Origin of the sequence: Geomonas subterranea, from assembly GCF_019063845.1 — a bacterium.
In the GTDB taxonomy this organism is placed as follows: domain Bacteria; phylum Desulfobacterota; class Desulfuromonadia; order Geobacterales; family Geobacteraceae; genus Geomonas; species Geomonas subterranea.
Genome location: NZ_CP077683.1, coordinates 1,783,505 through 1,840,109 on the forward strand (window position 1 = coordinate 1,783,505; position 56,605 = coordinate 1,840,109).

The window sequence follows — 56,605 nt, forward strand, 5'->3', positions numbered from 1 at the left end:
ACGGCGACATCCCCCAGACCACCCTCTTCGAGCGGAACCTCATGTTCTTCCTCGGCATCGGCATCCTGGTGAGCGTGCCGGTGTTCAAGACCATCACCCACCTCCCCCCCTTCATGGGGATCCTGCTGGGGCTGGGCGTTCTCTGGCTCGCCGGGGACCTGGTGCACCGCAACAAGGAGGAGATGGACAGGCGGCACTTCACCCTCGCCCACGCTCTGGAGAAGATCGACATGAGTTCCATCGTCTTCTTCATCGGGATACTGCTGGCGGTGGCTACCCTGGAGCACACCCACATCCTTGCTTCCATTGCCGCCTGGTTGGACCGGACCGTTGGGCGCCTGGACCTTATCGTGACCCTTATTGGGCTGGTGAGCGCGATCGTCGACAACGTACCGCTGGTGGCTGCCAGCATGGGGATGTACAACCTGGCACAGCACCCGGCGGACAGCTTTCTCTGGGAGTTCATGGCGTACTGCGCGGGGACGGGCGGCTCGATCCTGGTGATCGGCTCGGCTGCGGGAGTCGCAGCCATGGGGTTGGAGAAGTTACATTTCTTCTGGTACGTGAAGCGGATCAGCGGCCTCGCCCTGCTTGGCTACTTCGGCGGCATCGGCGTGTATCTGCTCCAGGCCAGGCTGTTCGGCTGAGCCCCCGGCCACGGGTGCGCCCCCTCTCCTCCCCCGTATAATCACCCTCAGTCCACACTATCCGGAAAGGTTCGTCTCCTCCTCGGGGTTCCTCAGATACAGGAGCGCGTGGCTTGCGGCATCGGCCTTTTCTTAGGGAGCGGCGGGGGCTCGGCCTGCCCTGGGCGAACCGCTCTACCAGGTCCTGAAGAACCCGGAGTCGATGTGCACGAAGCCCGACTGGGGGTAGTACCCTACCCCTCCGGCGGCGAGGGCCATGGCGGTGCGCCTGATCGTGTCGAGACGGATGGTCGGTATGGCGAGATCTATGGCCATCCCCTTCATGTGCAGGCTGTCCTTGGCCACCCCTTTGGAGGTGCTGCGCAACCGGGCGTTGTATTCCGGAGAGCGGTAGCCGGAGATTATGTGGATCTCGTTCCCCCCGCCCAGGCTGTTGTCCAGCCGGTTCAGGTACTCGAGCACGCGGAGGTCCATGGCGGTGGTTTCGTTGGTGTGGTGGCAGCGGAAGATCCAGTTGAGAGCCTGGAGGGCGTCGTCGCAGTATTCGCCGAGGCTGTTGCGGTAGGTGACGGTGAGCCTTTCCCTGCAGTTGACGTTGTAAAGAGAGAGCTTCCCCTCGGGCGCCCCGCCCCCTTCCATGAACTTGGCCAATGCCGATCTGGCGCCCAAAACGGTGGCGGCGAAGAAGGCGGAGGACTTGAGGAACATCCGGCGGCACAACATTTTATCTTTCACATAAACTCCTATGAATCGACGGGTTAGCGCCGCAACGCTATCCTTTGCTACCACAAAGCCGTCATCCATGTCAACCCCGGGAGCAGGTTTAACTTGCTAATGTGCACTTGTGTGTTTTGCTCTCCTCGTCGGCACCCAATAACCTCCATGAGGGGGCCTGGCCATGAGAATACCGTACGCCACCAAGACTACGGCACTGCTATCCGGAATGACCCTTGCCCTGATGCTCTCGACCGGCGAGTACCTGACCGGCCCGGTAAGCGCCCTTTGCACCATAAGCGGCGCCATCTGGTTTCCGGTCTCCATCGCGGTGTTCGTCCATGGCAAGCAGAGCATCGAATACAAGATCCAGTCGCTGCGCGGGGAGCGCCCTTACATCGATATCCCAAAGGACATCACGCCGCGGGCGCTGGTCTGGTTCTCATCGACCCTGGCCACCGCTTGGCTCCTCAGCCTTTTCTACCAGCACCCCTGAACGCAGGAAGGGAAGCCCGATGACGGACTCCCCTTCCCTTGAAACTCTTGGCGCATGGTACCCCGAGATCAATCGAACATCGGCTCCGGGTCCGACTCCAACGCGCTCCTGATCGCCTTGATCATCTCCACCGGTGAAAACGGCTTCTGGATCAGGTGGAAGTCCTCCTTTGCATGCAGGTGGTCCGGGCGGTACCCGCTCATGAAGACGGCCTTGGCGCCGGGGTTGACCTTCTTGATCTCCTTGAAGCAGCTGATGCCGTCCTTGCGCGGCATGACGACGTCCAGCACCACCAGGTGAATCGGGCCGTTCTCCTTGTACTTCTCGAGGGCGTCCTGACCGTCTTCAGCCGTGATCACCTTGTACCCGTAGCTAACCAGGAAATCGGACAGCATCTCGCGGAGCTGCCTTTCGTCATCGACGATCAGGATCGTCTCCGACCCCTGGTAACTGTTGTTGATCTTGTTCATCATGATCTCCATGCTGCTGATCCAGTCGATCCTGGACCCCTCGGCACGCAGCCGGTCCGGCGTGTTGATCTTCAAGATGAATTCCGTTTCGTAGATGATGCTGGACGCGGAAGTGTTGAGGGCACTGGCGAGGGCGAAGATGGAAACGAGGCTTGGCTGCTGCTTCCCTCCTTCGATATTGGAGATGAACTTGCGGTCCAGGCAGCTGGACATGGACAGCTTGTCCTGGGATAGATTGCGCTCCCTTCTCAACCTGCGGATCACAATGCCAAAAGCTTCTTCAATAGTCATTAATACCCTCCACATGGGAAGCTTTTATAGCAAATCTTCATATAAATTGCTGTAGACAATTACCCCCACAAATTAAAGCTAGTTGTGATGATATTGGCTGTTCCATTATCCGCAGCGAGGCAACCCGCTCCCCCGTGAATCATCGCCAGCGGCAGCCCGCATCCCTCAGCGTGTGTTGACCTCTTCGGCATCGCCTCACAAACATTTAATCTATAAAAGCATAGATATACTTTAAACACCATCCATTCTTCACCGCCGCCCCACTCATAGCTCCTCCTCACCAGCCATGCATCCCTCCGCTTCCCCCGGCAGACAGAGCCACGTCTATATCCAAAGTTATAGATAATTATGCCCCGCAGTATATTCAATTTCTTGCAGGTTTGACGTATCAATAGACCATCTATAACCAGACGCCCCCCCTGCGGCTGTGGGATGTGCCATATGAAAATCTTCGCTGAGAGAAACTCGGTCCGCTTTAAAGGGGAAATCCCTCTGGAAATAAAGCATGGAACCGGGATCACCCGCGATTTCAGCTCCTGCGGCCTCTACTTTTTCACCGATCAGCAGATCTGTTTGGGGGAAACCCTGGAACTGGTCATGCTGCTGGAGCACCAGAACCTGGGTCAGATGGTGAGGCTGCGCTGCGAGGCGGACGTGGTCCGGGTCGAGCCGGAATGCGACCGGTTCGGAGTGGCCGTAGCCATTACGAGGCACCTGGTAGACACGGCGAGAGACACCCCCGCTGGTCGGACCTAGTTACGACAACTGCTATGACGTATCGTCACATCACAAGGAGGAACCGGAGATGAAGAGAGAACTGCTGTCAGCGATCGCCCTCGTGGCGCTCGCCTCCCCCGCGATGGCGGGGCAGAGCTGCGATGTCATCCCCCAGATATCACCTGCGGATCAGTCGGTGAAAGAACTGGACCCCAGCGGCAACCCCACGGTGGTGAAGCTAAACGGGCAGTCGTCGAAAGACACCACCAAGTACTTGTGGGTGCAGACCAGCGGCCCCGCAGTCACCCTGCAGGAGGCGACCTCCGCCCAGCCGACCTTCGTCGTGCCGGAAGTCGGCCCCTCGGGGGCTACTCTGACCTTCAGGCTCGATGCCAGCGGCTGCTCTCCCCTCCAGACCAAAAGCCTCACCACCACTGTGAAGGTTGCCACCACCAACCAGGCGCCCGTGGCAGCGGCTACCGTTTCGCCTGAGGTCGTCTACGAGGGGACCCCCTTGGTCACGCTGGATGGCAGCGCCTCTTCCGACCCCGACGGGAACCCGCTCAGCTATGTCTGGTCCCAACTGAGCGGGCCCGCTGTGACGCTGCATGCCGACGGCGCCAAGGCGACATTCGCCGCCCCCGCCGACGTCCCGTATCCCGACGGCGTTTCACTGAGCTTCAGGCTGACCGTCTCCGACGGTACCCTCTCCAGCAGCACGGACAAGATCGTCAACGTGCAGTGGGTGAACGAGCCGCCCAAGGCTGTTCTCGCCTGTCCGGAAACCGTCAACGAAGGGGGCTCCCTCGTCCTCGACGGCTCCGGCTCCTCCGACAGCGACGACGGCCTTGCCGCCTACGCGTGGATCCAGCTCCAGGGGACGCCCAACGCGGATCTCCCGGACTACGATCCGGCCACGGCGGCCAGGCTGGAATTCACTGCACCCCGTCTCGACTCGCCCAACAACAAGATGGACTTCAGGCTGCAGGTGACCGACTACGGCAAGCTCACCCAGGACGCAGTCTGCACCGTGAAGGTGCTCGACGTCACCGCTCCTGTGATCGGCGACGGCCCCGGCAACCTGACAGCAGAAGCGACCTCTGCGGCGGGCGCCGAAGTCACCTTCACCGCGCCGACCGCGACCGACAACGTCGACGGGGTCCTCGCCGTCTCCTGCACCCCCGCCTCGGGCGCGACCTTCCCGCTGGGTACCTCGACCGTCACCTGCAGCGTTTCCGACGCCGCCCAAAACGGAGCCAGCAAAGAGTTCTCGATCAAGGTCCAGGACACCACCGCTCCCGCGGTAACGCCCCCGGCACCCGTCACCGCCGAAGCCACCGGTCCGACCACCGAGGTCGCCATCGGGACCGCCAGCGCCACCGATGCGGTCGGCGTCAAGGCCATCACCAGCAACGCGCCGGCCAGCTACCCGGTGGGCGCCACCATCGTCACCTGGTCGGCGAGCGATGACGCCGGCAACGTCGGCAACGCCACCCAGTCGGTCACCGTGCGGGATACCACCGCGCCGGTGGTGACCCCTCCCGCGGCGGTCACCGTTGAGGCAACCGGCCCCAGCACCAGCGTCGTCATCGGGAACGCAAGCGCAAGTGACGCGGTAGGGGTCATCAGTCTGACCAGTGACGCGCCGTCTGTCTTCCCGGTCGGCACCACCGTGGTCACCTGGGCCGCCAAGGACGCCGCAGGCAACACCGGCACCGCGCCCCAGTCCGTCACCGTCCAGGACACCACCCCTCCGGCACTCAAAGGCGTGCCGAGCGGGCTCACCCTGATCACCGGCCAGGCCGCGACCTATGAGCCGACCGCCACCGACCTCGTCGACGGCGACGTCCCGGTGCTCTGCACCCCCGGCTCCGGCTACAGCTTCGCCCTCGGCACCAGCACCGTAACCTGCAGCGCCAAGGATAGCCATGGCAACCGCGCCAGCGCCAACTTCAACGTGACCGTACAGTACGGCTTCAACGGCCTGCTGGCACCGTACGACGCCAACAAGTCATACAAGGTCAAGAGCGCTATCCCGCTGAAGTGGCAGTTCACCAACAACACCGGCGCCGTCCTCGCCAGTGCCGGTGCGCAGCCCGCCGTTACCATCTACCAGGTGAGCAGCGGCGTCGCCGCCGAAGACGCCATCACCCTGGACGATGCCGGCGCCAGCGGTCTGCAGTACGACAACCTGACCAACACCTGGCAGTTCAACTGGAAGACCACCGGGCTTTCCGCAGGCATCTATAACGTCTACATCCAGAGCACCCTTACCGGGCAGAAAATCGGCCCCTTCCCGGTCAAGCTCGCGAAGTAGCAAGTCCGGCAGCACACAAAGAAGGGGAGGCGGGGATCATCCACGCCTCCCCTTCGCACGCCCCCCTGGTTCTCCAGACGGATTGTCCGGACCCTTCCGGGATCCCTCTCATCGACCCGAGCCTTAGGTGTGATGATCTGATTAGGAGATTTTTGCTATGTCCAGTCAGGATTTTCGAAATGCGGCTTATTGTCTACTGAAAATAAAATCACCATAGCTATAATCTGTCATGATCGTTCACGTCCAATGTACATCCTGCGCCTGGAATAGCTTATGTCAAATGAAACCATACTGGTGGTAGATGATGACAGGGTGACGCTTTCTTTGCTGCAGGCCACATTGTACGACTGGGGATTCATACCTCTTCTCGCTGAGACAGGGATGCAGGCGCTCAACCTCCTCGCGGAGAGCCACATAGACTTGGTCATTCTTGACCTCATGATGCCGGACATGGATGGTATGGAGGTGCTTGCCCAGACTCGGAGACTATTCTCGCACATTCCTTTCATAGTCCTCTCTGCCCATAGTTCCGCCAAGTCCGTCGTAGGTTCCCTTAGACATGGGGCTGCCGACTTCATCTCCAAGCCATTCAACTACACCGACTTGTTAGACAGCATCAATACCTCCCTGGCATCCCGTCATGTTCCTGAAGCACACAGCGTTCAGGCTGGCGTCCCCCCCCCGTCGTCCTCTTTCCAGCAGATCGTCAGCAAGTCGCCCAAGATGACCCCGGTTCTGCAAATGGCTCGGCAGGTTTCGTCTTACCCGCAGACGACTGTTGCCTTGTACGGTGAGAGCGGTGTCGGAAAAGAGGTGCTGGCACGGGCCATTCATGCCGCCGGCGGTTTTGATGACAGACCTTTCGTGGCTGTGAACTGTGCCGGGATCCCTACGAACCTGCTTGAATCTGAGTTGTTTGGCCATGTCCGCGGCGCATTCACGGGGGCAGACCGGGACCGTGAAGGGATGTTCTGTCTCGCGAAGGGGGGCACCATCCTGCTCGACGAGATCGGCGACATGCCCCTTGAACTGCAAGTGAAACTGTTGCGTGTGATCGAGAGCCGTACCTATGTCCCAGTTGGATCGACGCGGCACGTGAAGGTCGATTTCCGCATCGTTGTTGCGACCCACCATAATCTCAACCAGCTTGTGGATCAGGGGAAGTTTCGCTCCGATCTGTTCCATCGCGTTAACATTTTCCCGATTACCATACCGCCACTGCGGGAGCGCAAGGAAGACATCCCCATGCTCGTGGAGATGTTCCTGAGCCGCCTGAGAATGGAGATGGGCAAGCCTTTGCCGGGAATCTCGAAACGCGGCATGGATTATATCCTGGGGTACGACTGGCCGGGGAACGTCCGTGAGCTCAAGAATTCCCTGGAACGGGCCGCCATCGTCGTGGGTAACGAACAGATACCCCCGTCACACCTGGAGTTTTTGAGCTCGGCGCATCCCACGGCAAGGAGGGAGCAGAAGAAAATGCGTTTGAGCGGTGGCAATGACCAGCCCTTCGAGTTGCACCTCACCCTGCCGCCCGAAGACTTCTCACTTAAAGCAATCATCAGCAAGGCTTTGCATCTCACTCTCACCCGCTGCAATAACAACAAGTCCCTCGCTGCACAGCTCCTGAAAACCGACCGCCGCGTCTTCTACCGCCTCAAATAACCCTTCTAGCCGTACCCTATCTGCAGACCGTAGCATTACTGCCTTTTTTGCTAGCCTACCACCACAGATTGGTGGTATCCCTTGGTCTAACATCTGAGCAAGGCACTATGTCCTGGCAGCATGAGGAAGGGAGCTGCTGTGGCGAGCCTGCCTGCAACGAAAAGAGCTAAGAGTGCATAAGACAAAAGCTTGGGAAAACGCGGAAGGGGCTTCGCATCACCCCGTTCGGCCTCTGGTAAAAACCTGCCTGCTCTTCGCCGGCTATATGGCCGGTCTGCATGTTCTCCTGTGGCTTTCGGTGCCTGTCTGGAAGGCAACGGATCCCATGCGGGAATTTACCACCCATACGACCTCCTTCCTTTTGAACCAGTTTCACATCCATAACACCGTCAACGGCTACTCTATCATGTTGAAAAACGACACCTGGCTGGTTACCCAGGAATGCACCGCGGTGAATGTGTTGATCCTTTTCACTTCATTCGTGCTTGCCTATGCTGCTTCCCTAAAGGCCAAGGTCATGGCCCTCGCCACTGGCATCCCGTTCATCATTGCAGCCAATCTGGCAAGGCTGGTAAGCCTTGGTTTTTTAACGGAGCTTTTTCCACGGCGAGCACATTTTTTCCATGATTTCGTGTGGGAGACCATTTTCGTAGTTCTCGTCATCGCGATGTGGCTTTTGTGGATCAGGATGGTGGTAATGCATGAAGAGAGTCATTCTGTTTCTGGGTAAGATCCTGCTGTTCTCGCTGCTCTTAATGCCGGCCGTCGGGTGGTTCGAGGGGATCTACCAAGGCGTCCTTCAAGCGGGAATCGCCACCCCACGTACTATTCCTTTCGCAGGGGGCCGAGCGATACTACTTTTTTTCGTGCTCATTCTCGCAACACCCGATGTGACGGTCAAGAAAAGGTGCGCCGGTATTTTCGGAGCAATTCTCCTCTACCTCCTGATCGACCGGCTCATGATTTATCTATGGGGAGTTCTTCCCTACGCTCAAAAACCTGGGGCTGCGGCACAAGCTTTCTATACCCAGGTCTATTACATGTTCATGCATTGGTTGTTGCCGTTTCTACTATGGCTTTTGATCGCATTCCGAGAAGTGGAGGAAGTTCTCAGGATGCCGAAAGTGGAGTAGCTACCGGATTTCCTACGGGCCGTTTCATCCGACCGGTGCCGGCGCCAGCAGACCGGCGAAGTAACGAGGCTCCAGCAGCAAAACCAAGAGGAGGCGGGGGACATTCCCCCGCCTCCTTTTATTGTCCCCTTGTTCCCGCCTCACCGTACGACCATTTCCCATTTGAACGTCGGCACTTCGATTTTAATCGAGATAGGTGTTGCGGAAATGGAATGGTTGGTTATAGTGGACACGCTGAACGTGATTAACGGATTCTAATCCAAACTTGGAGGTGACCATGCTACGTCTAAGGTTCGATCTAAGCGGCAGACCAGCGACCTTGATCACCAACTGCAAACGATATTATAACGGCTTGTGTGGGCTTGGCTTGTACCGCAACCCGCCAGATCAGGCGATATCGTTGGCCAGTTTGAACGAGGCAATCATCAATGCGGATCAGAAGTACCAAAGCGCCATCAATTACGATCGCGTGCAGATCATCCTGCGCAACAACGCTTTCAAGGAGCTGATCGAGAAGTTTAAAAAGGTTGTGGCTTACCTGCAGCTTGTAGCGACGGAAGATGACATTCCCGATCTGTTACAGGCTGGGGTCCAGGTGGTAGAGGTAAACAGGAAGAAGAAAGCACCGGCACCTGCGACGGATTAACCCCTCCTCTCACGCAATCCCGTGGAACTGAAATCGTTCCCTCGGCCAGCGCACCAACAGCAGGTCGAGGGAACGTGTTTACTTTCCGGCATTTGCTTCACCTTCCCCCCAGGAAACTGCTCCCCCAGCGTCGCCCACCACTCTCTTTTAGACAAAGCCACGTCAAGTTTCAGCCGGTCAGATCTCATCACCGCAAGTAAAAACTCAATTTGGGTCAAACGGCATACCGTCTCACGGTACCCGGAACTCCATTTGATCTAAATGGCATACCACTTTGCCGAAATAGAGCTCCATTTATCTTAAACGGCATACCGCCTGACGTAAACCGGTACTCCATCCGACCTAATTGGCATACCACTTTGCCGAAATGGAGCTCCATTTATCTTAAACGGCATACCGCCTGACGTAAACCGGTACTCCATTTGACCTAAACGGCATACCACTTTGCCCAAATGGAGCTCCATTTACCTTAAACGGCATACCACTTGACGCAAACCGGTACTCCATTTGACCTAAATGGCATACCACTTTGCCCAAATGGAGCTCCATTTACCTTAAACGGCATACCACTTTACCGAAATGGAGCTCCATTTACCTTAAACGGCATACCGCCTGACGCAAACCGGTACTCCATTTGACCTAAATGGCATACCACTTTGCCCAAATGGAGCTCCATTTGCCTTAAACAGCATACCACCTGAACTCTCGGTACGTCTCGTGCCCAAATGGAAGTTGGTCAGAGCGCCTAAACGACCTTACCGTAGCCCTTGCGCCAGCGGTTGGTGGTGGACGATATGCAGAGTCTTGCACGCACGGGTGATCGCGACGTACAGGAGGTTCCTGTCGGGGTCGGTCTGGCGGTAGTCGTAGGAACTGGGGTTGTAGAGGATGACGTTGGAGAACTCGACGCCTTTGATGGCGTGAGCATGGATGACCTGGACACCGGGTGAAAAGGAAACCTCCCCCTCCGCGTGCAGACCGGGTACACCGGCAAGGGCAGCGTGCAGTGCTTTGACATCAGCCTTCTTTTTGCAGATGACGCCGGTAAGAGAGGCGGGCGCCGCAAGGACCAGCGCCTCGACGATTTCCCGGATCTTAACCATCGATTCGGCAGCTGTCTTCGTGGGGTGGAAGTCGACCACACCGGAGTGGGCCTTTGTGGTGTCTGCCTGCCGCCCGCTTACCTGGGCGGCCAGATCTACGATCTCTCTCGGACACCGGTAGGAAACCGTCAGGTTCTCCTTTTCGAGTCCCTGCGAATGAAGCTGGGCCATGACACTGGAGAACCCTTGGGAGTCGAGGAAGCTCAGGATCTGCTGCTTTTCATCGGCGCAGATGGTGAGGCTTCGTGCCGCGGAGGTGGCGGCCACGATGGTACGCAGCTCGAGCGAGGAGAGATCCTGGGCTTCATCGACGACGATATGATCGTAGGCGTTGAGCGCCCCGACGACCACGGTGCCGGCCGGGCGCCGCAGCTGAGCCAGGCGGAGCAGGATGCTGACATCGGAAAAGGAGACCACCCGCTCCTTTGCCGCGAACTTCCTTTGAACAACCTGCTGGAACTCATCGCCGGACTCCAGGCAGAGGGCGGCGACGACATAGTCCTGCATGAGAAAGCGCCACAAGTCGGCTACCGGCTCAATCTTGGTAGTCTCCTTCACGTACTTCGCGAGAAGGGCCGGGACCCTGCTGCTTTTCTTCTGCGCCCCGAAGGGATCGTCGAAGACCGTCCTCAGCGAATGCACGCCGAGGGCGGCAAGGGCGGTCAGGGACCAGGCACTGTAGGTATCGACCCGGACAGGGCCAAGAAGCGTGTCGCTGCTTTGCTTGACATAGTCCCTCAGGACCCGGTTGAACATGAGCACGATGCACCGCTCCGGGCGATACTTCTGCGGTGCGTCGAACATGAGAAACGAGAGCCTGTGCAGCGCCACGGTAGTCTTGCCCGCACCGGCCGCGCCGTTTATGACGACCACGCCGTCCCTGAGCTTGGTGATGGCCCGGAACTGCTCCGGGGAGATCAACGCCGCTATCGAGTCCACCATCCGGTGATCCTCGGTCCGCTCCTTGGTGTCGGCGGTCGACTCGCCGGCTGCGCCGTTCTTGTGCCACGCGCCGCCCCGCAGTTCGTAGGTTTCGGAGGGAGTTTCGATGCGGTTGAGCGCCTTCCTGGTGATGGCCACCTTGTCCCGGCGGGTGATCACCCCTTCCCTCTCCACCCCTCTGATGGTCAGCTCGTATTCTTCGCCGATGTCATACCCCTCGTAGAAGGGGCCGGTGATCTCCGCCTTTCTCCAGTCGATGATGACCACCCGCTGGCCGTCCATGAGCGTCTGGTTTCCGATCAGGTACTCCTTCTTGCCGATCCGGCGGTCGTTGTCGTGGATGCCGAGAATGCCGAAGTAGGGTGAGGCCTGCTGGGCGTATTCATGAAGGTATTTGCGCGGAGAGTGGTGCCCGTGCTCGATCAGTTTTTCCGCCAGGTCGTTCTTCTCTCGCCAGTCCACCGAGGCCAGGCGCTGCTGTTCCAGTTCCTTCGTGTACGCCTCGTGCCTCGCGATGGTCTGCAGGCGGTCGACCGCATACCGCCCGATCGCCTCATGAACCCTGTCCAGCCGTTCAATTTCCTTTTTTACAATTTCCATCGACTCTCCACAGCCGTAACATAAAAAAGCACCCACAGGAAACCCCGTAAGTGCCTTGTAACCGTCATTATGGGTGGTTCTCGAGATAGGTCTTAATCCCCCCCATCTCACGACGCTCAATGCCGACTAGATATACCCATATTGCTCTCCTCTTTCAAGCACTTTCTCCAGCATACCGCCGATATCCTGCGCCGGGATACGCAGAGAAACGCCTGAAACCGGCGTTCCCCGTAACCTCAGAAGAAATGCATAAACCCATCTGCCCTCCGGAAACGGGCTGGGCTGGGAAAGCGGGGGCCATCCCTATTGCTTTTTTATTCTGGAACGAATCGCCATGAGACGGCTACAAAACTCTTCCTCCGTCAAAACTGTCTTCCTGGGGTCGTGTTCGCCAATGCTGTGAGTCAGAACTTCCTCACCGGTAGCCAAAAGATCCGTGGCAAAATCAGCTGACAACAAGGCAGCCTCATATAACCGGTCAAGTAGTTGCTGATATTCCGGCGACAAACGATCATAAGACTTGCCTTGCCACCACAGTGTTTGACTGCTTTGCCAGGCTTCGTTCCTTGTCTGGCCAATAGTCTTAGCTTCTTTGCCAGACATCATGCAGACCAGCCTTTGCATTTCAGGGTCGTCGAACTTAAATGCCTGAAGGGCTCCTTCTAGGCATGCACACTCGAAATTATCCAAGACAAATGCACGCGGAGTGAAATTCGACAGTCTTCCCGCAATACCGACCGTATAGCCACCAACATCCATAGCGCACCTCCCACCTTCTTAGAATACGCGAACTGGCAGAAAACAAAGAGCATCCACCCTTTCCGCAATCCTACCTTTGCAACAGCTACGCGTTGCGCGCAGCAGTATGGCAAACATGAGGCATTTTCTCAAATTGATTTCAACACACCTGCCCGCCGCGGGCTATGTGCGTCTGATGTCGCACTGGTTTGGTGACCTGCCGCGCGAGGGCCGGCCAGAGACGGGTTTCCGCGAACCGGATGACTGAAGTCTCCACACTACCTACTGCCTCACCTCTTCTCTGTGTCTCAAACGGATTTACATAGCACCGTCCAGTGCTATCCTGTATTCAACTCGGGAACGGAAAGGAGAGACGAAATGAGGAAGCTTATGACAGCCGCGCTGGTCCTTTTAACAGCTGCCGTGTTGATGGGCATGGGTAACCTGGGAGGCGCACCGGAAGGAGAGGTCCCCAAGACGGATGAGAACATCAAGGTGCAGCTTACCGACCGCTCGGGAATGAAAGTCGAATTGACCAGGTTTTCCATGAACGGCAAGGTTTTTGTTGAAGGGAAAAGAGGGGCTGGAGAAATGAGCGTCTTCTTCCACGACCTGAAAGAAATCAGCTTTGGCCTTGTCAGTGGCGATATGGTGCCGGCCGATTTGCTCCTTAAATCCGGACGTCGTCTTCAACTCAATCTACGGAGAAGTGCCGTCTTCCATGGAGACACTGGAGACGGAGCCTACCAGATCTCGGCCCCTGAGATCAGCGGCATACAAATTCACTAGACCAAGGCGAAGGGACGAAGCGAAAGGAACCCGGGACGTTAATGCGCACCATCGTAGCGGGGCCCGGCATCTGAAACGGCGCGGCAAAACAAACGCTGGAGGGGTCGTTGCTCGCCTTTTCAACCAAAGGAGGAACCCATGAACGTGGAAATACACGATGTAAAAATCGAGTATCCCGAGGGAAGCAACATAATCATAGGCCAGACACACTTCATCAAGACGGCCGAAGACCTGTATGAAGTTATTGCCACGACGGTACCGCAGGCCCGCTTCGGAGTCGCCTTCACCGAGGCATCCGGCCCGTGCCTGATAAGGACCGAGGGGAACGACGACGAATTGGTCCAGGGCTGTGTGCAGGTTCTCAAGGCCATCGGCGCCGGTCATGTCTTTTGTGTTCTGCTGCGCGATGCTTACCCCATAAATGTGCTCAACCAGATCAAGAACTGCCCGGAGGTCTGCAGGATTTACTGCGCCACGGCAAATCCGCTCCAGGTTATCGTTGCCTCCACCCTCCAGGGGTGGGGGATCCTTGGTGTCATTGACGGGCTGCCGCCCAAAGGGGTGGAAACGGACGAGGACCGGCAGGAACGCCGCGACCTGCTGCGGCGTATAGGTTACAAGCGCTGAGAAACTCAAGGACATGGCGGAGAACCGACAATCTCATGGGACCGCATCCGGTAATGCAAAAGTGAACACCTAAGTCCAGAAGAAGATGGATCATGAACGAAACTAAGCAGGGCTACATCCCCGATATCCCGAATTCCTGGAAGATCGCACTGGTCATGCTCGTTGCTCTTTTATTCTCGTTATGGAGCAGCATGTTCAACCCCGATGCTCCCGTGCGCCATACGATCAACTACAGCCAGTTTATGGAGCAGCTTGGCGCCGGCAATATAAAATCAGTGACCATCAAGAAAGAAGCAGTGAGCGGCGAATTGCGCAACGAGACGAGCATCCCGCTGCAGGAAGGGGGCAAGCCCGCGCAGGTGAAATATTTCAGCACCATACTTCCCTCTTTCCAGGGGGAGAAGCTGCTTGCCCAGCTGCAGGAAAAAAAGGTGACCATCAGCATTGAATCCGCCGAACACGGTGCGCTGTGGCAGACGGTGCTTGCATTGCTCCCCTGGCTGCTCATCATCGGTGTCTGGCTAGTGATATTGAGAAGGAACCAGCAGATACAGGGCGGCCCGGGAGGGCTCTTTACCTTCGGCGCAAGCAAGGCCAGGCTTTATGACGTCAACAAGCCGAGCGTGACCTTCAATGACGTTGCCGGCATGGAGAACGTGAAGCTGGAACTGAAGGAAACCATCGAGTTCCTGACGGACCCCACCCGCTTTGAAAGGATCGGGGCGAAGGTTCCCAAGGGGGTGCTGCTGGTCGGCCCGCCGGGGACCGGCAAGACCCTGATTGCCCGTGCTACGGCAGGTGAGGCGGCCGTCCCCTTTTACAGCATCAGCGCCTCCGAGTTTGTTGAGATGTTCGTTGGGGTTGGTGCCTCACGTGTCAGGGATATGTTCAAGAAGGCCAAAAGCACGCATCCGAGCATCATCTTCATCGACGAGATCGACGCGGTCGGCCGGACCCGGGGCACAGGGCTCGGCGGCGGGCATGACGAGCGGGAGCAGACCTTGAACCAGTTGCTGAGCGAAATGGACGGCTTCGACCCCCACGAGGAAGTCATCGTTATGGCTGCGACCAACCGGCCCGACGTTCTGGACCCTGCGCTCCTCAGACCGGGTAGGTTCGACCGGCATATCGTGATAGACCGGCCCGGATGGAAGGAACGGCAGGCAATCCTGAAAATCCATGTACGCGGCAAGAAGCTGGCAGCGGATGTGGATTTAGAAACCCTGGCCAAGGGGACGCCGGGGATGACCGGCGCTGACCTGGAGAACCTTGCTAACGAAGCAGCGCTGGTGGCCTTGAGGCAGGGCAAAGAGCTGGTCGACACGCATGATTTCAACGAGGCCAAGGACATCATCCTGATGGGATCGGTAAAGGAGCTGACCATCAGCGAGGAGGAAAAGCGGATAACCGCCTACCATGAGGCTGGCCACACTCTCGTCGCCTGGGAACTGCCGGGCGCAGATCCTATCTACAAGGTCAGCATCATCCCCCGTGGCATGGCGATGGGAGTGACGCAGCTCCTTCCGGGGGAAGATCGCCACTATTATCCCCGCTCCTACCTGATGAACCGGCTGAGCATCAGCCTTGCGGGCAGGGTCGCGGAGAAGATGGTGTATGCCGAGTTCAGCAGCGGCGCGCAGAATGACCTCAAAGACGCGACCGCGCTGGCCGAGAAGATGGTGGCGCAGTGGGGGATGAGTGACAAGGTCGGCCCGATGAACCTCGGCCGCGGCGAAGAACATCCGTTCCTCGGCAGGGAACTGTCCGCCCCCAAGCGCTACAGCGAGGAAATGGCCTGGGTGATGGACCAGGAGATCCAGCAGATCATAAGGGAAGCGGAGTCAACTGCAACCGGGATACTTAAGGACAGAAGGCATGCCCTTGATGCCCTGGCAGCGGCGCTGCTGAAGGAAGAAGTACTCGAAAGGGCCGATGTGGAGCGGATACAGCGGGATTGCGCCCCGCAGGCGAGTCTGGTGCAATGATAAGTGCAGCTTGGTCTCATCCGCATGATCTCCGCCCTCACCGTGTTCCTACCACCGTCTGGTCTTGAAAAGCCGGGTATTACTTACTGCGGGTCCCCTGCCTGGTCATTAACCCCGGATATTTTAACTCCATCGTTTCCTCCTCGGTTCTACCAGACCGACTCCCTGGGGGCGGCGCTCGATGCTCTCCGAATTTGAGCTACAGATAAAGTATTTTTTATAAGTCACGATACCAAAAATGCCTACGAGTCCAGTCCAACTACCCAGCAGTTTATACGTGTTGACAACGGCAGCAGCCCCCGATATCACACGAGATGCTGTCGCTGTCGGATTGTGGGCGTACATCAATTACAGGAAAATCTAAACAACAGGTGCTCCTCGCCAAGAAGTTCCCCCTAGTCTCAACGAACAGCTAGCTGCTGTTTCTGTTTCTTCCTCCATAGAGCAAGAGCACCAAGGCCAGCCCCAAAGAAAAGTATGGTCGATGGTTCAGGGACAGGTTCAGGAATGGACATACCCACCGAATCTGAGAAATATCCATACGTGGTATACCCTAAAGTGGCGTCATACGGTATTGAAAGAGACAACACGCCGCTGACCATGGAATTTTGGCCTGGTGTGGCTGAAGGAACAGCAATCATATCATACTCACGGAGCCAGACATCAGGGCTGCGTGCCCCATACGGCCTCGTGTAGGTATAATAGCTGAATGAGATGTCAGCAAGTGCATAAGCACTAGCCGTGTTCTCAGCCCACTCAGGCCATCCAACCAGTTCAGCATGAAGTGTATATGGCATATTGAAAGTGATGGTCCCCGATTCTCCCCCTTTAACACTGAACCAAACCATGTCTGCGCCATTTTTATACGTATTAGCTCCAACGGTGCCGGACAAGTGGAGATCTGTCGACCACTGCGGCACGAGACCAAGATCGGCTACCCCTAATCCTGCAGCTGAGACCCATTCGCAATTGGGGTCGTCCCATCCGCTGTCCCAGCGAGTCACCAATGCCCCGTTGGGTAGTGTTACGGAGACATCTCCGATGGAGTAATAAGCATCAGTATCAGCGTAAACGAGTGCAGCCGCTGGCTTTACCAAAGCAGTCATCAGTCCGAAGAACAAAAAACCGAAAAATAAACTTTTCATATCCTTCCTCCAGAGTGTTATTGACAGCTCCCTTGTGTTTAAACGCGCATCAGGAAAAGGCAGCGTGGCGCCACCTTAGGACATGCCTTAGGGGATGAGGTTTCCAGGCTTCAGTGAGGTTAACCGGGCGGATATAACCAACTAACAATGCGACGAAAAACTGTTTTGTCAAGTTGGAGAGGCTCAGGGTGGGAAGGTTATTCGACGGGCAAAATAACAGCAGGGAATGGGGCCTTACTGAAATCGAAGCCCATATGGTGTATGGCTTGAGCTAACCCTAAAACGAGCAGCGACCGGATCTACATAAGGAAAACCTGCTCAATCTGCTGACAGTTGTTAGAGATGCACTAGCCCAACTGGAGGGCGGCGCAAACAGTGACCATGATGCCCCCTTGTAAAGTTTCTTCACCGCCGTACACTTTCCTAGTTAAATCGCAGCAGTCGTGACATTTGTTAGCTCTGGTGACTGAGGAACCGGCAACCTATTGACGGCACACGAACATCACCTAACGGAGGCACGTATGGAAAACATGGGCCAGTACCAACAGCTTGCGGTCACTTACGCCACAGAATTCGGGACCAAGATCATTGCAGTAATCATTTTCTGGTTGGTGGGGCGCTGGTTGATCGGACTGGTGGGGCGCATGCTTCAAGGAGTTTTGGAAAAGCAAAAAGTCGACGCCACTCTGATGCGCTACATCGGAAATTTTGTAGCCGTCACGCTGAACATCATCTTAGTCGTCGCGATACTTGGTTACTGTGGCATTCAGACAACAACCTTTGCTGCGTTAGTGGCAGGTATAGGTATCGCCATCGGCGCTGCTTGGGGTGGGCTGCTCTCGAACCTTGCGGCAGGGATCTTTCTCGTAGTGCTGCATCCTTTCAAGGTAGGTGATTTCGTGACAGTAGGTGGGGTGACCGGTACTGTTAAAGAAATCGGGCTCTTCGTCACCTCAATCAACACCCCAGACAATGTCTTAACGATGGTTGGTAACGGCAAGGTTTTCAGCGACAATATCCAGAACTACACTGCGAATCCGTTCAGGAGGGTTGAATTGAAATGCCAACTGGCCGGTAGTGCCGATCATGTTGCAGCTATGCAGCTACTACGGGACAAACTGGCAACCGTTCCCAACGTGTTATCTCAACCGCCAGTTGAAGTTGAAATTCTGGAATTCACGCTGGTGGGACCCGTATTGGCAGTTCGACCATTCTGCCACAACGATAACTACTGGCAGGTTTATTTTGACGGCAACCGCACCATCCGTGAGAGCCTTGCTACAGCCGGTTTCCCTGCCCCCATGCCAGCGCAGATGGTGCTAGTGAATTCAACGCCCCCCCCAGCATCATAAACCGCAGGAGATCAACACCGAGTCAGCGGTCTTCAAAAAAACATAGACACGCTGAAAACAGTAAAAGCAGCAATAAGTGGAAAATAGAATTTGCGGAAAGGGCTGCTCTGGAACTGTTCATAAAAGAATGACCTCAGGTTTGAAGGCAGGGGATTGTCGGAGAGACATGTTCCCCTGCCTTTCAATCAGCACGACCATATCAGCCGAATCGCTCTTGACGTTGTTTACCCACCTGTGAGGCTGGGGACATTTCAAATGTAGGAGGCGGCCATTGACATGGAGAAAAGAACTTCTGCCAGACTGGCCTTTCGTGCAAAGGCATACATCCATTGGAATAATGAGGACATCGAGGGGCAAGTGGAAAATGTCAGCGTTGATGGTGCCTTTGTGACGGCGCCTTCCCAAATGCACTTAAACGACGTGGTCGCCCTAACCATAAACGACACTCCCACCGTTGGCATAAATGCGAAGGTGGTTAGGTTGACGAGTACTGGGATGGGATTGAGGTTTGAAAAGACTCTTCATTTTTAAGAAGAGAAACCCACGGCTGTTTCACCTTCCCTTCCTGCTTCCACGATTGGGTTCGGAGAAAAGTGCGTAACATAAAGGAGACCCTAGAGGTCAAGACAGAAAAATCAGCTAAACTCCTGCGAAATCTCGTCGGACCCACTTCTCTAGAGCCTGTTACCCCTGAAGGAGGCAAGCCGTATCTGAGTGCGGTCTCCATGTTGAGGGTCTGGACGTTGGTTCAAAAAGAAGGGGCCCCAAATGAGGCCCCTTCCCAAATCGAACCCTTAGGTTCGACTTCATTTAATTGACGTCCACGAGACGATTCAAACGTCCGCCCCCTTCCTTAGGAATAAACATATAATTGCTTTCCAAATGGTTTCAACCGCCCCCTACCCTCTCGGGGTCTCATATACAAGATTGGCTCACAGATGAAAAATGCCACTCGCAACCTGCACAAATGGCATTTTCCCGTTTAAGTGCGTCGAAAGGCGGGGCTTGCCCCACAGTGCAAGTGAAACCCTGCCAGACGACGGGCGGTACGATTCTGGACGGGTTTACTGCAGCACGATGCCGTCCGGAGAATTGACAGCCTGGACCTCCTCGATGCTCAGGGAGCCATTGCCAAGAAGAGCTGAGGCGCTAGCGGAACCGTTGGCGGAGACGCTGTTGTTGCTTATCTTGGCCTTGACCACAACGTCATGAACGCCCTGGCCGAGGTCAGCCTGTATGAAGTTGAAGTGGTGGGCGGCGGTCGTCTCGAGGAGCAGATCGATCTCTTCGGAGGCAAGCTCGCACTCCATGGTCACGTCGATGATGCCGTCAAGGATGCCACCGTTGCTACCGTCGACGCAGTTGGTGTAGTACCCCCCCAAAGATGCCGACAGTTGCTGTTTCCTCTTATCGAATACCACCACGCCAGGGGCCGCCTCGCTTCCGTCGACGAGAACCTTGACCTCTATGCCCGCCTCGGCAGTCGAGGTGTCTTTGGTCCCACCACTGCTCTTAACGAGGGTATCGGTGAGCAGGCTGGTTTCGAGGGAGACGCCAATAAGCAGGTCTTTAGGGGTGGCGGTGTGGATCCGCCCAGCCAGTACCGTCGACCAGCCATCGGCATCGTTGGTGGCCAACATCGGGCTGACCACAGCCATCGACTTAACGTTGGCGGTGAATTTTGCAGAAGCAGCGAATGCGGAGGTTGCTGTTAAAAGTGCGATCGCAAGAATGGCAAAAACTTTCATTTCTTTCCTCCTGAATGAGTTGCAAAGTTCTGCAGATTGTTTGGTTCAGCCTCCGTCCCGCCTCGTCCGTTCCGGCGCAGGGAATCGCCACGTCATTGTCGCTGGCCACCACCTCCCTTTCACGTGCGACACTTGCTGCGCTCGCCTTGGAGCAAGGATGAACGAAAGCTGTTAGCTGAATGATAGCAAGCGTCCCTTGCTGCACTATGCTGTGTTTGCCTTTCTCTGGGCGATTCTTGCTCTCAATGAAAAAATAGCCTCTTACTCTTAATGAAGCCTAGGGAGAGACGGGAGGGACGAAAACGCGCGCGACCAGTCGAGCGCAGCAGGGGGAGAGGAGAACGAGGGGTGGGAGACTACGATTCGCGCTGAAGTGACTTCTTGAATTCGCTGGGGGTCCCGCCGACCAGTTCCCGGAAGTGTCTGTTGAAAGAGCTCAGATCGTTGAAGCCTACCTTCATAGCCACCGTAGAGACAGGGATATCCTTCCTGAGCAGGTCTTTCGATCTTTTTATCCTCAAGCGTGACAGAAACTGCATCGGCGTCATTCCGATGATTTTTTTGAATTCCCTGCAGAAATGGTGCTTGCTGAGTCCCCCCTCCTGGGCCATTGACTCGAGTGAGATCGGGTCGCCCAGGTTTTCCTTTATGTAGCGGATACAGCGCAGCAGATTGGGGGGAAGATCGCATTCGGGAGCATGGGCAGCGGAACGGGTTTGATCGGCACGGTATTTTTGCCACCTCTCCCATGAGTTGGTTCGCTTTACTTCGATAAAAAAACGGACGGTGTTTCGGAACTGCAGCAGGTCGAGGGGCTTCTTGAAGTAGTCATGGGCCCCGATCCTAAAGGCCTCGACAGCCGATTCTTCCGACCCTGCACTGGTGATAAACATAACAGGAACATCAGGGTTCTTCTGTTTGATCTCGCGGAGCATCTCCAAACCAGCTATGTCGTCCGAGTCGCAGTCGACCAACACCAGGTCCGCACAAAAACGCTGGGAGTGGCGTGAAGCTGCACAAAAGGTGAAGATCTCCACCTGCTCGTCCCACAGTGGTAAGGCTGAGTACAGATCTTGGTTATCCAGATTGGCAATAATCAGGATGGGGTTCTTTTTCACAGCGCCCACCTTTGCTCCCAAAGCCGCAGCCTCAGGCCATGGAGTCCTCAGGGTTTTCATGCCTAATTAGTGGCACGTAGTTCACGGCAGGATGCTGGACCAGCAACACCTGCTTTGACAGAAGAGGGGCAACCAGTGCTTAAACTATCCTAGAATTATCAGAAACGACTGTGTTATTTGTTATATTTAATGTGAACTATTCTAAAATAATGTAACACGTGCGAACAATGTATTACCTCAATATCACACATTGTCAAACAGTTGAGTCAACGGGGGCCGCTGCCTTATCGGTACCGCATCCTCGGCCAATTCGCACATAAGTTAAAATTCATCAATATCAAGTTAACCGAAGCAAATGCTCGTTTGAGTAATTCTTCCTACAGTTCGGTTCGTGGCCTAAATTAAGGTTGGGCTGCTCAGGGGGGAAAGAACTGATGGAGGGCACAAAAAAAGAAACTGCTTTGGGAGATTACCGCTGCTCTTGGACTTGTTTTTTTAGGCAAGTCGGAGTGCGGTCTCTGACCAAAGCAGTTTCGGTGGTGGCTCCCGGTGGCAAAGTAGCGTTTTAACGCTGACAATGTCTACGCTCAGCGGTCGGTTTTTTCAGGACCGATGGCTGGTGGAGCGGGAGCCTTTACCTGTTTCTGAAGGATGTCGCATTCGATGGATGTGGTTGGCATCCCTTCGGTGCGATGGTCTTCATAGCAGGTAAGGATAATTATCTGCCTATCAGCTAGAAAAGCAAACAGGAATTTTGGACATGGCAGACACCAGAATTCCCGTGTACCTCTCGTTCCAATTGGCATGCCGCCCAACCTCGTCACCCCGCGCTACACCCGACGGTACGAGATTGCGGTGAGCACCGCGGTCATCGCTAGTAACCCGATACATCCTCCGCAGCTCCAGTCCCATCAATGGGATCAGGACACCGCGATATCAAGGGTCCCTTCCCACAGACCATGGAGGTTGCACTGCTGCTTCGCCACCAGGGTCACCTTCCCGGTTGACGCGGCCTCTTTGGGGACCACAACGGTGAAGGCAGCTTTCGGCGCTAGGTACCCCCGCGGCTGCAGGTCCAATCTTCCAGCCGGTTCGTTGCCAATGCTGAGCTCGATAAAGCCGATCCAGTGGGCCGGCATCATGCCGTGGAGAACTTCCCCTACCGATACTTCCACGGTGAAAGGCTTGCCGGCAGTTACTGAGGCGGGTGCGGTGATGACAGGCGCATGGCTTTTCTCAAGCGGAGTCTTTTTGGTTGGGTCATTCACCCTGTTGATTGTCTCAAAGAGCTTCATGTCCACTCGGTCGGGAAAATAGCGCTCGGCCGCAGCAACCGTTCCAGCAAAGCCTGCGACAACGGAGCCGGCAATTGTGGTTTTCAGAAAAGCGCGTCTGTTCATCTCACACCTCCTCTTGGAATTGTCACCAGTCTGTTAACGATTGTGCCCCATCTGAGTCTAGTGGCTGGTCGAGACAAGTCAACGGAATCCCCCTCATAAATAGCAATACGGAGCGGTGAGGGACGAACAGGAGGCTATCGGGCATTCAAGCGAGCTGGGTGAAACGGTCTGCAAGCCAGTAAGGGTACATCATCAAACTAAGCAGTAATGCGAATCCCGCCGGCGATCAAGAGTGTACCTTTCAAATGAGACTCGGCTGTTATTAGACCACTGCGTCCGGTGCCTGCCCCTTGACGCAACCAAGTTGTGGGGAGACAATAAAGTACTTGAAGGTTATCCCCTAAAAGGAGGAAATCCCAGTGAGAAAAATTGCATTCATGTTAGCAGCACTGCTCAGCATGGCAGCGGCGGTCCCAGCCTTTGCCGAAATGGCTGACGCACAGAAAGATGAGTGTGTCCTTGCCTCGCGTAATTGCAAAAACGCGGTCGATGACATACAAACTCAGATTAAACGAATCGACGCAGAGGTTAAGAAAGGTACCGCTGTGTACACCCCAGCGGAGCTGAAAAAACTGGAGCAGAAGCTGGCCGAGGTGAAAGAACTTTTGAACAACATGGAAAAACATTAGCGGAGGGTAAGCCCATTCAGGTTGTATCTTTTGGAAGGCCGGAGAAATTCGGCCTTCCTCTTTCATTCCATTCCACGCTTGCAGGTTGCACCAGAGGTTACACAAACAAAAAGGGCCTACAGTAATTAACTGTAGGCCCTTGTTTTCTATGGCGTCCCCGAGACGATTCGAACGTCCGACCCCTTCCTTGAGTCTTTTCAGGGGGTTACAGCCCTGCACAAGCCCTTGCATATATGATTTTATCGACTTTAAGGTCTCACTACAGGTCACACTTTTAGCATCATATGTGCCTAACATCAATACAAAAAGTACCATATTGACGTAAGGTAACAGGTCTCACTGCCACCTTACGTCAATACTAGCTTCCCAACTACCTCGGAATCACCCACTACAGGTCCAAGGCGGCAACAGCGTGTACTAATTTTTCTGGTCTCAGGTGAGCATATCGCTCTGTTACCTGCATCGTGCTGTGTCCAAGCCATTCTTTGACCGTATAGAGGTCGATACCTCTGTCCAGAAGTCTGGTAGCGCATGTATGTCTGAGAGCATGCATCACGAACTCTTTATCATCATCGAGCATCATCCTCTTCCTGGCCCAGTTCCATGCTTTTTGTGCTTGGTCAATGTCGATAGAAAAAGGCTTTATCCTGTCACCTTCCTGTCGTGCCAGCAGTGTCCCCCTTACCCTCTTAGTCATGGGTATGCTCCTGGGCTTGTCTCCTTTGTTGATCCAGATGCTAATGAGGTTGGTGTCCCAGTTGATATCCTCGTACTTCAGGTTCAGCACCTCAGATAACCTGCATCCGGTATCAACTAAGACCTCTATCAAATCTGCTGCTTCAGGGTAATGGCTCCTCTTCTTGGGATGATCGGTATCCCGTAGCAAACTGACAACAGTGGTCTCCTCTTCCTTGGACAGTACCCGAATCCTCCCCTTGCTCTCCTTCTTTAATTTGATGTGCTCCCACGGCTGTTGGTGGTGGCGAAGTAAGGTCTTCATGGTAGCAAGGTATCTGTTGATGGTGGCACCCTTAACACCGGAGTCCTCCAACTTCTTCACCATCCGTTTTATCGTCTGGTCCTCGATCTTGCAGAGGGGTATATCCCCTACCAGTTCCAGTGCTCGCTCAGCTAACCTCTTAGCCTTGAGTCCATCCTTGTTATCCTTCCATCTCTCGTCGTAGGTCTTCTGGATGGCAATGCTCAGTAGCATCCTTGCTGCTCTCTCCCTCGGGGACAATGCACCATCTACCATCATCCTCTTCTTCTCGACTGCTTCAACTAGTTTGGCTTCTTTCTTGGTGAACTTTCCGGTACTCCTGCTGACTCGGACTCCATCAACTGTAAAGTTCATGTAGAACACAGCTTTATCTCCTCGTTTGTAGACTGCCATGGTGATACCTCCTTTGATTTAGGGTACAAAACTCTTGGCTCCTTAGTTGACCGTTAGTGGGATATTAGGATTAATGAGTAGCGAGACTGGTGATTCGGCTTCCAAATTTGACTTCTGACGGGACTTTAGATGTAGAGGTAGGCAAGGATATGGGTTTGCTTAATTACAGCTTAAATTAGGATTAAAATTAGCTTGATTAAATGTTAGCTTTAGTAGTAGTGTGAGCTAATCTTGTTCCTCCGAGGTCTGCCATGTCGAGATGCACCTATATCAGCTCCTGTCCTTTCCCGAACGACAAACTACCCAAAATGCCTGTTACCACTAACTTTATGGTAGAGAACTACTGCTCCTGGGACTTCGCTAGATGCAGGATTTATAAGACAGCCGGACAATATAGGGCTGAAAACATGTCATACGATGAGACTTTTGAGGACCGGTTCTTATCAGGTAAGATACTGAGTTGGTTGGTTTGTGAGGGGCTAGACAGGTAGGGAATTACAGAGGTTGCTTGCTTGAGATTACCAGATGGTAAAGTGCTCTCTGGTCCGTTGCTGGTAGGCTGGCTATGTGCTGGATCAACTTGTATCCGTTCTTCATGAGGGAGGTCAACTCGGTCACCATCCTGAATATAGTCGGGTAGGTGAGTGCTCCGGTATCGAGAGAAGAGTACACCATTTGGTAAACTCGATTGCCACAAGTCCCACATATTACCGTCACCGCTGAATCCGATGCTGCCTTGAAACCTGTACTGGTCAAAGTCCCGTACTTGATGCCATGAACCGTGTCTCCTTCCCTCAAAGTCCTACCGCAGTATTCGCACTTCATATATGCCCCCTTTCAGCAAACGAGTAGTAGCTATCACCAATAACGATATGGTCGAGTACACGAATTCCGATTAGGTCTCCTGCTTCTTGTAGCCTACGGGTAATGGTAAGGTCTTCAGTTGAAGGTGTCGGATCACCAGTGGGATGGTTATGGATGAGCAACACCGCAGCTGCTGATGATAGGAGTGCTGTTTTGAAAAGTTCTCTGGGGTGGACAATGCTCTGATTAAGGGAGCCTGTGCTTACCATATCGCAGCATACAATACGATTCTTCCCATCAAGGTGGAGAGCTATGAAATGCTCCTTAGTCTCGTGTCTCAGGAAGCTGAAGGTGTCATAGACCTGGGATGCTGATGTGTAGCGGGTATTGGGCTTAAGGTAGTCCGTGATGGTGTCGTTGACGGTCATGGTCTGGTAGACGGCTTTGATGGTCTTGAGCTTAATGGTGCGTGGCTTAGGTGATGGGACTTCTTCTGGGCCAAACAGGGTGTCGATGGTCATAGTGGTTCCTCCATTAGTTTTAATGTCTAACGCTAACAACGTGAAATACTGACCTAAGATGTCTGCTTTCTATTACGTGATTTTAGTCACTTATCCACCTCCGTTTATTTGTTACAGATTTATAGATGGAATTGCATACAGCACACACTTACTTTTGCCATACAAATAAATATTGACACGTAATTACAGCCAGTTATAGAAATGTGCAGAAAATGTGCAAGACGTAAAAGTGCCTATTTTTGCGTTACAAGCTAAGACGATATCCACAGGATTTGAGGACTTATCAACAGTGGGAGTGGAAAGCTGTTAAATCGCCATAGCATATTAGAACACTAATGAGATTTAAACTGAGGGGAGAGGAGAAGGTTGCGCATGAATACGCGGAAATGTGGTCAATTGCCCATAGCTTTATTAAGCAATTTACTGTATACAAGATGTACAGTGCGGGAGCATTTCACTCAGCTATGGGGCTGTTATGAAACGTGAAAAGACTGCGGGTAGTAAAACAATACTTCTTGTCGATGACGAGCCACAATTACGGGCGATGCTCCATGATCTTCTAATTGGTCGTGGTTACGATGTGATACAGGCGATTGATGGACAGGACGCGCTAGAAAAATTCAAGCAAAACCAGCAGAATATCAGTTTGGTTGTAACTGACATCGTCATGCCTCGAATGGACGGTATCTCAAGCTATAAGATCATGAGAACCATAAACCCTTCTCTTAATGTGATCTATATGAGCGGATATGTCCCAGAGCGCCCACTTCCCGAAGGAGTTAGTATCCTCATAAAGCCCTTCTCTCCCATTGATATCCTTCAAGCAATTCGCTCAATCCTAGGCGAGTAAGCACCCTCTTTTCACATCAGGTAGTCCATTAGTTTCATCATGATGTCTATAGATGGTTCGTGCTCCCAGTTCGGGCCGAATAGGTCCTTGATCTCCTTGGAGGAATGCATGTAAAAGCTGTTGATAGGGAATGGCTCTGGCGACATGTAGGCGTTGAGGCCGATGCGCCCTTGCTCTCTGCTGATGGTCAGGACATACAGGGCAACGCTCTCACTGTAGATGTAGAGGGTGTCCTTGGTTCCGGCGTACAGGTGGTAGTTGTTCCCCTTGTGCTTCATAATGAGGCTGTTGATGTGGATGCTTTCGTTATCCTGGTTGGTGTGGAGCTTCAGTTCTGGGGTGATCGGTGTCATGGTCATTGGTCTTCCTCCTTTGAAATAAAAAAGCCAGACTCTTGGTAGCCTGGCCCCTTGCCTTCACATAAACTTGTGGTTAAATAACAACATAACAGTGCTACCGCCTTACATGCGCACTGAATATACACATATATGAGATCCAGCTACCACGGATCGCATTACCCTGCTATCCAATTAGCGGGCCATATGCCTATACCTGTCCCTACTAGGAATCACCCAGTCCTTCCCTTACTGACCAGATCCACACAGCACATTCCGCCTTGTCTCCCAGTTGCTAACATGTCCACTTAACGGAGGTGAACTGCATGGGAACTATCGTCGACATATTGAACATACGGCCGAGAGATATTGGGGTTGTACACATCCAGTACCCTGATTGTCTTGTACTTAACCCAGCCTTTATTGATTACGACACTGCACAAAAAATAGTGATTGTAATTTCAGAGGAAGACGAGAATAGCTATTATGATTTTTTATTGAATAATGGTATTGCTATGTCTTCGAAGGATTTTACATACAGAGTAAGTCACGAGAAATTATTTGCAGATAGAATGATAGAAAGGGCAACTAAGCTGGTGGAGGGATTAGGGGAAATTGTCAATTGATGTGAGTTTGAGGGCGGGATTTACTACTCTGCAGAGTCATCTGCTACATGATCCTCTTCAACCTCCCTTCTGTTGAGGATATAGTCTGCTGCTTTCTGGGCTTGGGCTGCTGCGTGGATCAATAATGTCTTGTCGTTCTTGAGAGCTTTGAGCCATCCTTGGATATATGCTGCACTGTTCTCTATTGTCCTCTGCTCGATACCGGCATGACCACATAGGAATGCTGCTCCCATCTCCGCTACCAGTTCTTCTTTCGAGTATTCATGTGACCCGAAGTATGACGGTTCCAGTATGCCCTTACGTCCTACCCTGCATGCGTGACCAGTAGCATGGGTCAGTTCATGGAATGCTGTGCTGTAATATTCCTCTGGTGATTCAAACGCTTCGGGGGTAGGCAACTTCACGTAATCAAGCATTGGGCTGTAGCATGCTTTGTTGCCACCGTGTCTAATATCTGGTGGTAGTGGCATACCTGCGATAATCTCTTGTGCTCGATGGATTGGTGAGAACGGATTGCCGATGGTCTCCGGCGCTAGTGGTGCTGTGATACCTTCCACCTGCTCGATGTTGAAGACGTTGTAGTACCTGAGCATTGGTACCTTGCCATTCCTGACATCCTCCTGTTCAGCATCGTCGGCATCCTTACGGTCAATCCACTTCCAGAAGATGACAGGCGTTGACTTCTCTCCCTTACGGACCTTACCTCCCTTGTCCTGCACCTGTTTGAAGGTCATCCAGTACGGGGAACTATAAGGCATATATGCCAGTATGAAAACGTTGATCCCCCGGTACTTCTTCTTACTGACAAGGTTCATGGGGGTGTTGATGGCAGTGCTCCACGTCTTCCTCCATGGTACGGTTCCTTGCCCCAATAACTCCATGATTCTGCTGTTGATGACATCGTAAACTTTGCACATGGTTACTCCTCCTTTGAAATACAAAAGCCAGACCTTTGACAGCCCAACTCCTGTGGAATTACGGTCATTTGTGGTGAATTATTACGAACTGCGAAGATATGGAATAGATACGTATGGAATGACAGTTTGGGAGTAGGAGGGTATAGTAGGTGTTGTTTATTTTTAGCTTGCATTAATACGCCAGCCACGTATAATTAGCGCAAACAAATCAAGCAATAATGACTTCAACATTAACTGTTCGTGGCACAGAAAGGATATCCAACATGGCAGCCAAACAACTGAGGCATTACCCCTGTTACTGGTGTGTTTGCTTAGGTGGAGCATTCCACTGTGGAAGCATGTTTAAAACTACAGAAACCGGGTGCTTATCTAAGCGACCAAAACCCAAGTGAATTGAACCGACAAGGTAAAATCGAAGTATTGCGGTTGTGATATACTGGAATGTCCGCTAACTCCTTCCCTTTGGGCTGCTTCACTCTACAGATTATGTCCCCCAGTCGCGGAGGCACTTATGCCAAAAGCATACAGTTATATGAGGTTCAGTACTCCTGATCAGGCAAAAGGTGACAGCAAGAGAAGGCAGTCCCAACAAGCTGAGGAATATGCAGCCGCTCATGGCTTGGAACTTGATGACAAGCTAACCTACAGTGATTTCGGGGTGTCAGCGTTCAGAGGTGCAAATATTGAGATAGGTAAGCTTGGTCAGTTTATGGAAGCAATCCGACGTAAGGAAGTGGTAAGCGGTAGTTATCTGCTAGTTGAATCTCTTGACAGGATAAGTCGAGACGTCATTCTACCTGCTCAGAACATATTTACTCAAATAATATTAGAAGGCGTAACAATAGTAACACTGGCCGACAGAAGAGTTTACTCGGCAGAATCTGTAAACAAATCACCTTTTCTGTTAATTGAAGCAATAGTGATCCTGATCCGAGCAAATGAAGAATCGGAAATGAAATCAAAGCGACTTAAGTCAATGTGGGAGAATAAGCGTAAAAGCGCATCAACCCAAACTTTGACAACAGTAGGTCCAGGCTGGTTAAAATATAACAAAAAAACTCAACAGTTTGAGGTGATACCAGAGCGTGCTGCTATTGTGAATAGGATATATACCGAATACCTGAGTGGGAAGGGATATTTGACCATTGCTCGTACCTTACGCTTAGACAAGGTGCGTACCTGGACATTTAAGAAAGGAGAGAAATCAATTTGGCGAGAACATTACGTCAGTAGAATATTAAAAAACCCAGCGGTTATTGGCACCCTGACTCCGCACGTAATGGGCCATGGCAATGGGAAGATCCAAAGGATACCCTTGGAAGGCATCAAAAACTATTACCCCCCTGTTATCTCTGAGGAACTGTATGAAAAGGTGCAAGCTAGGCGGCGCCAATATAAAACAAGATACTGCGACTCAGCAGCTTTAAAAAATATTTTTTCGATGATTGGAAGATGTCCTCGTTGCAATGGTCGCATGATGTACCTTAAAAAGGGTCCACGTTGGGATTATATCATCTGTACTAATGCACAATATCAACAAGGTTGTACCACTAACAATATCCCCTACGGCAGACTAGAAAGCGTATTTCTGCTAGAGTTCGCCAAAGCCATATCTGAATTCCCGTTTATCAATCCCGTGATCAGCAAAACCAGACTTGGGGTCTCACACCTAAAAGAAAAACTTAGACGCGCAACAGCGAGACAAAACAAACTGCTTCACAACTTAAAAAAAGGACTAGAGCTTGAAACCTATCAAAGTACAATGAGCTTAAGTATGGATTTACAGGCACTTGAGACTACAATTGACGATTGCCATAAAGAACTAATACGGTTAAATTCACTGCACAGCGATCAGAATCTAAAACAAATGAAATTACATATACATGATTTCATAACAAACGCATCTGTTGACTATATTAATCGTGACCTTATAAATAAATTGCTTAGGGCCATGTGCGAAACAATACTCATTTCTCATAATCTGATAAACGTTAAATTTAAAATGGGTCCTAGGCTTTATATTGAGTACGACAAATATGTCTCTGAGTACGAATACGTATCTGACAAACAGCAGGCTAGCTAACAGCGGGTATGCCACAACTATTTATAAGCCTTCTTATATCATATTCTGCTACATCCAAACTATCTATCCCCAACAAATAGCTTATAAACACAACTTGGTAAGACCTTCCACTGACAACCATACCAAGGACATGGCTTGCTCGTGCTTCAATTGGCAAACCATAGTCAATCCCAACCCAAGAGACATTCAACCCAACAGCAGAAGACATTTCCCAGGTTCGTTTGATAATTGATTCAGCAGCACGTTTTCTTTTGGTATTCCATTCATCACACTTCATGCTGAAGCCTCCCACGTGAATTGAAAACATAAGCGTGAAATCAGAGGACAATTGAGAAGGATCATCCCCCCCCTCAACAAACGGATTTTACACCGTTTGAATATGTTTTTTACCCTGCAGATGCAGCATCCACCTGTCAGCCCCTCTACCTCTGTTTCTAGTGGAAATTGTTACTATACCACCTAACTCAAAGGTGATATCGGTCTTAACGCATCTGCCAGATACATAATCAGCTTCATGCCGCAGCACTCCCTGCTGGAAGTGCAAACCCTCGACAAAGTAGCCCAGGTTGTATTCCTCGTCTGGGATAAAGTCGTTGAAGGAGTACCCTCGTGGTGCTGCATAGGTGAAAGAGATGAGAGCTAAACAGAAGAGGACTCCAATTGCGGATAAGTCAGGTTCCTCTTCGGTGATCTGGAAGACGATCTTGTGAGAGGAGTTAACGGTTCCATCGTCAAGGGGCAGTTCTTGGTATTCGTTCTCTAACACCTCAAGCTCGATGCCTATTGTGGATTCCAGTAGATGGATGCCTGTCAGCTTATTCTGGTCAAATTGCATGTCCGCTCCTTACCCCCAGAATATACCAGTAGGATCTTGGTCCACGGCCTTAATCAGGTACTCAAGTGGTCCCTTTGCATATGCCATGCGTTTATCATTACGGTTATAGGCATACAACGACCAAGACTTGCTGGTGGCACTATACTCGAACTGAGCGATTGGCATCTCTGTCCATTTCGTCGGGTCATCGTAATATGGTCTTGACTCAATCAATATTGCCTTATTGCCAGTAAGCTTGTAGGTCATCTTTACATGGCCTCTGGCATGAGGCGGAACCCTCTTGTCACAGAAGGTAGTCAGCAGTTTGTCAGCTCTATGCTGTTCAATATCGGGTAATGGCATCGCATTCCTCGCAGGAGAATATGAATGATTCCTTATAACACAAGATATGTTTTCTAGAAAGGAGAATGCTCTGAGGAGCATGCCGGGGTTTGGTCATTGGTCTAAATCGATCACTGCTATACGATGGGAGAGGTGACACTAACCCTGTAAAAAACAAAACCTATATAACTTCCAAATTAAGGTTACAAGCGGACTTTTCTTATCCCCCCCACCCCTTATCCATCCAAGCAAGAATTGACAGCCACATGGCTAATATGCCGACCCATCGTTATAATGAATTACAAAAAACAGGATTATCGTTCCCGCCTCGTATTTACACTGTTTGCTTCAGTATCTGTTGCTAATGTGCCTGTAGACTAACGATCTAACGCCTCCAGGTTTCATACCGCAACGGTCTGCCACATCTGCAACGGGCCTCCCATGTTGGACTAGCTCAAAGACCTCCTGTTTCTTGGCAGAGGGTATTTTCTAATTCGGGTACAAGCCGAGGTGTAACGTATGATCGTGTTTCGCCTGACCTGTAATCCTCCTGTTGATCACGTCATAGGTCTTGCACATGGTGTTACTCCTCCTAGAGGCTTACCGTTAGCGTCTGACTTCTTCGATTGGTCTGATCTGGTAGCCTACGAGCAAAAAAAAAGAGCATGCCCATATCGGACATGCTCTTGATAAAAGTTTGAAGATACAGATTATGGGAAGTTTTGGATCAACTGGGGTGTAGCATAAAATTCTGTAACAGGACTGTAATTGCCTATCTGGCCAGAGCTTGAACGCCCCCAACCATATATTGTGCCATCAGAAAGTAGTGCAACGGCGTGGTTGAATCCGGCCTCTATCTCGACTACGTTGTGTATCACGCTAATTGGAACAGGGAGCAATACATCACTGCCAAAAGAACTGTTCCCTGTTTCTCCAAAGCGATCTTCTCCCCAAGCAAAAGCTGACCCGATACCTGCATCGCGCTTCATTGCGTAAGTCATGGCCTCCTTAGAGGAGATAGAATCGATACCTGCAAGAGACGTGACCTGTAGAGGGTAAGGTTGATTCAGATCTCCAGAAACGCCAAGTTGAGTACCATACCCCCAACTCCAAACAGTGCCGTCACTTTTAATCGCATATGAGGAGCTATCCCCAGCAGCGATTTTTGAGACACTTGCTAATCCAATAACTTTAACAGGCGTATTGGATAATGATAATGACATTCCAGATTGACCAGTCCCAAGCTGACCACTGCCATTATCACCCCAACTCCAAACAGTGCCGTCCTTTTTTAGTACCAAGACATGGTTTCTGCCAGCAGCGACAGTAATTACATTGCTAAGGTTATACATGCTAGCTGCAGTATTCCCATATCCGTATCCCCAAAGCCATACCGTACCATCGTTTTTTAAAGCAATGGAGTAATTGAAATTAGACGCAATTTGAACGATATTAGATAAACCAGCCACATGGACAGGAGTCAGTCGGCTTGTAGTTGTTCCATCTCCTAGTTGTCCATATGTGTTATCTCCCCAGGCCCATACAGTACCGTCCGATTTTAACGCTAGACTATGCCGTGATCCACCAGCAACTGAAACTATATTGCTGAGACCTATAACTTTGCTTCGATTAGTAGAAGTTATTATGGTCCCATCACCTCTTTGGCCATACGTGTTGCTACCAAGACTCGAAACGGTCGAATCTGTAGCAACAGCTAATGTGTGATCATACCCACATGCAATCTTTGCCGATATCAGAGTAGCAACGGTTGATGAATTTGTGCCTTCATTAGTCGAAGGGAGTGAACTGCCGCCCGATGAATTAGTGCCGGTGCTACTACCATTAACACCGCCCCCACCACCGCATCCAATGAGTAACATTAAAACCAGCACAACAAAAAAATTCTTCACCCTTGACCTCCTTAAACGGTTGATTACAATCTGCCCTTTGACTTGTAAAGCGAATAGCCAATTCCAAACACAACAGCAATCGGTATCGGTCCAAGAAATGGAATACTCGCAATCGACATAACCGTAGCCACTAAAGCAATCAGGCACCCAATCCCCTCAAAGATGCTTTCACTTTCCCGACTCATATTACCCCCCCCAGCACCACCCACAAGATGTCCCTACACAATCACCTAAACGTCATATTATGTACCATATAGGACATGCAAAGTCCATGTAATGTTAATATAAGGTCATTACATCGGGTTACATTATGGGCCATATCTACTGATACTCCACCTCACCACCTAGAGGAGGGGTATATGCAGACAGCCAAACAGTTACTGGGGATGAGAGTAAGAGAGGTACGGAAGTTGAGGGGATTGTCTCAAGAGAAGTTAGCTGAGAAGGTAGGGGTAGATCCTAAGCAGATCAGCAGGATCGAGGGCGGTAAAAGTGCTCCGTCCTTGGATACCCTGGAGGCCATAGCAAAGCACCTCCAGGTAGAGATGAAGGACCTATTTGACTTCCAGCACCTGTTATCGGAAGAGAGAGTAGAGGATCAGGTGTTGAGGTTGTTGGGAATGATGGATGTTGAGAGGAGGAAGTTGGCTCTCCGTGTGCTGACAGCTATATCGACTTAACTGAGGTCATGCCATGTTGCCTTTGACCGCCCAACTCGCCCACAACCCAAGCCAACATTAATCTGTAATATATAAGAGCAACAACCGCTCACAACCTAAACCCAAGCTTAACTATTTTCTCATCTTTCGTCTTGTTCAGCATTGCTCGGAGGGTCATTAAATATCGAGGGTCAGTAAATTCAAAACTTGCCCCCTTTGAGCACCGTTTAATTATTGAGTTTGGCTTTGATGCGAGAGCTGAAAGAATGGTATTTATACCTAGTTTGACTCCGGTGGTTGATATTGGAAACTCCTTCTTCATGCGATCGCTAATTTGACGAGCTGTGAAATAATGGACTTGTATTTTACCTAAAGTATAAAGAACTTGATTTCTGCGTCCTATCTCTGTTTCTCTCTCATTCATGAGACCATCTACCGTAGAATAAGCCTCCCTCAACCCCAAACTTAACCAATTCAAGTCTGCATCTTTCAAAGCTTCAACAGTTGGGGTCCACTTATTATCTTCTAACTTGTAGGCTAGACACTCACAATACTCGTGAAGCCTCTGCGGTATTCCCAATGTCACATTATAGATATGACCTTTCCATACTTCGAGTACCGTATTAGGGATACTGACTCCTAAAAGGTGAATGAACCCAGTTTCCACAAACGCATTCACTTGAGAGCCAACAAAACTGGACACCTCTGATATCTCTTGTATTCTATTGGCGACAGTAGGCAGATTTTTTACCTTAGAAAAATAATCCAAGATACAAGATGGCACTCCTACGATCAGCAAATTTATCCTGAACTTTGAATATCTTGAATCGTCACAGAGAATTACGATATTAGCCAGTTCGTCCATCAACACATCATTGTTTACTATAGTTTCGAGGTTATCCAAAACAAGAACGCATTCAGCAGAGGCACCCCCACTTTTTCTTAGTTGTTGAAAAGCGGTCAGTAAAGGATCTTCCGTTGTGATATTATATTTTCGTTTACTCTTAAGTCCTCCATTAGCAACGACCATCGAAGCATTTGCAGAAATTTCCTCTTCCATACTTTCCAGGTTTTGTGTCCCGCAAGGCACAACAGAACGATATATTTCGTCAGTTAACGTTCCCATTCTTGTGGCATTAGCGCAATTAGCAACAATATATGTTGCATTTAGGTCGGCCAAAACCTTTTTATACAGCCATGACTTCCCGGTTCCACTATTGCCATAAATTAATGTATGCAGCGAACCTTGTATTGATCGTGCAAGTTCTTTTTCTAGGTTTGGTCTTGCAATATAAATACTAGTGTTTACATCGGCTCTACGGGGCGTGAAAACTTCATTTATCTTGAACTTCTTGAAAGCAGTCAAGTTACGCAAAGTAGTCTCCTGACCATCTAAGATTAGCTTGTAAATTCAAAACCCAACAAGCTGTTGGCCACCCTTTATAGCACACCTCTCGTTCGCATGAAAGCGCTTTCATGGCAAGTACTATAATTAGACATCCAGTCCAAGTGCCACACTTACTGCTATTGATTTTATTTTTTAAATCGGATATGTTTTTAGCATATTTCCAATAAAAAATGGTGGGGGGGAGCCATGACTGCGGAGACCAAATCTACTACCTACAGGAAAGGTAAGATCCACGACATCAGTCTAGATCTGCTGCACAGAGACGTTGACCAGCCACGTAAGCACTTTGACGAGTCTGAGCTTGATGCTCTAAAGAAATCCATTGAGGATAAGGGATTACTCTATCCGGTTCTGTTCCGAGTAGACGAGAACGGTAACAATATACTGGTATCTGGAGAGAGAAGGCTTAGGGCCTTTAGGTCTTTGGGGAAAGAGACCATCCCTGCTATGAGGATAGATAGTGAACGCTATGATGAGGTTGCGCTGATAGACAACATTCAACGTGTAGACCTCTCACCGGTGGATGAGAGCGAAGCAGTCTTCAACCTCCAATCGAAGTACGGTCATACTCAAGAGCAAATAGGGAACCTGATAGGCAAGGCACAGAACACGGTAGCAGATATACTTGGGTTGATGAAGCTGTCACCTGAGATACGTGAGGATGCTAGACATAGGACGGAGCTTAGTAGGGTTGCATTGCTGAAGGTTGCAAGGATCAAGAGACCTACAGTCCAGAGGAAGGCTTATGATGCTCTTGTTGCTTCTCTGGGTATCCCTAAAAAAGAGATCAAGAGACCTCGGCTTAGTGTCACTAAGAAGGCTATTACCTCTACCAACAACACCCTCAAGTGCATCAAAAGCATAGACATTGAAGCTCTTGGTGACGACAGGGATGTAGTGGTATCAAAGCTACAAGAATTGTTGCAAGAGATTCAAAATAAGCTTGGTAGCATAGGAGGTTAGGTTATATCGGTGCACCGATACTCTTAGTCGATGGGATACAAGAAAAGCCCTATCATGCGGTTGGTGATAGGGCTTCCTACTTACTTATATTAGTGGCATTAGCTAGCCTAACAAATTGGGAAAAGTTGTTGATAAGCCTGTAAGAATAAATTGGACTCCGAGTGCCAGTGTAATAAGACCGAATATTTTAGTTAGGACATCAAGGCCAGTAGACCTTAGCACTCTAGCTATAATAGGTGCTTTCAAGAAAGATATCCAGATCACTGCCGTTACTATTGCTATCGCTATTAGAATCAACAGGTGTGTATTGATATCGCGTGTACCCGTTGAGGAAAATAGAATAATGGTAGACATGGTTCCTGGTCCCGTTGTTAGTGGTATCCCGATTGGAATAATGGCAGTTGAAATAACATTTGATAAACTGGTGTTCTCTACTGGAGACTCGGAGCTAACTGGATTAACACTCATCATAGAGAAACCGGTTCTAAGAAGCAGTAGCCCACCTGCTATTCGGAATGCAGGGATTCCAATCTCAAAGAAGTTTAGGACCGCTACACCTGTAAAGAGCGAGACCACCATAGTAACAAATGATGTCAAAGTGGCTATATTACATACTTTCAAGTGCTGTTTAGGTGTCAAACCTCTCGTAAGAGCAAGAAAAAGAGGAATTGCTGCCACGTTATTTGCAGTTGCAAATAGAGCAAGTACATAGTGTTGCAGAGACATCCCAATAATATTTCTGGTCATATTTTAGGTTTATCCATTAATTTATAGTGTCGCCTACACACTCTGGATATACTTCTTCCCCTGTAGGTGCATCAACCACCTATCAGCAACTCTACCTCTATTCCTAGTAGAGATAGTCAACTTGCCTCCTGGTTCATAAGAGATATCAGTCTTAACACATCTACCAGATACACAGTCAGCTTCAACACGCCCTCTGGGCCATGTTTTTTTAATCTGGACAGTAGTTGCCATATTTGTCCTTTTTTCGTAGTATTGCTCTTGACGTTTGCGGTCTCTGTAGCATTTTTTTGTAATTCTCAGCGAGGTTTCATGGATAGACAATACATTGAGCTCTACCGGTACCAGTATTCTAAGTCCAAGAGAGAGCTAGTACAGGACTGCTTAAAAGCAATGGATTCTATTCCAGGCGTTACAGATATCCAAATCGAAGATGAGTGGGAGTACAAAATCACCATCTCATATCTATATAGTGAGCCAAGCTTGAACGTGAGTGATACCGTCTTTCACAGGCATGGCGTCACCAGTACTGTATGTAACTCCATTTTAGGCTAGCCTTCAGTAGTGCTTAAATGACAATGGTACATTCACATAGTCCTGCAATAATTCGAGCGGATAACCTTGTAGCCCATTTTCACTTCACCTCTAACCTCAAGCGCACCCTCTTGTGGCAGAACGCAGTCAGCAGTTTGTGCGCCCTATGTTGCTCAATTTCAGGTAACGGCATAGCATCCCCGCAGCATCAATATGAATGCTTCCTTATACCACAAGATATGCGGTCTAGAAAGGGGATTGGTCTGAGGATCAAAACGGGGTCGGCTATTCGACGGAATCGATCTCTCCTATACAACGAGAGAGGAGTCGCTAACTTTTTAAAATGAATCACCATCTGACCTTCCAAAATAGTGCTACAAGCCGACTTTCTTTGCGACCCTAAGCATGACATATCTGATTAAAAAACTACCCACTACAAGGCTGATTTGCTCGCCGGGGTTTAATATAAAACAAGAAAAGGCAGGGTTTTACCCCTACCTTTAATCTACGCTGCTTGTCTTAAATCGTAATTTCTCTTATAGCGATAGTATAACGCATATACTCCACCAGTTTTCAATCCATATTTTGCAGCCACATCCTTTATATGAACTCCAGATTTGACAAGATCGTAGACCTCCTTCCTCTTCGATGGATGGATCTTCCGTTGTGGGTAGAGCCCGTGTTCAAACGCATGGGTGTGGTTCTCCATGCTAGTGACCCATTCTAAGTTCTCAAGTCTGTTGTCCCGTTTATTGCCGTTTTTATGGTTGACCATGGGCTTGTTCTCAGGGTTCGGAATGAACGCAAGGGCTACGAGTCGGTGAATGTACCAGAGCTTAGTTTGACCGTCCTTGCACAACACCACACGAAGGTAGCCAGCCTTCATGTTGTCCACCGGATTCATGATGTTCAGTTTTTTACTACTCGGACGTGGTAAACTGAAGACTACCCCGTTCTTAGTTATTGCGTATAGCCCCTCGTATCCTGGGACCGGTACTGTTACGCCTGTGATTGATTCCATTGCAAATTCCTCGATTAATTAAATTCTAGGTGAACTAGTATTTGTTATTAACCGGGGAATGTTCTTCATACGAAAAAGTCTGTTTTCAATTTTTCGATCAAACTTTTGCTAGGGGAGTTATTAACAGTAAAGAACGGAAATTTTGATCGTCATCGTTTCTTTGACATAGTGGCTATTTAATATTAAGTCCTCGAAATTAAGCACCAACGAGGCAAATGTCTTTGACATTTAGGGTGTCGCGGTCTTACATCGTCGCGAGTGAATATAAATGAGATGTACCCCAGATCGCTGGTGTACTAGTGAGCAATCTACAGGGGAAAAAGGAACCATCGAACAGTTTAGCCATGAGTTTCGGTGTATGCGGTAAATCTAGACCTGGGCGCATCCTCCTTTTTCTAGTGGGCAGTGTATCTAACACAGCTCCTCTCTGAAGAATTTTCAGCTTCAATTTTTTTTGAGGTTGAGGATCTACAGGGAGGAGTGTATCTACTGTTTGAGGTCGAACTTTACGTGAAGGGATATGGCTTATAGTAGAGATTGGTTGTTACATCGTGTCCAGATGAAGTTGCGGAGCATGACAGGACGGCTTTTCGGGCCGTCCTCTGCATTGTAAATTTGCACCCTGGGTTTTAGTGTGATTTAGTCGGCGTTACAGTGTTAAACTGCACTTGAACAAACGTGAATCCTGACATTCGCCATAGTATTAATTTTGTTCATACCGGACATTCGACAACAATGCAGTTGTTACTTTCCAATTCAGCAAGTTGGACAGTATGCATCCTCTACACCAGAACCGAAACTCTACCCCTAGAAGGATATGTGCATAATAAAGGCCCCATCACATTAATGGGGCCTCTGAGTTTGTCTCTGTTGGATCAACAGAATTGTTTCCTCGTCATAAGAGATCGAGCTTTCTCCTGGATCTCCCCTGCAACCAGAGGATCAGCCTGCATTATCAACTTATACAAGCCCTCTGCGTTCACCATCAAAACCCGCCGGATTGCTGCACCAGTATAGCCAACATAAAACCTGTGCTCGCGGCTTGACAGGGTAAACCGTTCATCCTTAAACGGCTTGTTCACCGCATTGCTGTAGTTACTGATTCCCAGCAGCCGGCATATATCCTGGGCCATATACCAACTGCGACCGTCAAGTGGACGGTTCCTGATTGTTTGGGCGTTATCATACCCGAATAGAATGATGCACAACTTAGTCATCGAAGACCTCCCTGAGAAATCAGGGGAGAGTTCCCCCTCCCCTGTTCGTGCTTTAGCTGGTAGGATGATCGCTACTCTTGGCCGGTTTCTGTTACGGGGGCTACGATCTCAGCTATTGCAGGGTAAGCTTCTTTGAAAAGCTTGGTCGCCTCATCGGAAGTTTTCGGGTCTGTCATGTACGACTTAAACCTGTCGTGTACATACTCCCGCATCTTTTCCACTTTGGTACCGTCGTTGTACCCGAGGATGCCTTTTTCCTTGTTGACGGAGTAATCACTTAGAGCATTGCCTTGCAGACGCTTGAAGGTTGCCGTCAAAGTAGATTTAGGAGTCAGGATTTCGACCGCCTTCTTAATCTTCTTGGTGTCATCCATGAAGTCCTTGTTGGCGATGGCAACCTTTAGCACTGCGTGAAGAGCTTTGCCGTTCTGTGTGTCGGGGAAAGTGATGGTGAGTTTGTTGTCCATTGTTTTGTCTCCTTAGAGTTGGTTCGGGTCAGGACCATTCCTGCCTCTACCTTCTAAGGGCGACTTTTATTATCGCTTTACGACTTTGCTGGTCGCTTAATAAAAAGACCACTGGGGAGGGTTAATCATCGGAGGAGTATACTCGCATTTGTTTCCGGTTTTGATGTGCCCATTAAGATATTTGAACAGTGGGGCATCAGTGAAACCAGCCTTCATCTCCAGTTCCTTAATATTTTTCAGTGCATCTTTTATGTTTTTTTTAACCTTATCTCGGTTTCGCTTTACTTCAGGGTCGTCTTCTTTGGAGGATCTCAATCTGTCTATTTCTCGTTCGATCAGTTCCACCTCCTCATCAATTGATTCAAGCCCTATATAGTCGTAATCGGAGTTTAGTTCCGTACGCTCCTGCAGCAACTCCAACAACCTTTGTCTCAAGTTCGCCATCGACTTAGCCTTACTTTCTCCATTTCTCACCATTTGGCCTGAGTGCCTATCAGCATCATTCTCAGTTGCAAACTCTCTCTCGATACAGAACGCTGAACCTTTGATAGCTTCCGGGTTTGGCCGGGCTTGGATCTCAATTACGCTCATTGGTACCCCTGGATTATCTAATAACACTTTTATATAGGCCATCCCAGCCAAATTCTTGACACCATTTAACTCGACACGTTCAAATTTAAGATCCCAGCTTTGAGTAGTCTTCGCAAATCGATATTGACTGACACTTACCTTTAATTTTTCTGTAACTATATGTGAAACTGGCTCATCATAATCCAGGTCCAAAATAATGTTGTCTCCTGCATTTATCTCTAATGTTGGCAACTTTACCAATTCTTTTGTCGGAGTTCCTGCCAACAACTTGGCAAGAATATCAAGCCTTATGTTTGCTTTATTATTAGAAGATATCGCTGCTATTATGTTCCTAACCTCTATACACGTTGTTCCTGTGTCCCATGCATGTCCTGGTACACCGCCATCTCTACTAGCGTTTTCCCAAGTCTCCTCAGAGGTGTAGCAGGGCAATAAGGTGTCATCGCTGATCAGGTCAGTAATGTACCAATAATACTTATTCCAAAGCTTCATATATACTTCAGACCATTCTTCAAAGTCAAAGTAGCCTTTGATCTCCATCTCTAAGCAGGTAAGCACATCAAGCACCTCATTTAGATGCCACCACTCTCTTACGGCTAATGCTTCATAATCAAAATGGTCGAGCCTTTTCATAGGTAAAATCTCTCAGCAGAAACAGTAATGGGATTTGTTATCCCTTGCTGTAGTAAAATTATGTCAACAAATCAGACACTTAAACCGGCACAGCTTATATTACGGCATCTATCGCGGCAAAACGCCCTACACATACCACAACTAACCTCCCGAAACAACACATGATCGAGGTTTCTATGGCTCGGACCGAAGGAGATCTGTTTGCGAAGCAAATTGATCGACAGAGGCCGAAGAGGTTTCTGTTCTAGGAGCACCATATCTATTAGTACACAGACCTATGCCGGGGTCGTGGTTCGCAAGCTTTCCGACTTCAATAATCTGAAAACTCTCCTGGTCGCATAACATGAATTTGATTTCCCTGCGGGAGTTTGCTTTTCTTACTCCCTGCTTCCCTACAGGTACGATGACAGCACTCCTCCACTTGCCACCAACAATGAAGTAAAAGCTCCCACGTGAGGTCTGGCGGACGTTCCAACGATGACTCATGTTGGTACTACTCTCTCATTGTTACCATGACGGGTCCCCAGGCAACCCAGTTGTCCACATGATTTGCTACCAGAAGTTAACGAATCTTTTAGCTAATCCGGGCTGTTACCCTTACAACTCATCAATATCATTACCGTATCATTTTTTACAGGGCATATTACGTCGGCCAGCACTGCTAACTGCTCTGCCACGGGCTTATCTCCACACCGTAATCTAAGAGCTTCAGTGCCTCCATCAGCACTTTGGGCTGATATCGCTTTCCATACCTGCCCCATAGTCATATGGGTCACCAACATGCCCCACGATCTCAAGACCATAATCCATTTAGCCGACCAGCGTGGTTTCCCCTGTAACACTCATAGGGGCTTGCACTTACAGTTACTGTCAGCACAACCAATTCGCGACAAGCGGCGGGATAGGTAACAGTATCCAAACCCTACCGACATCACAGTAATGATCGCCATTAAAGGCTTACCTACACCAAGTGCCTTTATTCCGAATATCCCCGCATAAACGCCAAGCATAGGGGAACCACAACAACCAACGAGAAAACATCCTGCACTCATCAGAATACCAACAAGGGTTATACTGCCAGCCGCACCTGCTGCCATTGCAGCCTGTCGAAGCGTGACGTACTTGGCCCAAGCCCATACAGCGAAGGCAGAACCAAGACCATACGAAAAACCCATGTAATAATCTTGAGCCTGAACATAGTAGTCAAAGCCCCACAAACCACCTTGTCCCACACCGACATCAGCCCAACCATCAGTCGGTATTGCCGCTTGGTATCGTACATAGAGAGCATGGCCTAAACAAACGCCAAGGAACGTGCCCCACGGTAACCACTGTTGCCAACGGAACTTTAGCTTGGTCATTGCTTTTTCAAATTGTCAGCGATAACAGTGAAGCCTTTGGCTGTCTTAGACAGAGTGCCCTGTACCACGACAACATCTTTTAGTGCAGGGGAGGCTCCGCCCCACAAGAATGGAATCTTCTTGGTGCTCTTGTCTGTAAGGCAGTCAGTTGTGCATGTTGAGCAATTTGCGCTGTCAATTAGGGTAAAACCTTTACCGGGTGTAACTGCTGCGACCCTTCCAACTACGGCCACTTTACCGATATGGGTGTCAGGTTTAGCTGCAAGCTCATTAATGGACAACGGTTTCGTTGTGGCGCTCCAGACAGGTGTAACCAATGAAGCACACAATAAGGAAAGGACTGCTACTGAGTACTTAGATTTCATTTCTACCTCCGTTCCTTTGCTAATGACAGAGCACTTTTATAGTTGGTGATACATTGTCGAATGCCAATGTTACGCTTTCCACACGGGTATATCAACACCATAGTTTAAGTGCTTCAGTGCCTCCAAGAGCACCTTTGGCTGATACCTCTTACCATACCGTCCACTGGTAATGGTAGCGTGAGCATGACCCAGTATCTCTGCAATGGCAGCTTCGGAGATACCCTTTTGCTTGAGCACATCTGCTACGGTGTGTCGCATACTGTGAAACACCTTCTTGGGATCTTCGGTTACGTAATCTCTGTTGTACCGAGCATACCACTTGCCAATACCGTTCGTGTACCCATGCAACCGTATTAGCCCCAGATTCATCCACAGTCTAGGTTGCTTTTCGTCCTTGCACTTCTCATAATACCGGATCATCCCTAGTTCTATAAGCTTAGGATGCACAGGGATCATCCTTGCACTGGCAGCATTCTTGAGGCGTTTATCACCAGTATCGTTGATGTCGAAGCACCAGTAGTCATCCAACTTAACAAAATCTTCAATATGGAGCTGGCATATCTCGTTGAGCCGCAAGCCAGAGTACAAGCCTATTAGTGGAATCCAGTATCGCTCTGGTGTCCCAGGGTCCATGGGTAGATGAGCAACTAAGTTCTTGATGTCGGTAAGGGTATAGGTGCTTCTTTCCTCGTCTGCTCTCTGCTTCAACGATAGCTGCAAACCGGTAGCAGGGTTCCTAGGTATCATCTCCTGCTCATGGCAATACTTCAGCAGGCTACCGATCCTGGCTACATGCTTGTTGACCGTCTTGGGACTCATGCCTTCACCTGTATTCGATGCAATGACATCCTTCACCGATTGTCCACGGTACTTGTGGTAAAAATATGGTGGCACCTTAAGCAGGGACGATCTCAGGTCTATCAGCATAGGTCTGGTGATGGTGGACACATCCACATTGCCCATGATGTCTACCAGCAGCTTAAACACCCCTTCTACCTCTAGTTTCGTCTTTTCTGTCCAGCCAGCCTGTTTCTCTGCCGTATAGGTTTGGATCACGTTGATTAGTAGTTTATTTTTGCTCTGAGGCTCAGCCTTACGTACCAGGGGTACTAGCTCTTGAACGATCAACTTGACCATATCATCAGTTAGCATACCAAGACGCAACAACGCATACGCCCTGAGTGTTTGCATCTCCAATTTGTTAGCAGCAATCTTGGCTATGCTTGGATCACTTGTTCTGAGGGAGCGCTTGATTTCTTTGGCTGGAAAGTAATGGGTAAGGTCTTGAGGGACATCTAACCGGAAGTAGTAGATGCCATTTCGGAGGTATACATGTTCTCTAAATACAGAAAGCCCTTGCACAAAAGGTCTCATAAGAGGTCTCACTTCATGCAAGGGCTTATCTTTTACTAGTCTTATCAACTAGTTATATGGCTGGCGTCCCCGAGACGATTCGAACGTCCGACCCCTTCCTTAGGAGGGAAGTGCTCTATCCTGCTGAGCTACGGGGACAAGTCAGACGGACTTTATACAATACCGCCGCCTGTTTGGCAAGAAGTTTTGTTAAAACTTCAACAACGAGAACACCTTGCCCTCGGGAAGCTTCTTGGCCCCCTCGAGGAATTCGAGCTCGGCCATGAAGCAGCACTCTACCAGCTCGACGTCCATGCTGTTGATCATGTCGACGACTGCGGCCATGGTGCCGCCGGTCGCCAGCAGGTCGTCGGCGATCAGCACGCGGTCTCCCTTGTTGAAGGCGTCGGTGTGGATCTCGAGAGTGTCGGTGCCGTACTCGAGATCGTAGGTCTTCTTGAAGGTTTTGGAGGGAAGCTTGCCGGGCTTTCTCACCAGCACGATGCCGGCGCCCAGCTTGTACGCGAGCGCGGCGCCGATGATGAAGCCGCGGGCCTCGACTCCGACAACCTTGTCTATCTTCTGCCCCACGTAACGGTGGGACAAGAGGTCTACCATGCGCTGGAACGACTTGGCGTCTCCTAAAAGCGTGGTGATGTCTTTGAAGAGAATCCCCTTCTTGGGGAAATCGGGGATGTTCCTGATGATGCTTTTAAGATCTTCCATGTCCAAAAGCCGCTCCTTATTTGGCTGTAGTTGCGCTGCGCCCCATTATGTCGGTGGCTTCCACGATTTTTCTGAGTTTCTCCAGTGACTTCGCCTCGATCTGCCGGATCCGTTCCCGTGTCACGCCGAAGCTGCGCCCGATGGTGTCCAGGGTCTGCGGGTCCTTGTCGTCCAGGCCGAAACGAAGGGTCAGTATCTTCTTCTCGGCGTCGGACAGCGTCTCGAACCACTGGGAGACCAGCTCGTACTTGTTCAGGTCCTCGAGCAGCACCGCCGGCGATATGGTCGAGGTGTCCTCGATGGTGTCGATCAGGAAGTAGTCGTTGTTCTCCCCCATGGGGCGCTCGATGGAGTAGGTCTTCTTCAGGAGCACCATGAGCCGGCGCACGTAGGTGACGTTCACCTCGAGCGCGTCGGCGACCTCCTTGACGCTCGGCTCCCGGTTCATCTTCTGCACCAGTTCCCGGGTCACCCTGAGCATCTTGTTGATGTCGTCGGAGACGTGCACCGGCAGGCGGATGGTGCGCGACTGGTTCACCAGGGCGCGCTCGATGGACTGCCTGATCCACCAGGTGGCGTAGGTGGAGAAGCGGCACTCCTTGGAGAGCTTGAAGCGCTCCACCGCCTTGATGAGCCCCATGTTCCCCTCTTCGATGAGATCGAGGAAGGGAAGTCCGCGGTTTATGTAGCGCTTGGCGATCTTGACCACCAGGCGCAGGTTGGAGACGATCATGCGGTCGCGCGCGGCCTTGTCGCCCAGGTCGATGCGCGCCGCGAGCTCCTTCTCCTCGTCCGCGGTCAAAAGCTTGGTCTTCTGGATCTCGCGCAGGTAGAGCTTGATGGCATCATCAAAATGCTCCACCACGGCCGCCTTGATCTCTTCTTCCTCGACCTCGGCCGGTTCGTCCTCTTCGACTTCCTCGACCTCCTCGAGTTCGAGTGAGTCCGGGTCCGGGTCGTGGTCCTGCTCGCCATCCAGAAAGAGAGGTTCCTTCTCCTCTAAAAGCTCGTCGTTGTCCATACCAGACTCCTTTGGCAAAGCGTGATTGATGTGCCGCAGCCTTTGCTACTGCTCCTCGTTCCAGCCGTTTTTGCCGATCAGCCTCACGAAGCGGCAGTCGTCCGCTTCCTCGCGGGTCACGCTGCCGTCGGGAGCCTTTCTTATCACCACCAGTTTCTGGTCCACGCGGTCACCTACCGGGATCACCAGGCGCCCCCCCGGCGCCAGCTGCTCGACCAGGCAGTCCGGGAGACAGGGGGCCCCGGCGGTGACCAGGATCGCGTCGAAGGGAGCCTCCTCGGCCCACCCCTCGGTGCCGTCCCCTATCTTCAGGTTCACGTTCAAAAGCCTCAGGCTGTCCAGCGCCTTGCGCGCCTTCAGGGCCAGAGGGCGGATCCGCTCCACGGTGCAGACGCGGTCGGCGAGCGTTGCGAGCACTGCGGCCTGGTACCCGGAGCCGGTGCCGAGTTCCAGGACCTTCTCCCGTCCGGTGAGGGCCAAGAGCTCGGTCATGCGCGCCACGATGTAGGGCTGTGATATGGTCTGTTTCTCTCCGATGGGGAGCGAGCCGTCGCTGTAGGCCTGGGCAGCCATCGCCTCTTCCACGAATATGTGTCTGGGCAACTCGAGCATGGCGTTGATCACCCGCTGGTCCGTAATGCCACGTTTCACCAGTTCGGCGACCATCCTCTTGCGTGCTACAGCTGAATTCATTCCCCCCCCGATCTTTGCCAGCGGGGAAATATAACAAATGACGTGCTAAAAGTCCAGCATCACGGCAGTTCCCACTCCTGCAGCGCCGCGATGGCGGCGTGGTTGGTGAGATCGATGTGCAGGGGCGAGATGGAGACGTGGCCGCGCGAAACGGCGTGATAATCGGTGCCGGGGACGTCCTGAAAACTGAGGTCAACGGTGCCGATCCAGTAGTAGTTCCTGCCGCGCGGATCGACCTTGTCAACGATGGTCCCCTCGTAGCTCCGCTTACCCTGGCGGGTGATCTGCGCCGGGAGGAGCTCTCCGGCGGGGAGGTCGGGCACGTTCACGTTGAGATAGGTGTCACGCGGGAGCCCCCGGCGCTGGACGCTCTGTGCCAGCTGAGCGGCGAAGGAGGCGGCCGAATCGAAGTTGTCCCCGGCGCCGCGGGTGACCAGCGACACGGCGATGGCCGGGATCCCCATCAGGGTAGCCTCCAGGGCAGCGGCGACCGTGCCCGAATAGGTGACATCGTCCCCCAGGTTGGCGCCGCGGTTGATCCCGGAAATGACCAGGTCGGGCCGGAAGGAAAGGAGACTGTGGATGCCGAGGTTCACGCAGTCGGTGGGCGTTCCATCGACGGAGTAGACGTTGTCGGCAATGCGCGCGGCCCTCAGGGGATGGTGCAGCGTGAGGGCGTGGGAGACGGCACTTTGCTCGCGGTCGGGCGCCACCACGACCACCTCGGCCACCTGGGACACACTCTGAATGAGGGCGGCAAGGCCCGGGGAATGCACGCCGTCGTCGTTGGTAAGGAGAACTTTCACGGTGGGTCCCTCTTAGTTCAGTTGCTGCAGAACAGGTCCAGATACCACGCCCGCCTTACCCATCTCCATTCGGCAGCGCAGCGACAAACTTTAACATATTTTAATCGCAATGAGAATCATGCACCCTTCTTCCCCTTGAATTCGGCGCAGGCCCAGTCGATCTGAGACAGAAGACCGCGCAACGAAGCCACCTCACGCTCGTCCAACTCGGCGCGGGAGAAGATGCGCCGCATGGTGCGCATCATGTGGTCGGGGTTTTGCGGGTTCAGGTAGCCGATCCTCAGGAAGGTCTTTTCCATGTGGGCGTACATCGGCTCCAGCGAGGCGGAGCCGGCCAGTTCGCGCGCGGCCTTGACCGGCGCGGGTGCGGCCCCCTTCAGGAATTCGTAGCAAAAGATGAGCACCGCCTGGGAGAGGTTCAAGGAACCGAATTCGTCGGCGGTCTCGATGGTGGACTGCCAGCGGCACAGCGCCACCTCGTCGGTGGTGAGCCCGCTGTCCTCACGTCCGAATACCAGCGCGAGGCGGCTGTTGGGCGCGCAACCGGCGAAGCGCTCCACGATCTCCGGTGGGGTGGAGATCTCCGCGCGGTACTTGCCGTGGCGCCTCGTGGTAGCCACCGAGTACTCGCTGTCGGCTATGGCCTCCTCCAGGGAGGTGAAGATGCGCGCGCTCTCCAGGAGGTCGCGTGCGGAGACGGCGAACTTTATGGCGTCCAGGTGATCCACCTGGCAGGGGTTCACCAGGCGCAGGTCGCGCAGCCCCATGTTTTTCATGGCCCTGCAGACCATCCCTATGTTGCCGGGACTCTGGGTCCCGACCAGAACGATGGAAACTCTTTCCTTCAAATCCATGCAATGCCCTTCGCTGTTACAGAATGTACGGCCGGAAACCCGCCGCGGGCGGCATTAGAGCATAACCTAAGGCAATTGACAATTGACAATTGAGAGCTGACAACGGGCAGAGCGGCCTGCCTGACCGTGCCGGCACAGCAGCTGCGCCATTGACAGGTTGATCCGGATCTGCCGGGAGGCCGGCGACAGAAAAGGGGACAGGCACCTGCGGGGCCAGCCCCATTACTGTCGCCTAGCGGTGGTTGTGGTTTGCTTTGGGACGACGGGGACGTGACTTGATCCGCTTGAGCCTTGCCCTGGCGTGCCGCTTGCGCCACCTCTGCACCACGAAATGGCTCGACCACAGACAGGCGATGATCCCGGCCAGCACGAGCATCAGGTAGGGCTCGTAACTTTGCAGGTCGGCGATGAAAAGAGAGGCGGTCTTGCCGAAGAGATATCCCGCCAGGGAAAAGATGATGGCCCAGGTAAGGGCGGAAAGGAAGTTCAGGTAGAGGAAACGGCGCGAGGGAAAGGTGGTCATGCCCAGGATGACCGGCAGCACGATGCGGAAACCGTAGGTGTACCGCGAGACGAAGGCAACGAAGGTTCCGTAGCGCTCGATGAGCCGCAGGGCCTTCTTGAATTTCCTGGCGAAGGTGGTGAACAGCCGCAATAGCTGCGGCCCCCTGGTGCGGCCGATATGAAAATAGAACTGGTCTCCCAGGAAGGAACCGACCAGCGCGGAGAACATGACCAGGTAGATATCCAGGTACCCCTGGAAGGCGAGGAACCCCGCGAAGATGAGGATGGCCTCCCCTTCCAGGAAAGTCCCCAGGAAGAGCACCCAGTAACCGTGCAGCTGCAGGTATTCTTTGAACAGTTCCTGCATAGAGGCTCCAGTTATGACAGTGGGACCGCCGCAGAGACAGTGGCAGCCACAACTGGAGAGTATAGCGCTTTATTATTTCCGGTAAACGGGGTTGGTGCCCCGGACTTCGACGACCGGTGCGTCCTCCAGTTCCTCCAGGTCCCCTGTATCCTCCTCGTACTCGTTCTCCCCGACCGCCCAGGCGTAAAACTTCTGCGAGTCGATCAGCTGCGGCTTGTCAGGGATGCCGTACACGCGGTTCTGCATCCCCTCGTCGTAGAGCCCCACGCAGCCGTGCGAAGCGGGTTTGCCGGGCAAGTCGCGGGCATGGATCCAGTAGGAGACGTTGTCGGGACCGATGTGGAAGCGCATGGCGTTGTCCATCGGGTACTGGCCGCTTTCGTCTTCGGTCTTGTAGAGGGAGGAGGTGTGGTTGCGGTGGCGGGCGTCGATGCGGAAGACCCCGACGGGTGTCTCATGGCCGGGGGCACCGGTCGCGGCGGGGGCGGAAAACTTGAGTTTGCCGTTTTCGTAGGCGCCCATCCACTGCTCGGTCATGTCGATCAGGATGTACTTGCCGTAGCGCTTCGCCTCAGCGTACTCCTCGGGCATCGGGGTGTAGCTGCGGGCGGCGGCGAGGTCGACCGGGACCTTGATGGTCATGCCGGGATAGACGTGGCGCCGGTCGATGCGGTTGAAGCGGGCCACGGTGACCCAGTCGGCTCCGAAAAGGGATTCCAGCGTTTCCTGCGGCTCCATGAAGTGGGCGCGCCAGGGGATCTTGGCGAGGCTCGGGTATTCTACCCGGGAGAGGTCCTCCTTGGCCGGATCCTGCGGGTTCGCTCCCGGCTCGGAAGTGGCGGAGGGGTTGTAAACCACGATGGAAAAGAGGAGTACGAGGACAACAAAAGCCAGAACCTTACGTAACATCTTGCCTGCTCCCAACCGGAAAACGACTAATGGGGCGTGCGCCCCATTTCGTTCTTAATTAACACCTTTGCCCCGGTCGGTCAAGAAAAAGCGCGTCCGGCCATGACTTCCTGTACGGCGCTGTAGGGGTCGGTGCTCTTGTCGCGCATACCGGCGAGGATCTCGTCGTACTTGCCGCTCCCCTTGATGGCGCCGAAAACGGTCTCGAAGAGTTCCTCCCTGAGCGTATCGGTGAAGAGCTTGGCGTTGCGCTCCTCGATAAGGCGCTGCAGCGCCCCCGACTCTTTCAGGTAGGTATGGTGCGCGTCGAACTCCTCGACCAGCGCTTCGATGCCGACGCCCCGGGCCCCTTCGGTCTGCAGGACGCGCGGCGCCCATCCGGCGGGGTCCGGGTGCTTCATCTCCAGCATGGTGGTGAGCTCGCGCGCGGTGCGCTCGGCCCCGTCGCGGTCGGCCTTGTTGACCACGAAGACGTCGCCGATCTCGAGAATACCGGCCTTGATGGCCTGGATGTCGTCGCCAAGCCCCGGGACCATGACCACGACCGTGGTATGGGCCGTGCTCACGATATCGACCTCATCCTGCCCTACCCCCACCGTCTCGATGACGATGACGTCCATCCCCATTGCGTCCATGACGTTGACCACGTCGGTGGTCGAGCGCGAGAGACCGCCCAGGGCCCCGCGCGTGGCGAGGCTGCGGATGAAGACCCCCGCGTCGTCGGCGTGGCGGTTCATCCTGATCCGGTCGCCGAGGATGGCGCCGCCGGAGAAGGGGCTGGTGGGGTCGATGGCGACCACCCCGACCAGGAGATCCTTCTTCCGGTAGGCGGAGACGATCTGGTCCACCAGGGTGGACTTGCCCGCCCCCGGGGGGCCGGTGATGCCGATGATGTAGGCGTTGCCGGTGTGGGGGTAGAGGCTCTTCAGTTCTTCGATGGCGCTCTTGAAGCGGTCATCGATGTCGCGCATTAGGCGCGCAGCGGCGCGTATGTCGCCGTCCAGCACGCGTTCGGCCAGGGTCATGGGAGGCTCCAGAATCCTTTCTACGTTCTACGTTTTAAGTTCTACGCTTTGAGTTCTACGTTCTACCTTAAACGGTAAAAAAACAACCGCTTGGCACCAAGTGATACGCCGCGGGCTGCTCTTTGGCAACCGCGCGGCGCACTTGTTTCCGTACCGGTCCTAACGTAGAACCTGGAACGCAGAACGTTAGCTATTAGGCGTGGGGCGTGATGTTGTCGCGGACCCAGCCGACGATGGTCTCGGTGGAGGTGCCGGGGGTAAAGACCTCGGCGATGCCGGCGGACTTGAGGCCCGGGATGTCGTCTTCCGGGATGACGCCGCCAGCCATGAGCACGATATCGGAAGCACCCTTCTCGGTCATGATCTCCCTGACCGCGGGAAGCAGGGTGTTGTGGGCGCCGGAGAGGATGGAGAGCGCTACCAGGTCAACGTCCTCCTGGATGGCGGCGGAGACGATCTGCTCCGGGGTCTGGTGCAGACCGGTGTAGATTACCTCGAAACCGGCATCGCGGAAGGCGCGGGCGATGATCTTGGCACCCCTGTCGTGGCCGTCAAGACCAGGCTTTCCCACCAGCACGCGAATTCTTCTTTCAGCCATGGAAACCTCCGATATCAGTAAATTGAATGGGTTTTATTTCTCGATGCCGACGCGCGCGTTGACGCCGGCCTTGTAATAATGTTTGATCTCGCACATCTCGGTGACCAGGTCCGCCGCCTCGATGACCTTCTCGTGCGCGTTGCGGCCGGTAAGGACCAGTTCCACCTGCGGCGGCTTGCTGGCCATAAGCTCCAGCACACCTTCCACCGGGATGAGTCCCATGGAGACCGAGCCGTTGATCTCATCAAGGATCACGAGGTCGTACTCGCCGCCGCAGACCTTTTCCGTCGCCAGCGCGAGCGCCTCGGCGGCAAGGTCCTTGTCGGCCTGGGCCGGATTGTCCTTGTTGACCCATCCCGGGCGGCCGGTCTGGATGATGGTGAGGAAAGGAGCCAGTCGCTCGGCCGCCATCTGCTCGCCGTAAGGACCTCCCCCCTTCATAAACTGGATCATGCAGACCTTGAGCTCTCGGCCGACGGCGCGCAGGGCGAGTCCCAGCGAGGCCGTGGTTTTCCCCTTGCCGTTACCGGTATACACCTGAATAAGACCGCGTTCCAGTTTCAAGACATCCCCCGCTCGTGTTTTTCGCCGCAGCAGCGGTGTGCCGTTTGCGCTGACGCTAACGGAAGCCCCGCGGCGACGCAGCACTATAGCAACTGCCAAAGGAGCGTGTCAAGGCCAAAGAGGCACCATTTAAAACGACGTTAGCGATAACAGCTTATACGTGGCGTCCCGCTTAACCAAGGCAAATCCCCTCTGTCTCCCCTTCGCAATGGGGAGGACGCGGGGCCCCGTGCAGCGCTTCGTGGAGTAAAATAACAGTTGGCAGGAATTGCCGTGACAACCAAATAATTTCACTTCATGCTCGGACTATAACTGTTCGCGGTACTTTACATACTTGCGACGAGGAGCGCTCTGATACAACGGAATCCCCGACAAACAAGCCTTGACATCGAAAAGGGCATCTGCTACATAGACAGGACGCATGGGCGATTAGCTCAGCGGGAGAGCACTGCCTTCACACGGCAGGGGTCACTGGTTCGAACCCAGTATCGCCCACCATGCAAAATCAAAGGGTTAGCTATTACAGCTAACCCTTTTTTGTATTAGTTCGTCAAGGTCGTGCGGCATATATGCGGCAACATGTCAGCCACTGGCTTTATCTTCTAGTTACCTACATTTTTTTCAAACGCTCTCCTTTACTGCCCTCGTTACCGCTCGTGTGATTCGTATAACCATCCGGCGCGTCTCCTCGTCAAGTTCCTGTAGAAGGATTTCTAGCTGTTCAATCCCCCTTGCATCCTCTTTTAGGTGGCCGAACTCGAACAAATCTCGAATCTCAACCCGCAACGCGTTTGCTATAGCTTCCATAGTCTCCAAAGATGGTGAACTCTTGCCTAACTCTATGCGGCTCACATAACGCGGGTCTACGTCAACTCTCTCCGCTAGTTGCTCCTGAGAAAGGTTGCACCCCCTCCTAACCTCCCTTATCCGCATTCCAAGTAACTCTTTCGTGGTCGGCATTGCCCCCCCCTCTTTGAACTGTGGGAACATTGCACGGTTAAGCGACCAGAGTAAGCACCTTCTGGGTAGAAGAATATGGTATACTGACTATCTGTGTGGTAGAAAATTCTTTCGGCGATCATTAGAAGCAATAGGAGGGGAGAATGGACGACCTGATATTGTATGGACTGTGCGGCGTTGTTGTGTTGGCCGTCATGGGAGCGTTCCTGACAAAAAGCCCAAAAGCTGCCTTTGCCAAAATGGGACCTGTAGCGGGTAAAACGAAAGCCGAGATATTCGCCAAAGCTGGCCCTCCCAATTCCGTTTCAGCGGCACCCGATGGAAAGACTGTGTACCAATGGTTTGAAATCAGTCATCTCGGCAATGATGCATACCACATCGCACTCATCTTTAACGGTGATATCTGCGAGGGCATTACTCATGAATTCAGGAGTTGATGATTCGTACTTATTGTGTGCCGTCCCTTCCGCTACTGTCGTTGATTCAGGTGAGGTGTAAATAGTTATACTATACGTGATCGGTCAATAGACATTATGGAGACTATACATCTAGCAGCTTTCACTCTCACGTCTGGGGATGCAGTTCCAACAAGATTCATGAGTAACAAGACCAAATCAGGCCCCATATCCCTAGCTAACTCAACTGCGAGCGATAGGGATTCAAAAGAATCTGTTTTGTGCACAAGAGCCATAACGCCATTGCTGTTAGTGGGTGTGGTTTTCATCTTTTTGTCCCATAGGTTTTGTCTTTAATGTCAAAAAGTGGTCGATTCATGAAATATAGTATAGGCGCTTAGCTTCAATGTCTTAGATGCTTTTGGGTGTGGCGTTGGAGTTTTTGGTAATACCCTTTATTACTGCTATTATGTCGAATCTTCCCCACTTCACAGCAAGGATATATTCTTTAAAGCGTAAACCATCTAAGGCTTTCCAGACTTGTGACAGGTGCAATCCGGTTTCTGTCCCTATCTGTCTCTGAGTGATCGGTATGGGCCATTCAGATGCCCCATGCTTTTCAAGAAGGTTTAATACCTTTTTTTCGGTCTTCGTCAGCTTCATTCTTTTGGGAATGGTAGTAGGTGGCTTGGACATCAGTTTGAAATTCATTATATCCTGGTCAGTCATGCTCATTACTTTCTCCTTGGATTTTTAGCATCCCCCAAAATTCTGCCTGTATAACAGAGCAACCAGACCAATTCTATGAATAATTGTTACAGGGTCGGAATCGAGTTGATGCCCCCAGGGATATCTTTAAACCCTCCACCACGGTCCTACGGTCACCAAATTTCATTGGTTGTAAATTTAAGCGCCTAGGACATCTCCCCCGCCGCCCCTTACCCTTCCCCGAAACGGTATCCACTTTACCCCCCGCCGATTTAAGATGTTAATGCCTCAGTTTTTCAGAAGCCACCATTAATTTTTTAAAGAGAAGGGCACTTTTTTTCTTGCCACAACTTCTTTCTTTGTTATAACATTTCTATAAATGGTCATTCAAACAAATGTTACATGAGGGACGCCATGGAATATGTAAGCTATTTGAGGGTATCGACTGACCAGCAGGCCGGGGCAGGCAACGGAATAGAAGCCCAGAGAAAAGCAATTGAAGACTTCGCAGCAGCAGAAGGTTCCCGCATTGTGAAGGAATATATTGAAGTGGAATCAGGGGCTGACGATGGCCGCCCCATTATGCGTGAGGCTTTGGTATATGCTCAGTTGCGGGGGGCAATATTGTTAGTGAAGACGCTGGACCGGATTAGCCGTGATCTGCATTTCATAACCGCTCTGGAAAAATCTGAGGTAGCCTTTAAAATCGTCGATATGCCCACCGCCGACTCCTTTACCCTCCACATCTACGGGAGCCTTGCAGAGAGGGAACGCCAGCTTATCAGCATCCGCACGAAGGCTGCTCTGGCAGCAGTCAAAGCTCGGGGTGTAATTCTTGGCAAGCCTGAGAACCTGACACACGAAGCGAGAGCCAAGGGACGTCAATCTTCCTTGGCCAAAAGAATGGCTAGCTCAGATGACTTTGCCAGCAAGATAGGTCCTATCATGTCTGGGTATAGGGGAGAAGGCCTCTCCTTTGATGCAATAGCTAAAAAGCTGAACGAAGAGGGGTTGAAAACGAAAAAAGGTGGGGCATGGGCAGGTATGACAGTAAAGAGGGTGCTCGACAAAATTAGAGGCTAAGGTGTTGCGTCAAAGCCATGGTCTTGATATTGTGGTGACAGGGCGGCGGCAGCCGTCCCTCGTAACCTCCTTCCCCACCACACCTATCTATCACCTTCTGTGATCTTAATGTCACTAGGAGGGGTTCTATAGTCTCTCCTACTACTTCTCTATCCTTTTGGTCCCGTCCCACTTATCCACCCCTGCCTTTATACCCCTCCCAATGTCCA

General features: G+C 52.0%; 57 protein-coding genes, 2 tRNA genes and 1 pseudogene (1 of these 60 only partly in view). 22 read left to right on the forward strand and 38 right to left on the reverse strand.

Annotation, left to right across the window (positions count from 1 at the left end; translation table 11 throughout):
* Positions 1-647 carry the 3' portion of a sodium:proton antiporter NhaD gene (nhaD, locus tag KP001_RS07675; RefSeq protein WP_217288943.1) on the forward strand. 637 nt of this gene lie to the left of the window's left edge, so 647 of the gene's 1,284 nt are visible here — the last part of the coding sequence; its start codon lies off the left edge, out of view; the stop codon is at positions 645-647.
* A 174-nt stretch (positions 648-821) separates the two neighbouring features.
* On the opposite strand, the gene KP001_RS07680 is transcribed toward nhaD, so the two are convergent.
* Positions 822-1,382 (reverse strand): YcbK family protein, encoded by a 561-nt coding sequence (locus KP001_RS07680; protein ID WP_217288944.1) that lies wholly within the window; start codon positions 1,380-1,382, stop codon positions 822-824.
* A 163-nt stretch (positions 1,383-1,545) separates the two neighbouring features.
* Here KP001_RS07680 and KP001_RS07685 point away from each other — a divergent pair, with 163 nt between their 5' ends.
* On the forward strand, positions 1,546-1,857 hold the full coding sequence (locus KP001_RS07685) for a hypothetical protein (RefSeq protein WP_217288945.1): 312 nt from the start codon (positions 1,546-1,548) through the stop codon (positions 1,855-1,857).
* Between the two features lie 68 nt (positions 1,858-1,925).
* On the opposite strand, the gene KP001_RS07690 is transcribed toward KP001_RS07685, so the two are convergent.
* Positions 1,926-2,618 carry a response regulator gene (locus KP001_RS07690; RefSeq protein ID WP_217288946.1) on the reverse strand — a complete coding sequence of 231 codons (693 nt, stop codon included), beginning with the start codon at positions 2,616-2,618 and terminating at the stop codon, positions 1,926-1,928.
* 441 nt (positions 2,619-3,059) lie between these two features.
* On the opposite strand from KP001_RS07690, the gene KP001_RS07695 reads away from it, so the two are divergent.
* From KP001_RS07695 to KP001_RS07720, 6 genes are all read left to right on the forward strand, one after another.
* Positions 3,060-3,374, forward strand: a complete 315-nt coding sequence (locus KP001_RS07695) for a PilZ domain-containing protein (protein WP_217288947.1) — start codon at positions 3,060-3,062, stop codon at positions 3,372-3,374.
* 49 nt (positions 3,375-3,423) lie between these two features.
* Complete coding sequence (locus KP001_RS07700; protein ID WP_217288948.1) at positions 3,424-5,652, forward strand: HYR domain-containing protein; 2,229 nt, start codon at positions 3,424-3,426, stop codon at positions 5,650-5,652.
* Between the two features lie 273 nt (positions 5,653-5,925).
* Positions 5,926-7,317, forward strand: coding sequence for a sigma-54-dependent transcriptional regulator (locus KP001_RS07705; protein WP_217288949.1), 1,392 nt, complete (start codon positions 5,926-5,928; stop codon positions 7,315-7,317).
* A 172-nt stretch (positions 7,318-7,489) separates the two neighbouring features.
* Positions 7,490-8,047, forward strand: a complete 558-nt coding sequence (locus KP001_RS07710; RefSeq protein ID WP_217288950.1) for an archaeosortase/exosortase family protein — start codon at positions 7,490-7,492, stop codon at positions 8,045-8,047.
* Positions 8,019-8,450, forward strand: a complete 432-nt coding sequence (locus KP001_RS07715; protein WP_217288951.1) for a hypothetical protein — start codon at positions 8,019-8,021, stop codon at positions 8,448-8,450. The genes KP001_RS07710 and KP001_RS07715 overlap by 29 nt, the downstream gene beginning before the upstream one ends.
* A gap of 277 nt (positions 8,451-8,727) precedes the next feature.
* Positions 8,728-9,096 (forward strand): hypothetical protein, encoded by a 369-nt coding sequence (locus KP001_RS07720; RefSeq protein ID WP_217288952.1) that lies wholly within the window; start codon positions 8,728-8,730, stop codon positions 9,094-9,096.
* A gap of 755 nt (positions 9,097-9,851) precedes the next feature.
* Here KP001_RS07720 and KP001_RS07725 read toward each other — a convergent pair.
* Both KP001_RS07725 and KP001_RS07730 read right to left on the reverse strand, forming a co-directional pair.
* On the reverse strand, positions 9,852-11,741 hold the full coding sequence (locus tag KP001_RS07725) for a UvrD-helicase domain-containing protein (protein WP_217288953.1): 1,890 nt from the start codon (positions 11,739-11,741) through the stop codon (positions 9,852-9,854).
* 303 nt (positions 11,742-12,044) lie between these two features.
* Entirely contained in the window at positions 12,045-12,500 is a 456-nt protein-coding gene (locus KP001_RS07730) for an NADAR family protein (protein WP_217288954.1), read from the reverse strand.
* A gap of 357 nt (positions 12,501-12,857) precedes the next feature.
* On the opposite strand from KP001_RS07730, the gene KP001_RS07735 reads away from it, so the two are divergent.
* The 3 genes from KP001_RS07735 to ftsH all read left to right on the forward strand — a co-directional run bounded on the left by KP001_RS07735 (position 12,858) and on the right by ftsH (position 15,880).
* On the forward strand, positions 12,858-13,268 hold the full coding sequence (locus tag KP001_RS07735; RefSeq protein WP_217288955.1) for a hypothetical protein: 411 nt from the start codon (positions 12,858-12,860) through the stop codon (positions 13,266-13,268).
* A 138-nt stretch (positions 13,269-13,406) separates the two neighbouring features.
* Positions 13,407-13,895: an adenosine-specific kinase gene (locus KP001_RS07740; protein ID WP_217288956.1), complete on the forward strand. Its 489-nt coding sequence runs from the start codon at positions 13,407-13,409 to the stop codon at positions 13,893-13,895.
* Between the two features lie 92 nt (positions 13,896-13,987).
* Complete coding sequence (gene ftsH, locus KP001_RS07745) at positions 13,988-15,880, forward strand: ATP-dependent zinc metalloprotease FtsH (RefSeq protein ID WP_217288957.1); 1,893 nt, start codon at positions 13,988-13,990, stop codon at positions 15,878-15,880.
* Between the two features lie 401 nt (positions 15,881-16,281).
* Here the strand turns inward: ftsH and KP001_RS07750 are convergent, their stop codons facing one another.
* Complete coding sequence (locus tag KP001_RS07750; RefSeq protein ID WP_217288958.1) at positions 16,282-17,025, reverse strand: PEP-CTERM sorting domain-containing protein; 744 nt, start codon at positions 17,023-17,025, stop codon at positions 16,282-16,284.
* Between the two features lie 521 nt (positions 17,026-17,546).
* Between KP001_RS07750 and KP001_RS07755 the strand changes: the two genes are divergently transcribed.
* Positions 17,547-18,377 carry a mechanosensitive ion channel family protein gene (locus KP001_RS07755; RefSeq protein ID WP_217288959.1) on the forward strand — a complete coding sequence of 277 codons (831 nt, stop codon included), beginning with the start codon at positions 17,547-17,549 and terminating at the stop codon, positions 18,375-18,377.
* 276 nt (positions 18,378-18,653) lie between these two features.
* Positions 18,654-18,908 (forward strand): PilZ domain-containing protein, encoded by a 255-nt coding sequence (locus KP001_RS07760; protein ID WP_217288960.1) that lies wholly within the window; start codon positions 18,654-18,656, stop codon positions 18,906-18,908.
* 533 nt (positions 18,909-19,441) lie between these two features.
* On the opposite strand, the gene KP001_RS07765 is transcribed toward KP001_RS07760, so the two are convergent.
* From KP001_RS07765 to KP001_RS07775, 3 genes are all read right to left on the reverse strand, one after another.
* Positions 19,442-20,035: a hypothetical protein gene (locus tag KP001_RS07765; protein ID WP_217288961.1), complete on the reverse strand. Its 594-nt coding sequence runs from the start codon at positions 20,033-20,035 to the stop codon at positions 19,442-19,444.
* A 446-nt stretch (positions 20,036-20,481) separates the two neighbouring features.
* Positions 20,482-21,243 carry a helix-turn-helix domain-containing protein gene (locus KP001_RS07770; protein ID WP_217288962.1) on the reverse strand — a complete coding sequence of 254 codons (762 nt, stop codon included), beginning with the start codon at positions 21,241-21,243 and terminating at the stop codon, positions 20,482-20,484.
* 920 nt (positions 21,244-22,163) lie between these two features.
* Positions 22,164-22,643 carry a class II SORL domain-containing protein gene (locus KP001_RS07775; protein WP_217288963.1) on the reverse strand — a complete coding sequence of 160 codons (480 nt, stop codon included), beginning with the start codon at positions 22,641-22,643 and terminating at the stop codon, positions 22,164-22,166.
* A 359-nt stretch (positions 22,644-23,002) separates the two neighbouring features.
* Here KP001_RS07775 and KP001_RS07780 point away from each other — a divergent pair, with 359 nt between their 5' ends.
* Complete coding sequence (locus KP001_RS07780) at positions 23,003-23,272, forward strand: hypothetical protein (RefSeq protein WP_217288964.1); 270 nt, start codon at positions 23,003-23,005, stop codon at positions 23,270-23,272.
* Between the two features lie 388 nt (positions 23,273-23,660).
* On the opposite strand, the gene KP001_RS07785 is transcribed toward KP001_RS07780, so the two are convergent.
* Together KP001_RS07785 and KP001_RS07790 are read right to left on the reverse strand one after the other, a co-directional pair.
* Complete coding sequence (locus KP001_RS07785; protein WP_217288965.1) at positions 23,661-24,665, reverse strand: tyrosine-type recombinase/integrase; 1,005 nt, start codon at positions 24,663-24,665, stop codon at positions 23,661-23,663.
* 821 nt (positions 24,666-25,486) lie between these two features.
* A pseudogene (locus tag KP001_RS07790) lies at positions 25,487-25,852 on the reverse strand (JAB domain-containing protein); the annotation flags it as partial.
* Positions 25,853-26,465: 613 nt separating this feature from the next.
* Between KP001_RS07790 and KP001_RS07795 the strand changes: the two are divergent.
* The gene (locus tag KP001_RS07795; RefSeq protein WP_217288967.1) at positions 26,466-26,840 is read left to right on the forward strand and encodes a response regulator; all 375 of its coding nucleotides are present in this window, start codon (positions 26,466-26,468) and stop codon (positions 26,838-26,840) included.
* An 11-nt stretch (positions 26,841-26,851) separates the two neighbouring features.
* Here KP001_RS07795 and KP001_RS07800 read toward each other — a convergent pair whose 3' ends face one another.
* Complete coding sequence (locus KP001_RS07800; protein WP_217288968.1) at positions 26,852-27,199, reverse strand: hypothetical protein; 348 nt, start codon at positions 27,197-27,199, stop codon at positions 26,852-26,854.
* A 302-nt stretch (positions 27,200-27,501) separates the two neighbouring features.
* Between KP001_RS07800 and KP001_RS07805 the strand changes: the two genes are divergently transcribed.
* Positions 27,502-27,801, forward strand: a complete 300-nt coding sequence (locus KP001_RS07805) for a hypothetical protein (protein ID WP_217288969.1) — start codon at positions 27,502-27,504, stop codon at positions 27,799-27,801.
* 23 nt (positions 27,802-27,824) lie between these two features.
* Here KP001_RS07805 and KP001_RS07810 read toward each other — a convergent pair whose 3' ends face one another.
* Positions 27,825-28,718: an ArdC family protein gene (locus tag KP001_RS07810; RefSeq protein WP_217288970.1), complete on the reverse strand. Its 894-nt coding sequence runs from the start codon at positions 28,716-28,718 to the stop codon at positions 27,825-27,827.
* A 511-nt stretch (positions 28,719-29,229) separates the two neighbouring features.
* On the opposite strand from KP001_RS07810, the gene KP001_RS07815 reads away from it, so the two are divergent.
* On the forward strand, positions 29,230-30,801 hold the full coding sequence (locus tag KP001_RS07815; protein WP_217288971.1) for a recombinase family protein: 1,572 nt from the start codon (positions 29,230-29,232) through the stop codon (positions 30,799-30,801).
* On the opposite strand, the gene KP001_RS07820 is transcribed toward KP001_RS07815, so the two are convergent.
* The 4 genes from KP001_RS07820 to KP001_RS07835 form a co-directional block, all read right to left on the reverse strand.
* Positions 30,794-31,078: a hypothetical protein gene (locus KP001_RS07820; protein ID WP_217288972.1), complete on the reverse strand. Its 285-nt coding sequence runs from the start codon at positions 31,076-31,078 to the stop codon at positions 30,794-30,796. The genes KP001_RS07815 and KP001_RS07820 overlap by 8 nt on opposite strands.
* Before the next feature lie 87 nt (positions 31,079-31,165).
* On the reverse strand, positions 31,166-31,636 hold the full coding sequence (locus KP001_RS07825; RefSeq protein WP_217288973.1) for a hypothetical protein: 471 nt from the start codon (positions 31,634-31,636) through the stop codon (positions 31,166-31,168).
* Positions 31,637-31,645: 9 nt separating this feature from the next.
* Positions 31,646-32,059, reverse strand: a complete 414-nt coding sequence (locus KP001_RS22355; RefSeq protein WP_367620600.1) for a DUF3024 domain-containing protein — start codon at positions 32,057-32,059, stop codon at positions 31,646-31,648.
* A gap of 608 nt (positions 32,060-32,667) precedes the next feature.
* The gene (locus tag KP001_RS07835; RefSeq protein ID WP_217288975.1) at positions 32,668-33,867 is read right to left on the reverse strand and encodes an RCC1 domain-containing protein; all 1,200 of its coding nucleotides are present in this window, start codon (positions 33,865-33,867) and stop codon (positions 32,668-32,670) included.
* 359 nt (positions 33,868-34,226) lie between these two features.
* Between KP001_RS07835 and KP001_RS07840 the strand changes: the two genes are divergently transcribed.
* A complete protein-coding gene (locus tag KP001_RS07840) occupies positions 34,227-34,547 on the forward strand; it encodes a helix-turn-helix domain-containing protein (protein ID WP_217288976.1) in 321 nt (106 codons plus the stop codon).
* An 88-nt stretch (positions 34,548-34,635) separates the two neighbouring features.
* Here the strand turns inward: KP001_RS07840 and KP001_RS07845 are convergent, their stop codons facing one another.
* Positions 34,636-35,901 carry an ATP-binding protein gene (locus KP001_RS07845; protein ID WP_217288977.1) on the reverse strand — a complete coding sequence of 422 codons (1,266 nt, stop codon included), beginning with the start codon at positions 35,899-35,901 and terminating at the stop codon, positions 34,636-34,638.
* 219 nt (positions 35,902-36,120) lie between these two features.
* Between KP001_RS07845 and KP001_RS07850 the strand changes: the two genes are divergently transcribed.
* Positions 36,121-36,897 carry a ParB/RepB/Spo0J family partition protein gene (locus KP001_RS07850; protein ID WP_217288978.1) on the forward strand — a complete coding sequence of 259 codons (777 nt, stop codon included), beginning with the start codon at positions 36,121-36,123 and terminating at the stop codon, positions 36,895-36,897.
* Positions 36,898-36,999: 102 nt separating this feature from the next.
* On the opposite strand, the gene KP001_RS22360 is transcribed toward KP001_RS07850, so the two are convergent.
* From KP001_RS22360 to cobO, 19 genes are all read right to left on the reverse strand, one after another.
* On the reverse strand, positions 37,000-37,644 hold the full coding sequence (locus KP001_RS22360; protein WP_217288979.1) for a MarC family protein: 645 nt from the start codon (positions 37,642-37,644) through the stop codon (positions 37,000-37,002).
* A gap of 1,036 nt (positions 37,645-38,680) precedes the next feature.
* A complete protein-coding gene (locus KP001_RS07860) occupies positions 38,681-39,196 on the reverse strand; it encodes an NUMOD4 motif-containing HNH endonuclease (RefSeq protein WP_217288980.1) in 516 nt (171 codons plus the stop codon).
* Between the two features lie 875 nt (positions 39,197-40,071).
* Positions 40,072-40,413 (reverse strand): BRO family protein, encoded by a 342-nt coding sequence (locus tag KP001_RS22365; RefSeq protein WP_217288981.1) that lies wholly within the window; start codon positions 40,411-40,413, stop codon positions 40,072-40,074.
* A 71-nt stretch (positions 40,414-40,484) separates the two neighbouring features.
* Positions 40,485-40,880, reverse strand: coding sequence for a hypothetical protein (locus tag KP001_RS07870; protein WP_217288982.1), 396 nt, complete (start codon positions 40,878-40,880; stop codon positions 40,485-40,487).
* A gap of 96 nt (positions 40,881-40,976) precedes the next feature.
* Complete coding sequence (locus KP001_RS07875; RefSeq protein WP_217288983.1) at positions 40,977-42,104, reverse strand: hypothetical protein; 1,128 nt, start codon at positions 42,102-42,104, stop codon at positions 40,977-40,979.
* An 842-nt stretch (positions 42,105-42,946) separates the two neighbouring features.
* The gene (locus tag KP001_RS07880) at positions 42,947-43,465 is read right to left on the reverse strand and encodes a hypothetical protein (RefSeq protein WP_217288984.1); all 519 of its coding nucleotides are present in this window, start codon (positions 43,463-43,465) and stop codon (positions 42,947-42,949) included.
* Positions 43,462-43,830 carry a hypothetical protein gene (locus KP001_RS07885; protein ID WP_217288985.1) on the reverse strand — a complete coding sequence of 123 codons (369 nt, stop codon included), beginning with the start codon at positions 43,828-43,830 and terminating at the stop codon, positions 43,462-43,464. The genes KP001_RS07880 and KP001_RS07885 overlap by 4 nt, the downstream gene beginning before the upstream one ends.
* A 69-nt stretch (positions 43,831-43,899) precedes the next feature.
* Positions 43,900-45,204 (reverse strand): site-specific integrase, encoded by a 1,305-nt coding sequence (locus KP001_RS07890; RefSeq protein ID WP_217288986.1) that lies wholly within the window; start codon positions 45,202-45,204, stop codon positions 43,900-43,902.
* Positions 45,205-45,265: 61 nt separating this feature from the next.
* A tRNA-Arg gene (locus tag KP001_RS07895) sits at positions 45,266-45,342 on the reverse strand.
* Positions 45,343-45,393: 51 nt separating this feature from the next.
* A complete protein-coding gene (locus KP001_RS07900; protein ID WP_217288987.1) occupies positions 45,394-45,909 on the reverse strand; it encodes an adenine phosphoribosyltransferase in 516 nt (171 codons plus the stop codon).
* A 16-nt stretch (positions 45,910-45,925) separates the two neighbouring features.
* Positions 45,926-46,930 (reverse strand): sigma-70 family RNA polymerase sigma factor, encoded by a 1,005-nt coding sequence (locus KP001_RS07905; protein WP_217288988.1) that lies wholly within the window; start codon positions 46,928-46,930, stop codon positions 45,926-45,928.
* A 45-nt stretch (positions 46,931-46,975) separates the two neighbouring features.
* Positions 46,976-47,623: a protein-L-isoaspartate(D-aspartate) O-methyltransferase gene (locus tag KP001_RS07910; RefSeq protein WP_217288989.1), complete on the reverse strand. Its 648-nt coding sequence runs from the start codon at positions 47,621-47,623 to the stop codon at positions 46,976-46,978.
* Positions 47,624-47,682: 59 nt separating this feature from the next.
* Positions 47,683-48,429 (reverse strand): 5'/3'-nucleotidase SurE, encoded by a 747-nt coding sequence (gene surE / locus KP001_RS07915; RefSeq protein ID WP_217288990.1) that lies wholly within the window; start codon positions 48,427-48,429, stop codon positions 47,683-47,685.
* A 116-nt stretch (positions 48,430-48,545) separates the two neighbouring features.
* Positions 48,546-49,283: an RNA methyltransferase gene (locus tag KP001_RS07920; RefSeq protein ID WP_217288991.1), complete on the reverse strand. Its 738-nt coding sequence runs from the start codon at positions 49,281-49,283 to the stop codon at positions 48,546-48,548.
* A gap of 232 nt (positions 49,284-49,515) precedes the next feature.
* Entirely contained in the window at positions 49,516-50,154 is a 639-nt protein-coding gene (locus KP001_RS07925) for a DedA family protein (protein WP_217288992.1), read from the reverse strand.
* A gap of 72 nt (positions 50,155-50,226) precedes the next feature.
* Complete coding sequence (locus KP001_RS07930) at positions 50,227-51,063, reverse strand: L,D-transpeptidase (RefSeq protein WP_217288993.1); 837 nt, start codon at positions 51,061-51,063, stop codon at positions 50,227-50,229.
* A gap of 80 nt (positions 51,064-51,143) precedes the next feature.
* A complete protein-coding gene (gene meaB, locus KP001_RS07935) occupies positions 51,144-52,088 on the reverse strand; it encodes a methylmalonyl Co-A mutase-associated GTPase MeaB (RefSeq protein ID WP_217288994.1) in 945 nt (314 codons plus the stop codon).
* Positions 52,089-52,281: 193 nt separating this feature from the next.
* Positions 52,282-52,686 (reverse strand): cobalamin B12-binding domain-containing protein, encoded by a 405-nt coding sequence (locus KP001_RS07940; protein ID WP_217288995.1) that lies wholly within the window; start codon positions 52,684-52,686, stop codon positions 52,282-52,284.
* Positions 52,687-52,719: 33 nt separating this feature from the next.
* Positions 52,720-53,250, reverse strand: a complete 531-nt coding sequence (gene cobO / locus KP001_RS07945) for a cob(I)yrinic acid a,c-diamide adenosyltransferase (protein WP_217288996.1) — start codon at positions 53,248-53,250, stop codon at positions 52,720-52,722.
* 423 nt (positions 53,251-53,673) lie between these two features.
* Here cobO and KP001_RS07950 point away from each other — a divergent pair.
* Positions 53,674-53,748 (forward strand) — tRNA-Val (locus KP001_RS07950).
* 123 nt (positions 53,749-53,871) lie between these two features.
* Here the strand turns inward: KP001_RS07950 and KP001_RS07955 are convergent.
* Positions 53,872-54,210, reverse strand: coding sequence for a helix-turn-helix domain-containing protein (locus tag KP001_RS07955; protein WP_217288997.1), 339 nt, complete (start codon positions 54,208-54,210; stop codon positions 53,872-53,874).
* A gap of 143 nt (positions 54,211-54,353) precedes the next feature.
* Between KP001_RS07955 and KP001_RS07960 the strand changes: the two genes are divergently transcribed.
* Entirely contained in the window at positions 54,354-54,647 is a 294-nt protein-coding gene (locus tag KP001_RS07960) for a hypothetical protein (protein ID WP_217288998.1), read from the forward strand.
* 369 nt (positions 54,648-55,016) lie between these two features.
* On the opposite strand, the gene KP001_RS07965 is transcribed toward KP001_RS07960, so the two are convergent.
* Positions 55,017-55,340: a helix-turn-helix transcriptional regulator gene (locus tag KP001_RS07965; protein WP_217288999.1), complete on the reverse strand. Its 324-nt coding sequence runs from the start codon at positions 55,338-55,340 to the stop codon at positions 55,017-55,019.
* A 387-nt stretch (positions 55,341-55,727) separates the two neighbouring features.
* On the opposite strand from KP001_RS07965, the gene KP001_RS07970 reads away from it, so the two are divergent.
* Positions 55,728-56,396 (forward strand): recombinase family protein, encoded by a 669-nt coding sequence (locus KP001_RS07970; protein WP_217289000.1) that lies wholly within the window; start codon positions 55,728-55,730, stop codon positions 56,394-56,396.
* The last annotated feature ends 209 nt before the right edge of the window (positions 56,397-56,605 follow it).

Bases quoted from the DNA above. Each gene is read 5' to 3' on its own strand.
- KP001_RS07965 (WP_217288999.1), bottom strand. From the start codon at position 55,340: ATGAGCATGACTGACCAGGATATAATGAATTTCAAACTGATGTCCAAG.
- KP001_RS07910 (WP_217288989.1), bottom strand. From the start codon at position 47,623: ATGAATTCAGCTGTAGCACGCAAGAGGATGGTCGCCGAACTGGTGAAA.
- KP001_RS22365 (WP_217288981.1), bottom strand. From the start codon at position 40,413: ATGACTAAGTTGTGCATCATTCTATTCGGGTATGATAACGCCCAAACA.
- KP001_RS07685 (WP_217288945.1), top strand. From the start codon at position 1,546: ATGAGAATACCGTACGCCACCAAGACTACGGCACTGCTATCCGGAATG.
- KP001_RS07750 (WP_217288958.1), bottom strand. From the start codon at position 17,025: ATGAAAAGTTTATTTTTCGGTTTTTTGTTCTTCGGACTGATGACTGCT.
- KP001_RS07715 (WP_217288951.1), top strand. From the start codon at position 8,019: ATGAAGAGAGTCATTCTGTTTCTGGGTAAGATCCTGCTGTTCTCGCTG.
- KP001_RS07920 (WP_217288991.1), bottom strand. From the start codon at position 49,283: ATGGATTTGAAGGAAAGAGTTTCCATCGTTCTGGTCGGGACCCAGAGT.
- KP001_RS07970 (WP_217289000.1), top strand. From the start codon at position 55,728: ATGGAATATGTAAGCTATTTGAGGGTATCGACTGACCAGCAGGCCGGG.
- KP001_RS07840 (WP_217288976.1), top strand. From the start codon at position 34,227: ATGCAGACAGCCAAACAGTTACTGGGGATGAGAGTAAGAGAGGTACGG.
- KP001_RS07755 (WP_217288959.1), top strand. From the start codon at position 17,547: ATGGAAAACATGGGCCAGTACCAACAGCTTGCGGTCACTTACGCCACA.
- KP001_RS07810 (WP_217288970.1), bottom strand. From the start codon at position 28,718: ATGTGCAAAGTTTACGATGTCATCAACAGCAGAATCATGGAGTTATTG.
- KP001_RS22360 (WP_217288979.1), bottom strand. From the start codon at position 37,644: ATGACCAGAAATATTATTGGGATGTCTCTGCAACACTATGTACTTGCT.
- KP001_RS07760 (WP_217288960.1), top strand. From the start codon at position 18,654: ATGGAGAAAAGAACTTCTGCCAGACTGGCCTTTCGTGCAAAGGCATAC.
- KP001_RS07720 (WP_217288952.1), top strand. From the start codon at position 8,728: ATGCTACGTCTAAGGTTCGATCTAAGCGGCAGACCAGCGACCTTGATC.
- KP001_RS07740 (WP_217288956.1), top strand. From the start codon at position 13,407: ATGAACGTGGAAATACACGATGTAAAAATCGAGTATCCCGAGGGAAGC.
- KP001_RS07850 (WP_217288978.1), top strand. From the start codon at position 36,121: ATGACTGCGGAGACCAAATCTACTACCTACAGGAAAGGTAAGATCCAC.
- KP001_RS07700 (WP_217288948.1), top strand. From the start codon at position 3,424: ATGAAGAGAGAACTGCTGTCAGCGATCGCCCTCGTGGCGCTCGCCTCC.
- KP001_RS07705 (WP_217288949.1), top strand. From the start codon at position 5,926: ATGTCAAATGAAACCATACTGGTGGTAGATGATGACAGGGTGACGCTT.
- KP001_RS07800 (WP_217288968.1), bottom strand. From the start codon at position 27,199: ATGACCATGACACCGATCACCCCAGAACTGAAGCTCCACACCAACCAG.
- KP001_RS07960 (WP_217288998.1), top strand. From the start codon at position 54,354: ATGGACGACCTGATATTGTATGGACTGTGCGGCGTTGTTGTGTTGGCC.
- KP001_RS07765 (WP_217288961.1), bottom strand. From the start codon at position 20,035: ATGGCTGTGGTCAGCCCGATGTTGGCCACCAACGATGCCGATGGCTGG.
- KP001_RS07930 (WP_217288993.1), bottom strand. From the start codon at position 51,063: ATGTTACGTAAGGTTCTGGCTTTTGTTGTCCTCGTACTCCTCTTTTCC.
- KP001_RS07875 (WP_217288983.1), bottom strand. From the start codon at position 42,104: ATGAAAAGGCTCGACCATTTTGATTATGAAGCATTAGCCGTAAGAGAG.
- KP001_RS07690 (WP_217288946.1), bottom strand. From the start codon at position 2,618: ATGACTATTGAAGAAGCTTTTGGCATTGTGATCCGCAGGTTGAGAAGG.
- KP001_RS07955 (WP_217288997.1), bottom strand. From the start codon at position 54,210: ATGCCGACCACGAAAGAGTTACTTGGAATGCGGATAAGGGAGGTTAGG.
- KP001_RS07905 (WP_217288988.1), bottom strand. From the start codon at position 46,930: ATGGACAACGACGAGCTTTTAGAGGAGAAGGAACCTCTCTTTCTGGAT.
- KP001_RS07805 (WP_217288969.1), top strand. From the start codon at position 27,502: ATGGGAACTATCGTCGACATATTGAACATACGGCCGAGAGATATTGGG.
- KP001_RS22355 (WP_367620600.1), bottom strand. From the start codon at position 32,059: ATGCTCCTCAGAGCATTCTCCTTTCTAGAAAACATATCTTGTGTTATA.
- KP001_RS07890 (WP_217288986.1), bottom strand. From the start codon at position 45,204: ATGAGACCTTTTGTGCAAGGGCTTTCTGTATTTAGAGAACATGTATAC.
- KP001_RS07795 (WP_217288967.1), top strand. From the start codon at position 26,466: ATGAAACGTGAAAAGACTGCGGGTAGTAAAACAATACTTCTTGTCGAT.
- KP001_RS07820 (WP_217288972.1), bottom strand. From the start codon at position 31,078: ATGAAGTGTGATGAATGGAATACCAAAAGAAAACGTGCTGCTGAATCA.
- KP001_RS07785 (WP_217288965.1), bottom strand. From the start codon at position 24,665: ATGGCAGTCTACAAACGAGGAGATAAAGCTGTGTTCTACATGAACTTT.
- meaB (WP_217288994.1), bottom strand. From the start codon at position 52,088: ATGACCCTGGCCGAACGCGTGCTGGACGGCGACATACGCGCCGCTGCG.
- KP001_RS07880 (WP_217288984.1), bottom strand. From the start codon at position 43,465: ATGACCAAGCTAAAGTTCCGTTGGCAACAGTGGTTACCGTGGGGCACG.
- KP001_RS07825 (WP_217288973.1), bottom strand. From the start codon at position 31,636: ATGCAATTTGACCAGAATAAGCTGACAGGCATCCATCTACTGGAATCC.
- KP001_RS07940 (WP_217288995.1), bottom strand. From the start codon at position 52,686: ATGGCTGAAAGAAGAATTCGCGTGCTGGTGGGAAAGCCTGGTCTTGAC.
- KP001_RS07870 (WP_217288982.1), bottom strand. From the start codon at position 40,880: ATGGACAACAAACTCACCATCACTTTCCCCGACACACAGAACGGCAAA.
- KP001_RS07695 (WP_217288947.1), top strand. From the start codon at position 3,060: ATGAAAATCTTCGCTGAGAGAAACTCGGTCCGCTTTAAAGGGGAAATC.
- KP001_RS07735 (WP_217288955.1), top strand. From the start codon at position 12,858: ATGAGGAAGCTTATGACAGCCGCGCTGGTCCTTTTAACAGCTGCCGTG.
- KP001_RS07860 (WP_217288980.1), bottom strand. From the start codon at position 39,196: ATGGAATCAATCACAGGCGTAACAGTACCGGTCCCAGGATACGAGGGG.
- KP001_RS07730 (WP_217288954.1), bottom strand. From the start codon at position 12,500: ATGGATGTTGGTGGCTATACGGTCGGTATTGCGGGAAGACTGTCGAAT.
- KP001_RS07885 (WP_217288985.1), bottom strand. From the start codon at position 43,830: ATGAAATCTAAGTACTCAGTAGCAGTCCTTTCCTTATTGTGTGCTTCA.
- KP001_RS07900 (WP_217288987.1), bottom strand. From the start codon at position 45,909: ATGGAAGATCTTAAAAGCATCATCAGGAACATCCCCGATTTCCCCAAG.
- KP001_RS07925 (WP_217288992.1), bottom strand. From the start codon at position 50,154: ATGCAGGAACTGTTCAAAGAATACCTGCAGCTGCACGGTTACTGGGTG.
- ftsH (WP_217288957.1), top strand. From the start codon at position 13,988: ATGAACGAAACTAAGCAGGGCTACATCCCCGATATCCCGAATTCCTGG.
- KP001_RS07725 (WP_217288953.1), bottom strand. From the start codon at position 11,741: ATGGAAATTGTAAAAAAGGAAATTGAACGGCTGGACAGGGTTCATGAG.
- KP001_RS07815 (WP_217288971.1), top strand. From the start codon at position 29,230: ATGCCAAAAGCATACAGTTATATGAGGTTCAGTACTCCTGATCAGGCA.
- KP001_RS07775 (WP_217288963.1), bottom strand. From the start codon at position 22,643: ATGAACAGACGCGCTTTTCTGAAAACCACAATTGCCGGCTCCGTTGTC.